This is a genomic window from Roseibaca calidilacus, from assembly GCF_001517585.1.
GTDB lineage: Bacteria > Pseudomonadota > Alphaproteobacteria > Rhodobacterales > Rhodobacteraceae > Roseinatronobacter > Roseinatronobacter calidilacus.
The window spans coordinates 674,799-730,224 of the sequence record NZ_FBYC01000004.1 but is presented as its reverse complement, the minus strand read 5'-3'; the positions used below and the strand labels follow the sequence as shown (position 1 = coordinate 730,224).

Genomic DNA, 55,426 nt, shown 5'->3' with positions numbered 1-55,426 from the left:
GCGCGCCATCGCCTCTGCCTTGATGCGAGCGTGCAGCTTGCGGGCGGGGTCCAACGGCGCTTTCGTGTCACGGTCGGCGACCAGTTCAATCGCCTGAAACAGCCCGCGCCCGCGAATATCACCGACATGGGCGTGCTGGCCAAAGGTCGCTTGCAACCGCGCGCGCAGATGCGCCCCCATGGCCTGCACATTGCTCAGCAGATTGTCGCGCGCAATGACCTTTTGCACCGCCAACGCGGCCGCTGCCGCCATCGGGTGGCCCATATAGGTGTGACCGTGCTGGAAAAAGCCGGTGCCTTGGGCAAAGGCCTGATAGATGCGGTCACTAAGCAATGTGGCCCCCACCGGCTGATAGCCCCCGCCCAAACCCTTGGCGATGGTTAGCAGGTCCGGCACAACCCCATCCTGCTCACACGCATAAAGCGACCCGGTGCGCCCCATACCGCACATCACCTCGTCCAGAATCAGCAGCACGCCGTATTTGTCGCAGATCGCGCGGATTTGTTTGAAATAATCACCCACGGACGGGACCGCCCCCGCGGTCGCCCCCACCACGGGTTCCGCGATAAAGGCGCATACGGTGTCGGGGCCAAGCTCAAGGATCTTGGTTTCCAATTCGCCCGCCGCGCGGGTGGCGTAATCGGCATCCGTCTCGCCCGCCAATTGCTCGCGGTATGCAAAGCAAGGCGCGATGTGATGCGCTTCCATCAAAAGTGGCTTGAACTGCGCGCGGCGCCATTCATTGCCGCCCGCGGCCAGCGCGCCCAAGGTGTTGCCATGGTAGCTTTGCCGCCGCGCGATGATATGGCGGCGCTGGGGTTGGCCAGTTTCAGTAAAATACTGGCGCGCCATTTTCAGCGCGGCTTCCACGGCTTCGGACCCGCCCGACACCAGATAGACATGGTCCAGACCGGCGGGCGCATCGGCGACCAGCCGGTCGGCCAGTTCCTCTGCAACGTCAGAGGTGAAGAACCCGGTATGCGCATAGGCCAGCTTGTCCAGCTGCGCATGCAGCGCCGCCAGCACATCGGGATGGCCATGCCCAAGGCAGGACACCGCCGCACCGCCAGAGGCGTCGATATAGTCGCGCCCCTCGGTGTCGATAAAGCGAATGCCCTGCGCGGTGCGGGCCACGCGCGGGGCGGAATGGATGGAACGGTGCAGAAGATGGGTCATGCCGGGGGCCTTTCGCAGTGTTCTGCCGCAATACCGCAGCCCACGGCCCCCGCGCAATGGAAACCGCTCAGATCGCGCGGCCAGCGGCGGGAAACACCTCGTGCCGCGCGGTGAAATCCTGACCATTGGCCAGCAAGCACATGCGCCCATCCGGCAGGCTGATGGTGATGGTCCATGCGCCCGTATCCGACGCGAAGGTTTCCATCACCGCTTGGCCCGCATGGCCCAGCGCGCGGCGGGTCTGTTCGGCTTGGGCCAACATGTCCAACACCTGCGCACGCGGGGCGCAGGGCATGGTCTGGGCCTGTGTGTTGGTGGCAAAGGCGGCAAGGCAAAGGGCAAGGCAAAGGCGCATGGCGTGGCTCCGGCTGGTGATGACCCCACGCCAACAGCCTGCCCAAAAGGCGCAAAAACCGGGTAAATGCAGCGCACGCGCCATGTTTGCGCACAAAAGTATACCGGCTTGCCGCGTTGCAGCAAATTTACCCTTGCCAATTGTAACCAAAACTGGTGGAAGTTGCGCAAGATTGTTACCCAAGGAGAAGGCCATGGACACGCGCCCCTTCCGGTCTGTGCTGTATATCCCCGGCTCGAAAGAGCGCGCCTTGCACAAGGCGACCACGCTGCCGACCGATGCCATCATCTTCGATCTGGAAGATGCCGTCGCCATTGACGAGAAGCCGCGCGCCCGCCGCCTGCTGGCCGACACGCTGCAAGACTTGGATTATGGCCCGCGCGTGCAATTGGTGCGGATCAACGCGCTGAACACGGAATGGGGCGCGGATGATCTGGATGTGATATCAGCCGCCCGGCCCGAAGCCATCCTGCTGCCCAAGGTTGACAGCGCCGCGCATATTGAAGACCTGGCCCGCCGGTTGGATGCCCGCCCCGAAACCGCCGACACGCGCATCTGGGCGATGATGGAATCGCCCCTTGGCGTTTTGAACGCGCTCGACATTGCCAGCGCGCCGCGCATGGCTGGGTTCATTATGGGCACGAATGATCTGGCCAAGGATATGGGGCTGCGCTACCGCGCCGACCGGATGCCGCTGTTCACGTCGCTGCAAATGGGGCTGCTTGCGGCAAAAGCGCGCGGGTTGGTCGCGGTGGACGGGGTGTATAACGCCTTCCGCGACGGCGCGGGGCTGCGCGCCGAATGCGAACAGGGCCGCGACATGGGCTTTGACGGCAAGACGCTGATCCACCCATCACAACTGGAAATCGCCAATACAATCTTCGCGCCCTCTTCGGACGAGATTGACACCGCACGCCGCCAGATTGACGCCTATAACGCCGCCGTCGCCCGCGGCGAAGGCGTCGCGGTTCTGGATGGAAAGATCGTCGAGAATCTGCACATAGTCACCGCGAAGCAAATCCTGGCGAAGGCAGACGCCCTCGCCAGTTAGGGAGTAAGCCAAATGGGAACTGTGGTGCTGGTTTTGGGCGTGGCCTTGTGGTGGGCGGCGCATCTGTTCAAGCGCGTGATGCCGCAACAGCGGGCCGCGATGGGCGAAACCGGTCGCTTGGCCGCAACCGGCGCGATCATCTTGTCGGTCGTGCTTATGGTGATCGGCTATAAATGGGCCGATCCGATCTGGCTGTGGGCGCGCCCGAACTGGATGATCCATCTGAACAACCTGCTGGTGTTCATCGGGTTCTACTTCTACGCCGCATCGGGGCTGAAAACCCGGCTGACACAAAAGGTCCGCCATCCGCAATTGTCGGGCTTCAAGGCATGGGCGCTGGCACATTTGTTGGTAGTGGGCAGCGTGCAGGGCGTGATCCTGTTCGGCGGCCTGCTGGCTTGGGCGGTGGTGTCGGTCATTGTCATCAACCGCGCGAACCGTGACTGGACGCGCCCGCCCGAAGCTGCACTCTGGCGCGAAGGCGTGGCTTTTGTTGCTGCATTATTCCTGATGCTGGTGGTCGGGCAAATCCACGGCTGGCTGGGCCCGTGGCCCTTTGGCGGGGGTGCCTGATGCTGGCGTATCGCTTGCTGACGGCAGAGGATACATCGGCCTTCTGCCACAAGGTAACGGAAGCGCTGTCGAAAGGCTGGGTGCTGCATGGCAGCCCCGCCTATGCGCATGATCCGGCCACGGGCGTTATGCGTTGTGCGCAGGCCGTCGTGAAAGAGGTAGAGGCGACCTATCGGCCCGAGCTGAAGCTCGGAAGTCTTTGATTAGGGGGCTGCCGCCCCCATCGGGGACGGGTGGCCCCGATTCCCCCGCGAGTATTTCCGGCAAGATGAAGGAAGAGGCGATGAGCAAGACCAGCAAGGGGCGGTTTTTCGAGGATTACCGCGTGGGCGAGGTGATCGCCCATGCCGTGCCGCGCACCGTATCGGGGGGTGAGCGGGCGCTGTATCATGCGCTCTACCCGGCGCGGGGAGCTTTGTATTCGTCGGATGAATTCGCCCGCGCCTGTGGTCTGCCTGCCAGCCCGGTCGATGACTTGATGGCGTTTCATATCGTGTTTGGCAAATCGGTGCCCGATATCAGCGTGAACGCTGTCGCCAATCTGGGCTATGCGCAGGGGCGGTTCCTGCGCCCGGTCTATGCCGGCGACACGTTGCGCGCCGCATCCGAAGTGATCGGGCTGAAGCAGAATTCCAACGGCAAATCGGGTGTTGTCTATGTGCGCACCAAGGGCCTGAACCAGCGTGACGAGGTGGTGCTGGACTATGTACGCTGGGTGATGGTGCGCAAGGGCGATCTGGACGCGCCCGCGCCTGACACCACGGTGCCAGACTTGGCGGGCGCGGTCGATGCGGGTGATTTGGTCGTGCCGGAAGGGCTGAGTTTTGGCAGCTATGATTGCGCCTTGGCGGGCGCGCCGCACCGCTGGGGCGATTACGCGGTGGGCGAGCAGATCGACCATATTGACGGTATGACCATGGAAGAGGCCGAGCATATGCTGGCCACGCGGCTGTGGCAGAACACCTCTAAGGTGCATTTCGACCGCACGCAGCGGGTGGATGGCAAATTGCTGGCCTATGGCGGACATGTCATTTCGGTTGCGCGTGCGCTGTCTTTCAACGGCTTGGCCAATGCCCAGATGATCGTGGCCATCAACGCAGGCAGCCATGCGAACCCCTGTTTCGCGGGCGACACGATCCGCGCCTGGTCAGAGGTTTTGGACCGGGCGGAAACGGCAGTGCCAAGCGTCGGTGCGCTGCGGTTGCGCACGGTGGCCACCAAGGGCGATCCTTTCGTTCTGCGCGGGGCCGAAGGCAAATACCACCGCGATGTCCTGCTGGATTTCGACTATTGGGTGCTCATGCCGCGCTAGGCGGGATGACCCCGAGTCGCAAAAGTGATCACAAGCCGCCAAGTTTGTGATCACGTGCCGCAAATCTGCGATCACAAACTGCCCTGATTGATCCGATTTTAGCGGAAACGTGGCGGTTTTTGTCGATATGGCCGCGCTCGAAGCGTGACATTCGCGTGAAATTCGGTATGCACAAGGCCAAGAGCCGGGTCGCGTGCGACCAGCCAAAAGAGAGAGGAGCCATCCATGGCCGATGTGAACCGGGGCAACCGCCCGCTTTCACCCCATCTTCAAGTTTACCGACTACCCCTTGCGGCGATCACGTCTATTCTGAACCGGATTACCGGGGTGGGCATGACGCTGGCATCCATCCTGATCGTGTGGTGGTTTGCGGCTGGCGCGTTCAGTGCAGACTATTTCGCCGTTGTGGACGGGTTGCTGACCTCTATCCTTGGCGAACTTGTGCTGGTCGGGTCGCTGGCGGCGCTGTGGTATCACATGCTGAATTCCATCCGTCACCTGATCTGGGACACCGGCCGCATGATGGATGTCGCGACCGTGGAAAAGACCAGCTACCTTGTGTTTGGCGGCACGGCTGTGCTGACCATCCTGACCATTCTGGCCGTGTAAGGGGGATATCATGAGCTTTAAGTCCGACTATTCCCGCGCCCATGGCCACGGTGCCGCAGGCGAAGGGCTGCACCATTGGTGGAGCCAGCGTGTCACTTCCATCGCGCTGATTCCGCTGACGTTGTTGTTCATCTTCCCGTTTGGCCGCACGCTTGGCGGCGGGCATGACGCCTTCGTCGCCACCTATTCCAACCTGTGGCACGCGCTGGTGGCGGTTCTGTTCATCATCGCGGCATTTGCGCATCTGCAACAGGGTTTGCAGACCGTGATCGAGGACTATGTTCCAAACAAGGCGCAGCGCACTGCCGCGCTGCTGATCAACATGCTGCTGTGCTGGGCGCTTGGCGCGGCTGGCGTTCTGTCGGTTGCCACCGTCCTGTTCAGCGCCTGAGGAAACGAGATGTCTGCATATAAGATCGAAGAACATACCTATGATGTCGTTGTAGTCGGCGCAGGCGGCGCAGGTTTGCGCGCCACGCTGGGCATGGCGGAACAGGGTCTGAAAACCGCCTGCGTGACCAAGGTTTTCCCGACCCGGTCACACACCGTGGCCGCCCAAGGCGGGATCGCGGCCAGCCTTGGCAATATGGGCCCCGATAGCTGGCAGTGGCACATGTATGACACTGTGAAAGGGTCGGACTGGCTGGGCGATACGGACGCCATGGAATATTTGGCCCGCGAAGCGCCCAAGGCCGTGTATGAACTGGAACATTACGGTGTCCCCTTTTCGCGGACCGAGGATGGCAAGATCTACCAGCGCCCCTTTGGTGGCCACACCACCGAATTCGGCGAAGGCCCGCCCGTGCAGCGCACCTGTGCCGCGGCCGACCGCACCGGCCATGCCATGCTGCACACGCTGTATGGTCAGTCGGTCAAGCAGAAGGCCGAATTCTTCATCGAATATTTCGCGACCGACCTTATCATGTCCGATGATGGCCAATGCCAAGGCGTGATGGCGTGGAAGCTGGATGATGGCACACTGCATGTGTTCAACGCCAAAATGGTCGTGCTGGCCACGGGCGGCTATGGGCGCGCCTATTTCAGCGCCACAAGTGCCCACACCTGCACCGGCGATGGCAACGGGATGGTGGCGCGCGCGGGCCTGCCGCTGCAAGACATGGAATTCGTGCAATTCCACCCGACCGGCATTTTCGGCGCGGGCTGCTTGATTACCGAAGGCGCGCGCGGCGAAGGCGGTTATCTGACCAATTCCGAAGGCGAGCGGTTCATGGAACGCTACGCGCCGACCTACAAGGATCTGGCAAGCCGCGATGTGGTGTCGCGCTGCATGACCATCGAAATTCGCGAAGGGCGCGGGGTTGGCCCGAACAAGGACCATATTCACCTGAACCTGTCGCACCTGCCGAAAGAGGCGCTGCATCTGCGCCTGCCCGGCATTTCGGAATCCGCCCGCGTGTTCGCAGGCGTGGATGTGACCAAAGAACCCATCCCCGTGCTGCCAACCGTGCATTACAACATGGGCGGCATTCCCACCAACTATTGGGGCGAGGTGCTGAACGCCGATGCCGAGAACCCCGACCGCATAGCCCCCGGCTTGATGGCGGTGGGCGAAGCGGCCTGTGCAAGCGTGCATGGTGCCAACCGTCTTGGGTCGAACAGCCTGATTGACCTTGTGGTGTTCGGCCGTGCGGCGGCCATTCGCGCGGGCCAGATCGTGGACCCGAAAGCGCCCAACCCCGAATTGAACCGCGCCAGCGTAGAGCGCGCTCTGGACCGGTTCGACAAGTTCCGCAACTTCAATGGCGGCACGCCCACGGCGGAACTGCGTCTGGAAATGCAGAAAACCATGCAATCCGATGCCGCCGTCTTCCGCACCGACAAGACGCTGGCCGAGGGTGTGGAGAAGATGAAAGCGGTCGCGGGCAAGATGGATGATCTGAAGGTCACCGACCGCTCGCTGATCTGGAACACCGACCTGATGGAAACGCTGGAGCTGGACAACCTGATGCCCTGCGCCATGGCGACCATCGTTTCGGCAGAGGCGCGCAAGGAAAGCCGTGGCGCGCACGCGCAGGAAGACCACCCCGACCGCGACGACGAAAACTGGCGCAAACATTCGCTGGCATGGGTGAATGGCGAAAAGGTGGCGCTGGATTATCGCCCCGTGCACCTGAACCCGCTGACCGGCCATAACGAAGGCGGGATCGACCTGAAAAAGATCGCGCCGAAAGCGCGCGTCTACTGACACCCTGCCGCGCGCCCGAAAAACGGCGCGCGGGTTTCGATACCCCAGCCCGGAGCGGGGGCACAGGCCCTGCCAGCACCGTTCCGAAGTTAAGGAGGCACCGCAATGGTCCAACTGACCCTGCCCAAAAACAGCCAGATGCGCACCGGCAAAACCTGGCCCAAGCCCGAAACCGGGGGCACGCTGCGCAAGTTCAGCATCTATCGCTGGAACCCAGATGACGGCGACAACCCGCGCGTGGACACCTATTTCGTGGACCTTGACGATTGCGGGCCGATGGTGCTGGACGCGCTGATCTATATCAAGACCAAGATCGACCCGACGCTGACCTTCCGCCGGTCCTGCCGCGAAGGCATCTGCGGGTCTTGCGCGATGAATATCGACGGGCAAAACCGTCTGGCCTGCATCTTCGGCATGGATGAGGTGAAGGGCGATGTGAAAATCTACCCCCTGCCCCATATGCCGGTCATCAAGGATCTGATCCCGGACCTGACGCATTTCTACGCGCAGCATGCCAGCATCAAGCCGTGGCTGGAAACCAAGTCGAACACGCCCGCGAAGGAATGGAAGCAGTCCATCGAGGATCGCGAGAAGCTGGATGGCCTGTATGAATGCGTGATGTGCGCGTGCTGCTCGACATCCTGCCCCAGCTATTGGTGGAATGGCGACCGTTACCTTGGCCCGGCCGCCCTGCTGCATGCCTATCGCTGGCTGATCGACAGCCGGGACGAGGCCACGGGCGAACGTCTGGACGACCTGCATGACCCGTTCAAGCTGTATCGCTGCCACACGATCATGAACTGCGCCAAGACCTGCCCCAAAGGCCTGAACCCGGCAAAGGCGATTGCCGAAGTCAAGAAAATGATGGTCGATCGCGTGCTGTAAGCGTTGCTAGGGGGGCGCTCGCGCCCCCCTCTGGGCGCGCAGGCGCGCCCATTCACCCCCCTGAGGATATTTGGGCAAGGATGAATTAGCCACGCCGCGCACTAAGTCATAGCGGTATGAAGACGAAGCCCCCCATCGACGTGGTCGTGTTGCGCGGCCTTCTGTTCGTCGCATTGACGGGGCTGGCGATTGTGGGGGTCGCTATGGCGATGACCGACAGCACCCGCGTGCTGCGCACCACGCCACCGCCTGAATATGAACTGCACCTGTCCGAAGACGGAACGAGCTTTCGCTTCACGGGGCTGGTCGATTTCGGGCTGACGCGCGATCTGCGGCTTCTGGCGCAAGAGCATCCCGAAGTGAAGCAGCTTATCCTAGACAGCCGTGGCGGCTATATCGCGGAAGCGCGCGGCGCGGTCACGGTATTGCAAAGCCAAGGAATTGCCACGCATGTCGAGCGGCATTGCGCTTCGGCCTGCGCGTTGATCTTTGCAGGCGGCACGGCGCGATCCTTGACGCCCGATGCCCGGATCGGCCTGCATGGCTACGCCCTGCGCCCTGACAACATGTATTTCGGTATGATCGACCCGCGCCGCGAAATGGCGCGAGATATGGACATCTACCGCGCGCAACAGATTGCCGAACCCTTCGTGCAGAAATTGGCGGGCCTGCCCCAAGCGCCCATGTGGTATCCCGACCATGCCGCGCTGCGGTCGGCGGGCTTTGTCACCCTGCCCTGACGGGAAGCTCTGCCAGCACCGCTTCCGCCGCCGCGCGGGGGGTATCTGCGCGCCAGATCGGGCGCCCGACAACGATATGATCTGCCCCATCCGACAGTGCCTGCGCGGGTGTGGCGATGCGCTTTTGGTCATCGGCCACCGCGCCGGAGGGGCGCACGCCGGGGGTGACGATCAATCGCCCCGTTGCATTGGGCAGCGCGCGGATTGCGGCGGCTTCTTGCGGGCTGGCGATCACGCCATGCGCGCCCGCGTCGAAGGCGGCACTCGCGCGCGCCAGCACGATTTCCGGCACCGGACCGGGACGAATTTGCGCGGCGTCCAGATCGGCACGGTCAGACGAGGTCAGCACCGTGACCGCCAGAATTTTCAGCCCCGTGCCCTCTGCGCCCGCCCGCGCGGCGGCGACCACGGACGGATCACCATGCACGGTCAGGAAATCGAGATCATAGGCCGCAATCCCGCGCACGGCGTTTTCGACCGTTGCGGGAATATCGAAGAACTTCATATCAAGGAAGATGCGCTTGCCATGTTCCTGTTTCAGTTCATTGGCCAAGGCCAGACCACCGCCGGTCAACATGCCCAGCCCGATTTTGTAAAACGACACCGCGTCGCCAAGGCGCGCGGCCATGTCCAGCCCCGCGACAGCATTGGGCAGATCAAGGGCAACGATCAGGCGGTCATCAGACAGGCTCATGGGGCTGGCTCCGGCAAGAGAAGGGACGCCCACTGCTACCCCAGCCATGCGGGCAAGGCAAGCTAGCGGAACAGACCGCGCAGCGCGTCTTGCAGCATGGCATCCAGCAATCCCTGACGCACATAGCCGTTGACCGGCAGACCAAATTGCGCTTGCGCCTGACGCACCGCGGCGCGGGTCTGATCGTCAAAGCGGCCATCGACCGGGCCGGGATCATAACCCAGATTGCTCAATCGGCGCTCGACCAGACGGCGCAGCGCAGGTGTCATCAGCAAGGCTTCTTCTTGCTCCAGCACCGCGACTGGGGGGGTGTCGGGGGCCGGCTCATCGGTGGTCGGGTCCAGCGCCGCAAGGCGCAGCCGCGCTTCGGGCGCAAAGCGGCCTTCGGGGAATTCCGACAGGTAGCGGCGATAGGCTCGGGCAGTGTCGCGGGCGTCGGCCCGCCGCCATGCATCGCGGTCGGTTTGCAGCCGTGCCTGTGCTTCCAACTCTGCCAGACGTTCGCGCGCCAATGCTGCGAAAATCCCGTCCGGGTAACGGCCCAGATAGGCGCGCAGGCCCGCTTCATCTGCCCCTGCACCTGTGCCATCCCAATAGGCGCGGTCGGCGCGTTCAGCGGCTTCGCGGCGGGCGCGTTCCTCGGCCTCTATTTCTGCGGCACGACGCGCGGCTTGCCCGGCCAGTTGAAAGATCTGGTCACGGGTCAGATACCCGGTCTCGTCCAGATCGGACCGCCCCTGCCAGCCGCGAATCGCGCCGCGCGTGCCGGGGCCGAACAACCCGTCAATGCCACGGGTGTTGAAGCCCAGTGTGGTCAGGTCGCGCTGGATGGCGCGGCGCTCATCGCGCGACAATAGAAGGTCGGCCTCAATCCTCTCTGGCGTGTTGCGCAGCGCCTCTATCCTTAGGCGCGCTTCCTGCGCGCTTAGCCCATTGGGGAATTGCGCCAAATAATCGCGATAGGCGGCCTCTGTATCGGCGGCGCGCGCGCTCTGCCACGCATCGCGGTCGGCTTGGGCCACGGGCGCGAAACCTTCTGGCAGGAAGGGCACCAACGTGGGCACCATGCCATCGGCGCGCAGGCCGGAATTTTCGGCCAAGGCTTCGGACAGCGTGGTGCCCGGTGTCAGCACAGCGTCCAGCCCCGCCAACGTGGCCCGCAGATCGCCGCAAATGACCGCAACCTGACGCGGCACGGCAAGCCGTTCGGGCAGGCCCGCGCGCAGGCCAAAGCCCAATTCATCGTTTAGCGCGCGCGGGTTGGGCGCGACCAGCCAGATATGCGCCGCGCCGCTGGCAGAACTCGCCAGTTCCATAACCGTATCCAGCCGCAACCCGGCACCGTCCACGCTGCCAAGCCCCGGTTCTTCCGCGTCAAGGCCCAAGAACCACGCGCCACTTTCGGACGCGACGAACCACCCCGCCGCAACGATTACCAACCGCGTGACATCGCCATCTGCCAGCCGCGCTTCCAGCGCCGCCAATTCGGCCCGCAGATCGCCGGTTTGCAGGTCGCGCGCGGTCACGATATCGAACCCCGCGCGGGCCAGAACCCCTTGGGCCTGATCGGCCAGCCGCGTGCCAGACGGGTCTGGAAGCGTGCGGTAATCAGAGTTTTCAAGAACCAGCGCTATGTTTTCCGCCCGCAAGGGCAAGGCCACCAAGGCCAAGAATGCCGTCAACAGGATGTGGCGCATGGGCGGACCTCGCAAACAGGTGACAGCGCCAGCTTAGCCAGCATGTCGCGCCCACGCAACGTTGCCGCGCATGGGGCTATGCGAATCAACGCGTATTTGAACCGGTCACACCATGTCTGCCGATTTGCGGAACACCGAGAATTGGAAATCCTGCATATTGCCCTTGGGCGTGCGATGCGCATGGCGCAGCGATTGCAGCGGCGTCAGCAAACCCGGCGCAAGCTCTGCCATGCGCTTGGCCAAGGTTTCGGGCGCGTATCGCTGCACCGGCAGGTTGGAACATGTGTCAGGCCCAGTCAGGTCGAAAGTGGCGATGATCGCCACGCCGCCGGGGCGCAAGGCGCGGTTCAAGGTTTGCAGGTATCGCTGCTGATCGGCCGGTTCGGTCAGGAAATGAAACACCGCCCGGTCATGCCATAGGTCATAGGCGCGGTCGGGCGACCAGTTGCAGATATTGGCCGCAACAAGCGTGACAGGCGCATCTGCCAAGCGTTGCCTCGTGATTTGCAAGGCCGTTCTGGACAGGTCCAGAACCGTGACCGCCCCCGCCCCGCAGCCCAGCGCATGGTCGGCCAAGCGCGAGGCCCCACCGCCCACGTCCAGCAAGGTGCCCGCCTTTGGCAAATACTGGCGCACAAGGGCCAGCGACTGCGCGGGCGTGTCTTCGAACCATGTCAGCGCATCCTCGGCACGCGCGGTGTAAGCGGTGTTCCAGTGTTGACCCAGATCCATTCTTGCCCCTGCTATGCGGTCTTGGGGTCAAGCGCGCGCGCAAAGACACAAGCCCATCAATTCACATATTGGAATGTAATTCGCGCCGCTGGAATTGCAACCAGATACCATCATGCGCGCGCACGGTCATATGCGCCTGCGGGATGGGCACGCGCGCGGGGTCGGCGTGCACCTGCCAATCGGCCAGTAGGCGGGCAAGGATCAGCACGGCTTCGGCCATGGCAAACCCCGCACCGGGGCAAACGCGCGGGCCGGCGGAAAACGGGATATACCCGTCACGGGCCTGCGCGCGACTGCTGCCCTGTTGCCAACGTTCGGGGCGAAACGCGTGTGGATCAGGCCAGATATGTTCGTTGCGCCCCATATGCCATGGGCTGACAATGACCTGCGCGCCAGCGGCGATGGGGCGGTTGCGAAAGGTCTCTGGCTGTGCCGCCTCGCGCACCATCATGGGCACGGGCGGGTAAAGGCGCAGCGCCTCGCGGAATGTATCGCGGATGCGCGGAAACTGCCGCAATATGCTGAAATCGGGCGCGGGGCCACCGATATGGGGGCGGATGGCCTGCGCCTCTGCGGCAAGTTGCGCCTGCCAATCGGGGTGCGTGGCGATCAGATACAGCGCCCATGCCAAGGCAGAGGCGCTGGTTTCATGCCCCGCCAGAAAGAAGATGGCGACCTGATCGACCATTTCTTCGGTCGCAAAACACATGCCGGTGTCGGGGTCGCGGGTGGTCATGATCTTGGTCGCCAGATCGTCAGGGGCGGTGCCTGCGGCAATGGCCGCCGCGCGCGCCGCCGTCATGCCGGTAATCAACGCGCGAATGCGCTTGGCGGTTGCCCGCGCGCGGCGCGGCATGGGGCGCGGCAGCCAACGTGGCAGGGGCACGACCGCGGCCAGATTCAGGATAGGCGCCGCACGCTGATGGGCGCGAAAGGCGGTGTAGACCTCTGCCGCCGCCCGATCCTCTATCGGGACGGAAAACAGCGTGCGGAAGATGACATCGGCGGCGGCGTGGCTGGTCAGGGCCTCGACCTCTGCCCAGCCTTCGGTCAGGCGGGCGGCCATGGCTTCGGTCGCGCCCCACATGGCCGGAAAGCTATCCTTCAACTGCCCGCCTTCAAAGGCCGGGTCGATCATGCGGCGCTGGCGCGCCCATGTCGCGCCATTGGTCACGAAAACCGAATTGCCCAAAAGCGGGCGCAGCCCTTCGCGCACACGCCCCGATTTCGGAAAATCGCCTGCCCGCTCTTGCAGCACCAGCCGCACCAGATCGGGCGTGTTGACCATGACCGACTGCAAGAAGGGCAATCGAAACTCTGCCATTTTGGCACGGTAAAGCTTGGCCGGCTGGGCGGATAGAATATCGCGCCGGAACATCCGCAGATGCCGCCACAGCGCCACGCGCTCGGGGCGGTGCGCGGGCATGGGCGGGCGGGTCATGCCGCCCTCGGCAGGTAGCAGGCGCGCGACACGCTGGCCGAGGGTTTGCGCCCCTTGAACCGTTCGGCCAAGGAAACCGGCCCGGCGGTGATCTGGAAATAATCATAGTCCTTCGGCGCATCAAACGCGCAAAGATATTGAAAATGCAGCCGGAAATAGCGGCGCTTGTATTTGCGGTAGGTTTCGGGCCGCAGGCTTTGGGTAAAAGCGGCCGAAATCATCAGCGGCCATTTCTGCCCCGCACTGCCCGCGCCAGAACAGGCCACCGGGTCGCACAGCGCGTAGCAACAGCCATCACCGGGCGCGGTCACATCCAGCCAAAACAGCTTGTCCGACTGCGAGAGCGCGGCCAGATCGGCGCGCAAGCCCTGCGCCTGCGGCAAATAGGATTGCATCGGCACCGCATGACCCAGCGACAGGAAGGCCAGCTTGCCCGGCGGCACATTGCCCGCAATCACCCGCCCCAGCACCGACACGCCCAAATGCACGCCAGAGGAATGGCCAACCACCAGCACCTCGTCCAGCTTGGGATCGGCCAGCGCGGCCGCGATCAGCGCGGCGAAGTCATCCAGCCGCGCTTCCAATTCGGGCGGGTTGCGGCCCTTGTGCTTGGCGGTAAAGGCGAAATCCAACAGCAGGTAATGCACGAACAGTTTGCCATCTATCCGCCGGAACCCTTCCAAGACCGGCCAAACCACGCCCATCCCCAACAGGTAGGCCGCCCAACCCGGCAAAACAAAGCTCAGCGCCCAACCCATAGCCCCCGCCGCCAGCGCCGCGACCAGCAACTGCGCCAGCAGCATTACCACGGGGTACATGGCCGCAATCCCCGGCCCTGCGCGCAAGCGAAACAGCCGCAACAGCGCGCCGGTGGACAGGTAAATCCACGCTGTGCGGGCCAGCAACGCATAGGTGGCCCAGATCCCCGCGGTCATGGATTTGCGCACGATATCGGACCATTCCAGTATCTGGATACGGCTTTCGGACGGCACGCCATCGGTCTGCGCCGCCACGATCCAGCCATAGGGGCCGTCCGCCTTCAGGGGTCTTTGGCGCAGGCTGTAACCCGAAATGGCGGCCTGCGCGGCCCCTTCCGTGCGGTAAAGCTCGCGGTAGCGGCGCGGCGGAAACGGGTCATAGCCCGGAATGTAGAACACCTGCCGCCGGAACGGCCTGCCCGTGCCTGTCATCACCCGGCCTCTGCCGCGCCAATTTCTGACGGGTCACGCATTCGGATGCACTTGGCCGGCACGCCCACCATCACCGCGCAGGGCGGCACGTCCTTGACCACCACCGCATTGGCCCCGATCCATGCGCCCCGCCCGACAGTTATATCGCCCAGCACCGCCGCGCCTGCGCCGATATCGACATGGTCTTCCAGCACGGGGCGGGCGTGAATGTCGTCATCGCGGGGAATGCCCAAAGTGGTGTTCTGGCGCAGCACCACGTCATTGCCGATGGACCGCGCCACAAGAACCATGCCGCCCGAATGCTCCAGCCGCACCCGCCGCCCGACCTGCACCGTATAGGGCAATTCGATACCACCAACCCACTGGCACGCCCGGAACATGACCCGATAAATCACGGTCAGCACCATGCGCGCTGGTTTGAACCGCACCGACATGCGCCAGTTTCCGAAACGATGCCAGAACAGGCACCAAAACCCTTGCGCCAGCCAATCTCCGCGATGGGTGCGCAAATCCTCTGCCACCAAATGCCAAAACCCAACACCGGGCGGGTTGGCATTGGTGCTGCCATCGGAAGTCGGGGCGGCGCGCGGCCGCTGGCGCTTGAGAGAATCCTCGGACAGGGTCACACAATACCTCGCCATTTCCTGCAACGTCAGCTTAGCGCGAAACCTCCGAAGCTGGAAAGAAACCTTTTACCTATTGGGCAAAAACCCGTCTGGCAAAGCCAGATCCAGCTTGTGCGCCAATTGTTTCAGCGCCGCTGATGCTGGCCCCCAGAGTGCGATGCGCGACGCAAACAACGTGGCTTGCGAACGGTGAATGGGCGCGCCTTGCAAAATCTTCAGGTGATTGGCGCGCAGGGTTTCGCCTGTCGTGGTGATATCGGCCACAGCTTCGGCGGTCAGGTTGCGGATCGTGCCCTCGGTGGCACCTTGGCTGTCGACAAGTTGATAATCGGCCACGCCATGCGCGCGCAGATGTTCGCGCACCAAACGATGATACTTGGTGGCAATCCGCAAGCGGAACCCGTGGCGCGCGCGGAATGCCGCCGCCGCGGCATCCAGATCGTCCAGCGTCTCGACATCCACCCATGTGACCGGCACGGCCAGGATCAGGTCGGCATTGCCGAACCCCATAGGCGCCAGTTCCGCGACCGAGGCGGCCCAATCCGGCAGCGACTCGCGCACAAGGTCAGAGCCGGTCACGCCCAGATGAATCCGCCCCGCCGCCAATTCGCGCGGGATTTCACTGGCCGACAGAAGCACCAGTTCCACGCCGTCCACGCCCTCGACCGCACCGGCATATTCGCGCGCCGACCCGGTGCGCGCCAGCGTCAGGCCACGCTCGGTGAACCAATCAAAGCTCTGTTCCATCAAACGGCCCTTCGAGGGCACGCCAAGTTTCAAGGTCATGCCGCGCCCTCCAACCCTGCCAGCAGGTCGGGCCGGATCACACCGCCCACGGCCGGAATGGCACGCCCCTGCCCCAACACGGCCGTCAGCGCATCATAGCGCCCGCCGGTGGCCACGGGCGGCAGGTCGTCGCGCGCAATAAAGCCAAAGACGAAACCGTCGTAATATTCCATATTGGTGCGCCCGAAACTAGCCTCGAACGGCAGGGTTTCGGTGTCAATACCCTGCGCATCCAAGGCATCCAGCCGCGCCTCCAGACGGTCCAGCGCCGGGGCCAGCGCCGCCCAGCCCATGGCGCGCATCTGCGCCAGCGCGGCGCGCGCGGGGGCGGCAAGCTGCAACAGCGCTTCCAATGCCTGCGCTTGCTCGTCCGGGATGGGGGCGGCACCGGCATCCTCCAGAAGGGCGGCCACGCGCGCGGCGATCTCATCCTCTGCGCGCAGGCCCAGATGGGGGCCAGCCTCTGCCATCAACGCCTCCACGGGGGCCGCGCGCAAACGGTCCACCAAGGCAGCGCGGTCATCGGCCAACGGCCCTTGCCCGCGCATCCGCTCCAGCAGCGCGCGGAAGCGTTTGGGCCGCCAGACATGGCGCAAAAGCGCCGCGCGCCGCCGCTCGGTGGTGGACAGCCCCGCCACCGCAGCAGTCAGCAAGCCCATATCGCCGGTCACGGGGCGCAAGCCGTAGCCTTCCAGCAGGCGGGCGAACAGCGCGAACACCTCTGCATCGGCCGCGGCTTCCATATCGCGCGCGAACACCTCGTAGCCCACTTGCAGATATTCCCGCGCGCGCAGGCTGGATTGCTTGCGAAACACCGGCCCCGCATAGGCATAGCGTGCGGGTTCCGCGCCGCCTGCCATATGCGCCTGCACCACCGGCACGGTAAAATCAGGGCGCAGCATCATCTCGCCCAAGCTCGGGTCATGGGTGACATAGGCCCGCGCGCGGATATCCTCGCCATACAGGTCCAAAAGCGTGCCCGCCGGTTGCAGAATATCCGGCGTCACGCGCACGGCACCCGCATCCAGCATCTGGCCCAAAAGGCCCGTGGCGATATCCTCGGCCCGGCTCATGCGTAGCGGGCCAATATCTCGCGCACGGTGGCGACCATGTCGGCGCGCGGCACCTCGACCTGTTGGGTCTGCGATTTCCATTCCTCGACAGAGGCGTCGGCGGCGATCTGCGCGCCAAGGATCAGGTCTTTCACCTGCACCACGCCGCGCGCGGCCTCGTCCTCGCCCATGATGATGGCGACAGGGCTTTCGCGTTTATCGGCGTATTTCAACTGGTTGCCGAAATTCTTTGGGTTGCCCAGATACATCTCTGCGCGGATGCCCGCTTGGCGCAACTCGTTCACCAGCGCCATGTAATCGGCCATTTTGGTGCGGTCCATCACGGTCACAACCACCGGGCCTTGGGCGCGGCCCGGCCCCTTGCCCTTGGCGTCGAGTGCCGCCAGCAACCGGTCCACCCCGATGCTGACACCCGTCGCGGGCACCGTCTGGCCGGTGAAGCGCTTGACCAGATCATCATAGCGCCCGCCCCCCGCGACAGAGCCAAACTGACGCGGACGGCCCTTTTCGTCGAGGATTTCAAAGGTCAACTCCGCCTCAAAGACCGGGCCGGTATAGTAGCCAAGGCCGCGGACGACAGAAGGGTCGATGACGATGCGGTCGGGACCGTAGCCTTGGGCGTAAAGAAGGTCAACAATTTGGGCTAGTTCGTCCAATCCAGATTGACCCTCTTCCGAAGTTTCAATCAATTCTCCCAACACATCAAGGGCAGCTATACTGCGCGCATGATTGCCAGTTTGAGGCTTTTCGTTGCGCTTTTCGTAAGAAACTCGGACTGCTTTTTGAAACGAACTCAAATCCTCAAAACTCGCATCAAAGACTTCTTCAATAGCTCCTTCCAAGTCATTTATTAGCGTGTCGACCGCTTTTGACGCTTCCGCGAATTTGAGAATATGAGCAATTTTCGTCTCATCCAGCCCCGCCCCCTTCGTGAAATCCCCGCTCTCATCCTTTCGGCCTTCACCAAGAAGCGCGCGCACGCCGTCCACGCCCAAGCGGTCCAGCTTGTCGATGGCGCGCAGGACGATCCCGCGCTCGGCCTCAAACCGCGACGGGTCAGCCGGGTCCAGGATCCCCGCAACCTCCATCACGCCATTCAACACCTTCCGGTTATTCACCCGGATCACATAATCCCCGCGCGCGATCCCCACGGCTTCCAGCGCATCCGCCAGCATGGCGCAAATCTCTGCATCGGCCGCGACGGACGCCGCCCCGACCGTATCCGCATCGCATTGGTAAAACTGCCGAAACCGCCCTGGCCCCGGCTTCTCATTGCGCCACACTGGCCCCATGGCGAAGCGGCGATAGGGCGTGGGCAAATCCTGCCGGTATTGCGCGGCCACGCGGGCCAAGGGTGCGGTCAGATCGTAGCGCAGCGCCAGCCAGTCGTCATCTTCTTGCCACGCGAAGACGCCCTCATTCGGGCGGTCCACATCGGGCAGGAATTTGCCCAACGCCTCGACCGTTTCCACGGCGGATGTTTCCAGCGCGTCGAACCCGTAGCGGTGGTAGACCTCTGCGATCTTGTCCAGCATGGCGCGGCGCGCGCTTACCTCTGCGCCAAAGTAATCACGAAACCCTTTCGGGGTCTGCGCCTTGGGGCGGCTGGGGCCTTTGGTCTTGGCCATGATCTGGACGCTCCTGCTGGGGTGTTCTGTCGAGCTTGGCCTTAGCCCAAGGGGGGCCAAGGGGCAAGACCGGCGCTTTTCCACGGCTTATCCACAGAACTATACAGTTTGCGAATTTGCCCCGAATCCGATACACACAGGGCTTACCAGATATAGCGGTGGCATGGCCCAAATGAACGAAATCAGCACAATCCGCCCCGATGGCCCGGTGGAAACCCTGCCGCATAACATTGAAGCGGAACAGCAGCTTCTGGGCGCGATTCTGGTCAATAACGACATTTACGACCGCATCTCGTCCTTGGTGAAGCACGATCATTTCTACGAGCCCGTGCATCAGCGCATATTCGAGATCGCCAGCGCGCGGATTGCCAAGAACGCGCTGGCCTCTCCCGTCACGCTGAAAGCCTTCATGGAGGATGACGAGGGTCTGAAGGAACTGGGGGGTGCGGCTTACCTCGCGCGCTTGGCCGCCGCCGCTATTTCCGCCTATGCCGCGCGCGACTACGCGCAGATGATCTACGATCTGGCGGTGCGGCGCGACCTGATCCGGCTGGGCCAAGACATTGCCGCGCAAGCCTCGAAAATGGACGTGGCGTCCGAGCCGAAAGAGCAGATCGTCGAGGCCGAACAGCGGCTGTATAAACTGGCCGAGCAAGGCGTGGCCGAGCGTGGCTTTCAAAGCTTCCTCAAGGCCGTGACCGACGCCGTGCAGATGGCCAATGCCGCCTATCAGCGTGACGGGGGGTTGGCGGGCATTTCGACCGGGCTGATCGATCTGGACAAAAAGCTGGGCGGGCTGCACCCGTCGGATTTGCTGATCTTGGCGGGGCGGCCTTCGATGGGGAAAACCTCGCTTGCCACCAATATTGCCTTCAATATTGCCAAGGCCTACCGCACGGGCCGTCGGCCCGACGGGACCGAAGGCGCGATTGAAGGCGGCGCGGTCGGGTTCTTCAGCTTGGAAATGAGCGCCGAGCAATTGGCCGCGCGTATCCTGTCCGAAGCCGCCGAGGTGCCATCCGAGCAAATCCGCCGGGGCGACATGAGCGAGGCCGAGTTCCGCCGCTTTGTCGAAGCGGCAAAGGCGCTCGAATCCTGCCCGCTTTATATTGACGACACGCCCGCCCTGCCCATTTCCCAAGTTGCCGCCCGCGCCCGGCGGCTGAAGCGCACGCATGGGTTGGACGTGCTGATGGTGGACTATTTGCAGCTGTTGCGCGGCTCGTCCAAGGAAAGCCGCGTGCAAGAGGTGTCGGAAATCACCCAAGGGCTGAAGGCCATCGCCAAGGAGTTGAACATCCCCGTCATCGCGCTGTCGCAGCTGTCGCGCAACGTGGAATCGCGCGAAGACAAGCGGCCGCAACTGTCCGACCTGCGCGAATCCGGCTCTATTGAACAAGATGCCGATGTGGTGATGTTCGTCTACCGTGACGAATATTACCGCGAGCGCGAAAAACCTGGCGAGGATGAGTTGGACAAGATGGCCGCATGGCAAGCCAAGATGGAACAGGTCCATGGCAAGGCAGAGGTCATCATCGGCAAGCAGCGCCATGGCCCCATCGGCACGGTGGAGCTAAGCTTCGAAGGCCAGTTCACCCGGTTCGGCAGCCTTGTCAAACCATGGCAGCAGGATGGTGAGCGGTTCTGACCGAACGGGCGGGGCTGGTTTCGCGCGTTTGCCGATCTGGACTGCGCCGCCGCAAGGCAGCGGCAGCGCCGGGATGATTTAGGCAATATGATCGGGCAAATGCCCGATGTCGGGCAGCACCAGATCGGCATAGGGTGCAAGTGCGGCTTCATCCGCCATCCCCGTCAGCACGGCGATACAGACCATCCCCGCCGCCCGCCCGGCCAACAGGTCATGCGTGCTGTCGCCGACCATTGCCACGCTTTCGGGCGGCAGCCCCGCGCGGGCGGCAAAGCCCAACAGCATATCGGGCGCGGGTTTGGGTGTGTAGCCGCTGTCAAAGCCCAGAACATGCGCGAAATGCCCGGCAATTCCGGCGGCGTGCAAATGGGCATGGGCCGAATCTTGGGCATCATTCGTGGCCACGCCCAGCACCAGCCCGCGTGCGCGCAACCCTGCCAGCAACGGGTCAAGCGGCACCGGCGGCACCATTTGCGCCTTGGCAGAGCTTTCGATTAGGTAGCGCTCCAACCCGGCCACGCGATGCGCCGGCACAAGCGCGCGGATCAGCGCCGCACTCTCATCCAGCGTTCCGGCAATGACCGGCGAGGACGGATCAAACGCCTGCGCCGCGCGGTCAAATCGCAAGGCCTGCGCCAATGCCTCGGCGCGGGCCAAATCACCTTCGGAGAGCGTGTCGATCACAGCGCCCATCCACCCTGCCCAGCTTGCGGCAAAATCGAACAGCGTGCCGTCCTTGTCGAACAACACGGCACGCAAGGGGGGCAAGTGCATATTGGGCTCCGTCAAGGTGTCCGCGCGGGATAGTCCGCGCGGGTAACGGTTGAATGACAGCTTAGAACACCATCGGCATGGCGCGGTTCATCTGGTCGATTGCCGCGCGCATCTCTGGCGTGATCGTGACATCCACACCTTTCAGAATATGCGCAAGCTGTTCGGAGGTGGTTGCGCCAATGATGGGCAGGGTCGGCGCAGGTCGCGTCAATGTCCAATTGATCGCCATATGCACCGGGTCGATGCCGTGTTCATTGGCAATGGCCAGATAGCCGGAAACCGCTTCGAACACCCGCCCGGTAATGCGCCCGCCCAGATCGGCATTGCGGGAGCGGCGCGAATCGTCCGGGGTTACGTTGCCTGCGTATTTGCCGGTCAACAGCCCGGCGGCCAAGGGTGTATAGGCCAGAAGCGGGATATCCTCGTTCACGCACAGCTCTGCCATGTCCAAGTCGAAATAGCGGCACAGAAGCGAATATTCGTTCTGCACAGTCAGAACCCGCGGCAGCCCCTCTTCCTCTGCCAGCCGCAGCCACATCGCCGTGCCCCATGCGCTTTCATTCGACAAGGCGATATGGCGGATCTTGCCTGCCGCCACCAGCTCTGCCGCGAGGGTCAGGATCTCGCGCATATGGGCCACGGTTTCTGCCCGGTTCTGCCCTGACGGATCGAACCCCCAGCTTTTGCGGAAATGATAGGAACCGCGATTGGGCCAATGCAGTTGGTAGATGTCGATACAGTCCAGTTGCAACCGCTTGAGCGAGGCATCGACCGCGTCGCGCATCCGCGCGCCCGAGATCGGCACGCCGCCCGGCACCGCAACCGAGCCTTCACCGGTGATCTTGGTGGCGACCACGGCACCGGCCGGTTTGCGGCTGGCCAGCCAGCGCCCGACAATTTCCTCTGTCCGGCCCGCGGTTTCCAGCGTGACGGGGTTGACCGGATACATTTCTGCCGCGTCCAGAAAATTGATCCCCGCTTCCCATGCCATATCCATCTGGCGATGGGCGTCGGCCTCATCCGTCTGGCTGCCATAGGTCATTGTGCCCAGACAGTAATCCGAAACACTTAGGTCGCTGCGGCCCAATGTCCTTTTGCACATTCTGTCCATCCTTCTTCCAAGCAGGTTTGGACTGCAACTTACCCACTCTGGACCCAAGTTAAACCGTTTTCTTGCCTTGGTTCATCTTATGCGCAAATATAGAACAAATAATGAACAAGAGGATTCCATGCTGGATGATGGCACGCTTTTCCTGCCCGGCATCCTGACGCTGGCGCCCGGACGCGCGCATGAATTCTGCGGTCCGGCGCGGCGGGTTTTGGCCGCTTGGGCCATGGCTCAGAGCATGGCACCGGGGGCACCGGCGCTGTGGCTGCGGCTGCGGCACAATCCCGACCGGCTGTATCCGCATGGATTGGCGGAATGGGCCCTGCCGGGCGGCTTGGTGTTGGCAGAGGCCCCGCGCACCACCGAGTTGCTGGGCTGCGCCGAGGACGGGTTGCGCAGCGGTGCCTGCGCCTTGGTCGTGCTTGATCTGGCCGAACCCGTGGCCATGACCCCGTTGCGCCGCCTGCATCTGGCCGCAGAGGATGGCAGCGCGCGCCGCCCGGGAGGGGTGCGCGCGCTGGTGCTGACACCGGGCGACGGCGGAACGCCGGGGGTGGAAACCCGCTGGCATCTGGCCCCCTGCGCGGCGCGCGCGCGTTCGGCAGCAGACCCGGTGGGCGCGGCGTGGCGCTTGTCACGGCTGCGCGCGCGCATGACCCCGCCCGCATACTGGCATGTGCAGGATGATGGCGACGGGCTGCATCTGGTGGCTGGGGCCGACCCGCATATCCTGCCATAAAGCGTTCGGGAACAAGGTGTTACCCTATGCCTTGGGCATCCGTAACCCCATCGGTCTTGCCCAAGTCCTAGCCATGCACCGCGCGTAGGCCCGGTTAATTGTGGCCGCCTTGGTCAGAAAGATCGTGGCGAATGCCGACCTTCAGTCGCCCGCGCCAAATGCGCACCTATCGGATATGGCGACCGCACCGCCGCGCGGCCAGCACTGCGCGCCCCAAGCCCCGGGGCAGGTTCTGTGCGCCCCAAGCCTCAACACAAGCTGCCCGGCTCGGCACGCCCCGGCACTGTCACCAGCCCTTCCTCGGTCGCGATCAAGTCAAGCGGTTCATCCGTCTGCTCGATCGGAACCTCTGGCTGGGACTGCGCGCCATAGGCCAGCCCGATGGCCAAAACAGGGCCGCGCGCGCGCAACTGCGCGAGGGTGCGGTCATAAAACCCGCCGCCATAGCCCAAGCGGTAGCCGCGCGGGTCATAGGCCAGCAGCGGCGCGATCAGCACATCCGGCACCAGCAGATCAGCGGTAACAGGTATATCGGCACCGAATTGGCCACGCTGCATGGGGGTCTGTGCGCTCCAGCGATGAAACTCCAGCGGGGTTGCGCGTGCTGTGATAACCGGCACACAGACCGGGCCGGGGTGCGCCAGCATTGCCGGCAGGGGCGAGATTTCGGACCGCATCGGCATGTAGCCCGCCAGCACCACCTGCCCCAGTTGCGCGCCGAAGCGGGCCACCAAGATGTCAGAAATCACCGCGCAGGCGCGCTGCGCTGCCTGTGCACCGCCCGCAACATGCGCCACGGCCCGACGTTTGGCCGCTGCGTCCCGATGTGCTGCTTTGTTCATATGCCCGCCTGCCCTTTGCCCCTGCGCAATGCTACGACAACAGCACAGGCAGCAAGGGGTAAGCTACCCGCGTTGCGCCGATTTACGCGCCCAAACCGACATATCGCTGCGCGCCAGTTGAAGAGCAATGGACAGGAACAGGCCAAATGCCCCGCACAGGCCATACAGCACGCCGATATGACCCGCCGACATGCCAAGCAATAGCCCGTAGGCCAAGCCGGCTAAGGCAAACACCACGGCAACAATAAGATGCAAAACGATCATGCGAACCGCCCCTGACCCCAACACATGGAACTAAACTACCCAAAAAATATTGTCTAAAAATTAAGAGGCCACCTTATCCACGGTTGCGATCGAATTCGGCGTTTAGGCCGCGCACGAACTCGTTCAGGCCGGGTTGGCGGTCGCGGCGCAGGCGCTCACCCTCGATAATGCTTCGCAGGCTTGCTTCGGTGGCGTCCAGATCCTCGTTGACCAAAACATAATCATATTCGGCCCAATGGCTTATCTCATCACGGGATTTGCGCATCCGGTCGTCGATGACCGCGTCACTATCCTGCCCGCGACTGCGCAAGCGGCGGTCCAGTTCGGTAATCGAGGGCGGCAAGATAAAGATTGAGATCACATCCTTGCCAAGGCTGGAATTGCGCACCTGCTGCCCGCCCTGCCAGTCGATGTCGAAAAGCGTATCGCGCCCCGCTTCCATCGCCGCGACCACCGGCCCCTTGGGCGAGCCGTAGAAATTACCGAACACCTCTGCATGTTCCAGCATCTCTCCGGCCGCGACCATGGCGGCGAATTCGTCATGGCTGCGGAAATAATACTCGCGCCCGTCCACCTCTCCCGCACGCGGGGGGCGGGTGGTCGCGGATACGGAAAACCGCAAGCTGTCATCCCACGCCATCAGCCGTTTGGCCAAGGTGGATTTACCCGCACCCGACGGCGATGACAGGATAATAAGAAGCCCGCGTCGGATCATGCATTCACTCCAGGTTCTGAACTTGCTTGCGCATCTGCTCGGAGACGCTTTTCAACGCCAGACCAAGGCGCGTCAACTCCATATACCGGGCCTTGGCGCAGAGGGTGTTGGGCTTGTGGTCGAATTCCGACACCACAGGGTCAAGTCTGCGGACAGCAACCTGCGGGCAGGTGCTTGCCCAAATCTGCCCGGCCAATCGTGGCAGAATCATGGCCGTGGCGGTGCATGCTGCGCGATTTTGGAACCACCAGCGTGGGTGTCGCGCGCGCGATCAGGCCGGTTGGGGCCGCATAATGCTGCCCCCGAGCAGCGGGCTTGGACAGAGTTTGGCGCGCAGCACAATCCGCCGCAAAGATGCCCAGAGCGCGGGTCAACACGCGGCCGCGAAGACCGGGACCAACGCCCCGCGCAATGCGTCCCAAAGGCTGATTATGGTGTTATTTTTCAATGAAACCATAGGCTTCTGGCAAAGTCCGCAACCGCTTCAGCGCCCTGCCATGGGCCACGCACATTGCCATTTCCGAACGCCAGCCCTGCCCGAAGATTTGGCGGTCTTTGGCTAGTGAGGTAAAACCGGTCACAGCATTCAGCATCGGCGTGTCGCGCCCGCGACGGGAGCAATTAACCCTTTGCCAAGATTGTGGCAGAAAATGGACAAAATTTGGACTATTAAGGTCGCGTTAAGCGATCTTGCCCAATGATGAAACCCGGTGCCCGGCACCATTTGCGTAAAGAGACCGACCATGAGTGACACCATCTTCCCACGCCGGCCAGAAACCGAAGGCGACTTCCCTTTGATTGCCAAGGTCTGCGGCCATTGGGCAAGTTTGCGCACGCGCCATGCGCTGCCTGCGCGCGGGGCGCTCAGCCCAAGCGCCTTTGCCGAAGCCTTGCCGCATGTGTTCCTTGCGGAATTTGTCAGCGCGCGCGTGGCGCGAATCCGGCTGTGCGGGCATGGGGTGGAAGATGTCATGGGCATGGACCTGCGCGGAATGCCGCTGACAACGCTGTTCGGGACAGCGGCGCGCGCGGATATCATGACCGCGCTGGAACAAGTCGGGCGCGGGGTGCGCGCCACCCTATCCTTGCAGGCCGAACCGGGTTTCGGCCAGCCAGAGATGACGGCGCAATTGGCCCTGATGCCGCTGACCGGGGATGACGGGCGGATCACCCATGTTCTGGGCGTGCTAGAGCGGCGTGGCCAGATCGGGCGGCGTCCGCGCCGGTTTTCCACCGCCATTGCTGCGCCCGCAACAGAGGACAGCGCGCCCAAGCTGCGGCTTATCATCGGGGGCAAGCAGTAAACAGGGCCGGGTCGGCCTGCGCCGCCCGGCCCTGTTTTGCTATGCCGCGTGGTTACATGGCCGCGGCCAGTGCCTCGCGGCGGCCCAGCAATTCTTCCGCCACCAAGAAAGCCAGTTCCAAAGACTGGCTGGCATTCAGGCGCGGGTCACAGGCGGTATGGTAGCGCTGCGACAGGTCTTCGTCGCTGACAGCGTGCAGCCCACCGGTGCATTCGGTCACATCCTTGCCCGTCATCTCGAAATGCACGCCGCCGGGAATGGTGCCTTCGGCGTTGTGAACGGCGAAGAATTCACGCACCTCGCGCAGGATGGAATCGAAGGGCCGGGTTTTATACCCGGTCGAGGATTTGATGACATTGCCATGCATCGGATCGCAGGTCCAAAGCACATTCGCGCCTTCTTCCTGCACCGCTTTTATCAGGCGCGGCAGGTGGTCGCCCACTTGGCCCGCGCCAAAGCGCGCGATCAGGGTCAGGCGCCCGGCCTCGTTTTCCGGGTTCAGCTTGGCCAGCAGCACTTTCAGGTCATCCGCGCTTAGCGAGGGACCACATTTCAGGCCAATCGGGTTCTGCACGCCGCGGCAGAATTCGACATGCGCGCCATCGGGCTGGCGGGTGCGGTCGCCGATCCAGATCAGATGGCCGGACCCGGCAATATTCTGCCCGCTGGTCGAATCCACGCGGCACAGCGCTTCTTCATATTCCAGCAACAACGCTTCGTGGCTGGTGTAGAAATCCACCGTGGCCAGATCGCGGCTGGTTTCCGACGTGATCCCGGCAGCCGTCAGAAAATCCAGCGTATCCGAAATGCGTGCGGTCATCTCGCGGTAGCGTTCGGCCTTGTCGCCCTCGGCAAAGCCCAGCGTCCAGGAATGCACGCGGTGCATATCGGCATAGCCGCCGGTTGAAAACGCGCGCAGCAGGTTCAGGCTGGCTGCCGCTTGGGTGTAGGCTTGCAACATGCGGCTGGGGTCGGGAATGCGCGCCTCTGGCGTGAAATCGAACCCGTTGATGATGTCGCCCCGGTAGCTGGGCAATTCTACCCCACCCACGGTTTCCATCGGTGCAGAGCGCGGCTTGGCAAATTGGCCCGCCATGCGCCCCACTTTCACCACCGGCACCTTGGCACCATAGGTCAGCACAATCGCCATCTGCAACAGCACCTTGAACGTGTCGCGGATGCTGTCGGCGTTGAATTCGGCAAAGCTTTCGGCGCAATCGCCGCCTTGCAGCAAGAACGCCTCGCCGCGTGCGGCCGCGCCCAGTTTGCGTTTCAGCGCGCGCGCTTCACCGGCAAAGACCAGCGGCGGGTAGCTGGCCAATCGCGCCTCGACCTGCGCCAGTGCGTTTGCATCGGGATAGTCGGGCATCTGGATGCGCGGTTTTTGCCGCCATGAGGATTTTGTCCAGTCTTGTGTCATCATGCCCTCCGGGAAACTGATTGCGCAACCACGTCACGCCTGCCGCCCCTATACAAAAGCCATCCCCCGCTTGCAAATGCGTTTGCCCTTGCGCGAGAAAATGAAACCTGATTGTGTCGCGCAACTCCGCGACTTCAGTGATCGTCCAGCATGTCCCAGCCTTCCAGCCAGACCAGCCCAGCCCATGTGGCGTTCTTGTTGCTAGACCGCTTTACCCTGATCGCCTTCGCCGCCGCGATCGAACCCTTGCGGCTGGCCAATCGGGTTGCCGGACGAACGCTGTATACATGGCAGCTTGTCAGCGAAACCGGCGGAGCTGTGACATGCTCGAACGGCACACAGGTTACCGTCACATCAAAGATGGACGATCTGCCCGCCGACAGCCTGATCGTGGTTTGTGGCGGGGTCGATGTGCAGCGCGCAACCCATGCCGGGGTACTGTCATGGCTGCGCAAGCGCGCGCGCTATGGCAACCGCATTGGCGGGGTCTGCACCGCCGCCTGGGCGCTGGCCAAGGCAGGGCTACTGGACGGCAAGCGCGCGACCATCCATTGGGAAAACTTCAACGCCATGGCAGAGGAGTTTCCCGAAGTGGACCTTGCGCGCTCTGTTTTCGTGGTCGATGGCGCGCGGGTGACGGCGGCGGGGGGCGTTGCCTCTCTGGATATGACCTTGGCGCTGATCGCGTCAGCACATGGCAGCGACCTTGCCAATGCGGTCGCCGACCAACTTGTTTATTCCGCGATCCGCACCAACCGCGACACGCAACGCCTGTCGATTCCCGCGCGCATTGGCGTGCGCCACCCCAAGCTGGCCCGCGTGGTCGAGATAATGGAAAGCCATATCGAAGACCCGATCAGCCCATCCGACCTGGCCGAAGCCGTGGACATGTCCACCCGCCAGTTGGAACGCCTGTTCCGCCGCTACCTGAACCGCAGCCCCAAGCGGTATTACATGGAATTGCGGTTGGAGCGCGCGCGCAACCTGTTGATGCAGACCGATATGAGCGTCATCAACGTGGCCTTGGCGGCGGGTTTTACCTCGCCTTCGCATTTCTCAAAATGCTACCGCGCGCATTATGACACAACGCCCTACCGCGAACGCGGCGCGCATGGCGAAGACGGCTAACACCCACCCTGCCGGATGACATAAAGCTGCGCGCCGTCACTGTCGGACTGTGACAGCAGGTCATGCCCGGACCCGGCGCAGACATGCGGCAAGCCCACACCCGCAACCGGGTCTTCGCCCAGCACGCGCAGGGAAAGCGAAACTTGACAGTGCGCGCGCACAGCGCAGTTATGGCGCATGTTCCTTGTGACCCGATCCACCGTCGCCAATCGCGGCGCGCTGCATATTCGGCAAGTGCCGCGCAAATTCATGGGGCGCACGGCACTTTGGCCGCGGGGCGGCAGCCTGTCGCTTTGGGCGCGGCTGGTGTTCGAGGTGGAATTTCTGCGCTATATGGCAGCCCTTATGCCCTTCGTGGTGGCGACACTTATCTGGCGCGACTATGCGCTGGCTATTGCACAAGCCCCCATTCCCATGCTGATCCTGATCTATCTGGTCGAAGCGCGCCTGCTGCGCGTGCCACCCGGCCAGCGCGCAGCACTTGTGTCAGAGGCAGAGGCCGAACGCGGCTTGGACCTGTTGCGCAGCCGCGCGCGCCGCATCCTGACCAAACTTGCCGCCGGGCGCGGGGTCGCAGCCGGGCGGCTGCATTTGGTCATCGAACAATCCGAGATGCTGCGCATCGCACCCCTGTCGCTGGTGTCGGTGCAATCCGAAGACGGCCCGGCAATTCTGGACCTGACGCAAGAAGAACGCGCGCTGGTGAACAGCACGTTGTTCCAACCGCCGCTGACCGAGCGGGATTTGCAGAAAATCGGCCTTGCCCGCAAGATCGCGCTGCATGATATCGGATTGGACGCGCGTGAAATCTCTGCCCATGCCCGATTGGCGGCAATGAGGGCCGCGCGCTCAGGCGCTCAGTGACAGCACATGCCCGAACGGCGCTTGCTTTGGGTCGGCCTGCGGCGTGGCCCAGATGACCGGAAAGCGCGGGCGCGCGCCCATCGGCCCGTCCATATCCGACAGGATGACCAGCGCCGATGGCGCCAATTCCGCCGCGCGTGCCATGACGGGCCGAAAATCGGTGCCGCCGCCTTGGGGCAACTCCAGCGTGGCCAGCGTGGCGCGGGCGGTCGCAGGGTCAAGCGCCATGTCATGGTGCAGCCCTTCGTCAAAACTCAACAAATGCAGCGACGCCTGCACGCGCCGCGCAATTGCCTGCACTTCAGCTAGCAGCAACCGCAGGCTATCATCCGCCAGCGACGCGGAACAATCGAGGGCTAACACAATGCGCGGGGCCGCGCCTTGCCAGCGCATGCGCGGTTGGAAGGGTGGCAGGGGGGCGTTGGTCTGCAAGGCCCGCCCTGCCCCGGCCAGCCATGCGCGGGATGGGCGAAGGGGTGCCGGTTTGGGGCGGCGCAGCGTGGCGCGCGCCAGCAAGCGGCGCAGCACCACCTCCCACGGGGTGCGTGGGGCGGGCCAGTCGGCCATGCGCCGCCCCAACACCCCCAAGCCGAACCCTGCCGTCGCCCCCGCCGCCATGGCCCGCGCCAGATGCGCGCGCCATTCGGCTTGGCCCGTGCCGCCGGTATCGTTGCCTTTGCCGCCGCCATTCGCGCCGCAGGGGCGCAGGTCGGGCTTTTGGCCGTCTTCTTGTGCTTGCCTGCGCGCGCGGCCCGCACCTTCAGGCGTGTCGGCCATGCGCCGATACAGGCGCTCGCAATCCCAATCGGCCAGCCCGCCCTGTTCGTTCAAGCGGACCAGCAGTTTCGACAGCGTCAAAGCCGGGCGCGGCAGCGCATGGCCTGCTTGTTCAATCGCTTCATTCACGATGGCATCAGATGCGATCTGCCATAGATCAGGCGCAAAGCCCGCGCCCATGCGCGCTTCCATGGCGGCCATGCGGTCGGAATGTTGCAACGCCACATGCAGAATGTGATGGCCCGCAAGCCCCAATTGCTCATGCGCTGGCAGGGCCGCGAAGCCGGGGCCATAACGGATAAGCGTGCCGGTGGTTTCCGCCGGGGCCTCCAACCCCTCGGCGTCGCGATGCTGGCACCACAGCGACAGCGCCGCCAGCGCCGGGTCCGCTTCGGTCAGCGCTTGCAGCGCGCGGGTTGCGCGCGCCGAATGGGTCATTCCAGCCCCGCCGCGCGCCGTTCCTCGGCATAGGCGGCATAGGCGGGTGAGTCGAGAAATGCCTCTGCCATGTCATTGTCCAGCGCCTTGCGGATCAGCATCTCAAAGCCATGCGCGCCCAGTTCGGCCAAGGGCATGGCGTTGAACGGTGCGTCGCGCAAGGACCGCGCTTCGGCCATGATCTCTATGCAAGCGCCCATATTCCCCGCATCCGCCCGCGCCACCAGCGCATAAATCAACGCGGTCATGCCGTGCATGGAAGGGGGATAAAGCGCAGGGCGGTCCTTTGGCTTGGCCGCCAGCAGGTCGTCAATCTGCACCGTCGCCGCGATCTCATCCGCGATCAGCAGGAATTCGGCGGCCACCGCTTCGCCCAGCACGCCGCCAATGGCGGTGTTGCGCAGGCTACGGTCCGGCAAAGCCCGCATCAGCGCCGACACCCGCGCCCAAGATCGTGGTGTGCAGGCGATCATATCGCCGCGGCGCAGCGCCGCCTCATTCGTGTCCAGCAGGTCGGGGCGCGTGCGGATAAAGGCAATGACCGCAGGGTCCAGCCCTTGCGGCACGGCATAGCCCTGCACCCAATCGCCTGCTTCCGCCACAAGGTTCAGATGCACCAAGCGGTCCGACAGCGCGCTGCCCATCTCATAGGCAATCGCGCCATCCTCGACCGTGTTGCCCGCCGCGACCACGAAACAACTGTCGGGCAAACGGTGCGGCCCGACGCGGCGCTCTTGCAGCAGCCCGTAAACCGTGGGCTGCAACTGGGGCGCTGCGGCGGTCAGCTCATCCAGAAACAGCACCGACGGGGTGGCGGGGTCATCGGGCAAATCCTCTGGCCGGAACCAGATGGTGCGCTGGCGGTCCATGTCGAAAAACGGCAAGCCGCGCAGGTCTTGCGGTTCAATGGTTGTCAGGCGCAGGTCAAACAACCGCGCGCCAATGCGGCCCGCCAGCGTCTGCACCACCTCTGTTTTGCCAATGCCAGGGCGGCCATGCAGCATCCAGCTTGCGGTCAGCGCACCTGCGCTTTGCGCCTGCCAACCGGCCAGCAACAAATCCAGCGCGCGGCCGGTGGTTATGGGGGGTGCGTTGACCATATCTTGCCCTTTGCCGCGATGTTACGGGCCGGAATATGGCCCGCGACAAAGGCGCAGCAAGGCTTAGGCGGGCGGTCGTGCGGGCGAATCTTCCGCCAGTTTCGCAGCCTGCGAAATCCAGTTGTCGCGGTCGATCCGGCCCTTGAAGCTGAGATAACCATCAACCCAATCGACCTCTGCCCGTGTCCAGCGCGCGATCTGCCAGAAATGGAAAAAGCCCAGCGCGTTCAGCTTGCCTTCCAGCACAGGACCGACACCGCTGATGCGTTTCAGGTCGTCCTTGGCCCCGATGGGGGCGTCAAGGCCCTTGGGCTGTTCGGGCGCGACCTCTGCGGCAGGTGCGGGTTCGGGTTCCGGTTCGGGCGCCGGAGAGGCTTCGGGCGCGGCAGCGGCGGGCGTGTCGCTGGCGTCTGCAACCGGCGCGGCGGGTTGCGCAGCCGGTGTGGCCACGCGCTCTGCCACCGGTGCCGGGGCGGCGGGTTCGGGCGCGGGGGCCGCAACCGGGGTTGCAGGTGCCGATGCCGCCCCTTTGGGCGCGCTTTCCGCCAGCGTGAAAATCACCCCCACGATCAGCGCCACAACGGCCCCGACCGCAACGGCGGCTATTGCGCCCAGATCCAGCGCCACAAGCGAGACGCCGAACATCAGCGCGCCAGCCGCAACCGCAATGGCCCAGCCATAAAGCGGCGGGGCGTTCTTGAATTCCGAATGTGCCATGTAATCCAATCCCTTCCTGTCGTTTTCTCGTTCAGGTCAGGCACGCAGCGGCTGCGTCTTTCCTGCCGGAAATGCCTCTAGCCCCATGGCCTGCAAAGCCGTGGCGGCAATGTCGCGCGCACTTAACCCGGCATTAGCATACATCACTTCGGGGCTGGCCTGTTCGATAAATCTGTCAACCAGCGTCATGCAGCGCAAGGCGGCACCCGATTGCAACTGCCCGGAATTGGCAAGGTAGTGCAGAACATGGGCACCAAAGCCGCCTTGCGCGCCCTGTTCGACCGTCACGACCGCTGCGTGATGGCGTATAAGTTGGTCAATCAGCGCATGGTCCAGCGGTTTTGCAAAGCGGGCATCGGCAATGGTGCAGGTAATGCCGCGCGCGGCCAGCGCCTCGGCGGCCAGCAGCACTTCGGCCAGATGCGCGCCGAAGGACAGGAAGGCGACATGCTCGCCCTCTGCCACGATGCGGCCCTTGCCGATTTCCAGCACCTGACCGCGCTCGGGCATGGTCGCGCCCACACCATTGCCGCGCGGGTAGCGCAGCGCGATGGGGCCGTCATCATAGGCGACGGCGGTCTCGGTCATGTGCACCAGTTCCGCCTCATCCCCTGCGGCCATCACCACCATGCCCGGCAGGTTGGTCATGAAGCCGACATCGAACGCGCCCGCATGGGTCGCGCCATCCGCGCCCACCAGCCCGGCGCGGTCTATGGCGAAGCGCACGGGCAGGCCTTGCAGCGCCACGTCATGCACGACCTGATCGTAGCCGCGTTGCAGGAAGGTGGAATAAATCGCGCAGAAAGGTTTCAGCCCGCTTGCCGCCATGCCAGCCGCGAAGGTGACGGCGTGTTGTTCGGCAATGCCCACATCGAACACCCGGCGCGGGAAGCGCTGTTGCATGATGTCCAGCCCCGTGCCGCCGGGCATGGCGGCCGTGACGGCCACGATATTGGGGTCGCGCGCTGCCGCATCGGTCAGAGCGCGCCCGAAAACGCCCGTGTAGCTGGGCGCATTGGGCTTGGATTTGGCTTGCGCACCGGTCGCCACGTCGAATTTCGACACACCATGATAGCAACAGCCCGACGCCTCGGCAGGGGCATAGCCCTTGCCCTTGACCGTGCGCACATGGATCAGCACCGGCCCTTCGGCCCGGTCGCGCGCCATGCGCAGCGTGGCCATCAGGTCGGGCATGGAATGGCCGTCAATGGGGCCGATATAGGTAAAGCCCAGATGCTCGAACATCGTGGCATCGGGCGGGCCGCCGCAGGCGCGGGCGCGCGCGGCCAAGGCCTGTTCGCGCAAAGACTGCGGCAGCGCCGACATGAAGCCCTGGGCCACTTCGGACAGCGATGCATGGGGCGCGTTCAGGCGATTGAGGTAGCTGTTCATCGCGCCCACGGGCGGGGCAATGGACATGTCGTTATCGTTGAGAATGACGAACATCCGCCGCCCTTCGGCGCCTGCGTTATTCAACGCCTCATAGGCCATGCCTGCGGTGATGGAGCCGTCGCCGATCACCGCAATCGCATCGCCCGTGGGCTGGCCCATATCGCGGCCAATGGTAAAGCCAAGGGCCGCCGAAATGCTGGTAGAACTATGCGCCGCCCCGAACGGGTCGAACGCGGACTCAGAGCGCTTGGTGAAACCGGACAGCCCGCCTTCCTGCCGCAGCGTGTGCATAAGGTGGCGGCGGCCGGTCAGGATTTTATGCGGGTAACATTGGTGGGCAACGTCCCAGATCAGCTTGTCAAACGGGGTGCGGAAAACGGCGTGCAAGGCCACGGTCAGTTCCACCACGCCAAGCGATGACCCAAGGTGCCCGCCGGTGCGACTAACGGTTTCAATGGTTTCCTGCCGCAATTCATCGGCCAGCGCGGTCAGTTCAGACAGGTCGAAATCGCGCATATCGGCGGGGCCTGCGACACGGTCCAGATGCGGGGTGCGGCTTTGGTCCATGGGGGTTCCCTTTCGATGCGGCGGGGTTATATGAAAAAAGATGCCGTGGGGCTTGGCCCGCACGGCACCAGTTTCCTGTCGCCAACAGGAAAGGGAACCGGGCGTCACGGCCCGTGTTCGAACCGGCTAATGGTTCGAACCCTTTGGGGGGCAGGCCGGGCGTGACCGCCCTGCCCCAATTCTTTGACCGACCGGCGTTAGGCCGTGGCAGTCGCAACCGGCGCTTCCAATGCACTATAGGGCATGGGCGGCGGCGCGTTCTTGCTGTCTTCGGGCAGGAACTGCCCGACGACCCAGATCAGCCCGATGATGGCACCGATCCCCAGAAGCACCGCGGCGGCATAGCCTGCGCCCCGCAGCATTTCCGACAAGATCCAGTTGCGCAGCCGTTGGCCGGGCGTCTCGTTGATGTAGTCATGCTGTGCCATGTTGACCTCCTCGATCAGTAGGTGGGCCGGTAGCCGCGGTCTTCGGCCCAGATGGCCCAGTTATCCACGACCGTGCCGGTCAGCAGAATACCGATCCCGCCGGTCAGCGTGGTCAGAACTGCAAACCACCAAGCCCAGCGGTGGATACCTTCCATCGTGGCGTTGAAGCCCATGGTCCAGCGCCAGAACAAGGCCGCCCGTTCCGATGCCGTGCCACGGTCCACGATCTGCTCCAGCTCGCGGTCGCCGCCGAAGCGGGATACGGCCAGAATGGTTGCTCCATGCATGGCGAACAGCAGGGCCGAGCCATAGAGGAACACGATCGAAAGCGCGTGGAACGGGTTATAGAACAGGTTGCCGTAGCGCAGGCTGAACAGGTTGGTCCAGTCCAGATGGGTGAAGATGCCGTAAGGCACGGCTTCGGACCATGATCCCATCAAGAGCGGACGGAACAGGCCCAGCACAAGGAACAGCCAGATGGCAGAGGCGAACGCCCAAGCCACATGCTTGCCCATTCCCAAGGCTTCGGCGCGCAGATAGGTCCGCACCCACCATGTCATCACAGAGATGAGCAGGAAGAAGGATGCCAGAAGGAAATAGCCCCCTTCCCGCATCGGCGGAATGCTAAGACCATATTCCGGCGCGGGCGGGTCCAGCGACAGCCAGAACAGGTCGCGCAGGAACACGGCCGGGTTATATCCGGCCTGATCCCAATACCACATCCCCACCATCACGAACCAGATCAGGCCCGTCGCCAGCGAGATCACGCCCAGCGTGCCAAGGTAGATGGGGCCAAGCTGCGCATTGCCGAACCAGCCAAGCAAGGTCGAAAAGCTGGCCGATTTGGTGCGGTTTTCCAGCTCTACGCCTTCAACCATGCCCATTTCGGGGGCCGCGCGCACCTGCACTTGCGTAAAGATGTTCTGATACTCAGCCATTGACGCCTCCTTCGATGTCCGTCCACCAAGGCAGGTTCAGCCACCAATCCCACCAATAGACCCACTGGTCGAACCAGATGGTGCCCGAGATGACGATACAGACTGCCGACCAGAACCCGGCATTCAGCGCCAGCAGCAGCCCGACACGGTGAATGCCCAGCGTGCCGACCGAATACCCGATCAGGTCGCGGAAGAACGTATCTTCGTGGTCAGGGGTTTTCATGATCTGGCCCTTGGGCGGGTTCGCCGCCGACAGAACCAGCGCGCCATGCAGCGCCAGCGCCAGCGTCGTGGTGAAGAAGAAGGTCACCGCGATCATATGCGCCGGGTTATAGTGGAAGTTGCCATAGGTATAGCCGACATTCGACACCCAATCGAGATGGGTCCAGATACCATAGGGGAACGCGTGCCCCCAGGCGCCCATCAGCACGGGGCGAATGACAACCAGCGTGATATAGGCAAAGATCGCCACGCCAAAGGCGAAAGGCACATGATAGCCCATGCCCAGTTTGCGGCAGATCTCGACCTCGCGCATCATCCAAGACACGAAGGCCCCGATCGCGCAGATGGTCACAACCTGCCATAGCCCGCCTTCAAGCAGCGGTGCCGGACCCAACCCATAGGACAGGGGTGGGGGATTGATTGAAATAAGCCAGGGGTTCCAGGTGCCTTGCAGCACGGCCCCCCAAAAGATCAAGAGCGTTCCGAGAACCGCGAAGAACACGGTCGTTACCCCGAAAAAACCGACGTAAAACGGCCCGACCCAAAAGTCGAACAGGTTTCCGCCGACCAATGTGCCACCCGGCACACGGTATTTGCGCTCGAAGCTCAGCAGCGCCATGCTTCCCTCCGCTAAGGTGCGGCGGCCGTCAAGGCCGTCAATGAATGGTGAAGTTGGCCACGGGCAAAGGCGCTCGGCGCCCATGCCCGCAGCGCTATGCTTATTCGGCGACAACGCGCTCGTATTTCTCGGCAGCAATCGTGAACCAGTTGTAGGACGGGTTCGACAGCAGCACGAGATGGATCATCGCAGCCAGAAGGAACAGGAACACGCCCTGTGCCACGAACACGCGGCGCGGATCGAAGATCAGCCAGATTTTGTAAAACTTGCTCATTTCTCAATCCTCCTCAGAACCACGGGCGCCAGATGAACACGGCCAAATGAGCCACGATGGCAACGGCCGAAAACAGCCAAAGCCCGCTCATATAGACCGAGTGCAGTTCCTGGGCCTGCTCGTCGGTGAGACCTGTAAACGACAGATCAGTATTTTCAGCCATAGTATCCTCCGGATCATAAGACTGGCTCCGCACACCCTGCGGTCGGGTTGGCGGGGGTTGCCCCCTACCCTACCCACGGGCGCAAACCCGCAGGAATTTCGTGTTCGGCAGCGCCTTAGCTGCGGTAGATGATCGGCGCGATCGCGCGGGCATCTGCCAGCGCGCGGCCCAACGGCCCAAGGCGCGGCAAGCGGCCCGTGGTGACGATGCGCCACGACCAGGTCAGCAAACCCACAACCAGCGCCAGCGCGAAAACGGTGGCGAAATAGAAGCTGTATTCCCAGCCGCCATCGCGCGGTTGGTGATACGCCTTGGGGGTATTCACGGTGTAGTCAGCCATGGTTGGTTCCTCCTGCTATCAGGTGCTGGCCGGTGCGGGGGCGATACCCCGCACCAATGCGGTGTCGACCTCGTCCGCGCCTTGCGCCAGCGCGGCTTTCTCGACCGCGTCGCGCATGGTGCGCGCGGCAGAGATACGGGTCAGAATGGGGTGCTGGGCGACAATGCGGTCCAGCTCGGCTTTGGCTTCGGCGGACCACGGCAGGTCGCGCTTCAGCTCTGCGGGGGTGGCGTCATGCGCGTCCATCTGGCTGCCAAGGGGCAGAATGTGGAACAGCGCATCGAACAGCCCGTTGCAGACCTCTTGCAGCACATAGGTGGCACCGGCATAGCCCATCATCGGCGTGCCGGTATGACGGCGGATCGCCGCGCCCGGAAAGCTTGCGGGGATGAACGCAGGTGCCGGCCCATGTCCAGCCTTCAATTCGGCCAGATACATTTTTTCGTTGATCGACCCGAACACGATCAGCGGCCGCTTTTCGCCCATCATGGCGCGCACGCGGTCATTGTCGGTTTTCTTGCCGCGTGTGCGGGCCACGGCAAAAGCGCAGGGCATGCCCAGATCATTTTCCAGATAATTGCGCAAGCCGCGTGCGTAGGTTTCATTCGCGACCACGGCAAAACTGGCCGTCGCGTAGAAATCCTGCGTGACCGAGCGCCACAGATCCCACATCGGTTTCAGGGTTGAATGCTTCTCGCGGGTGATGAAGGGTTCGGGGTCCAGCCCCAGAAGCTCTCCAAGGCGGCGCAGGAATTTCGTCGTGCTGTCCATGCCGATGGGCGCTTGCAGATAGGGCTTGCCCAGCACTTCGCACAGGCCACGCCCGAATTCGCGATACATGCAGATATTCACGTCCGCATTCACAAGGTTGCGCATCTCGGCCAGATGCGCGCCCAGCGGCATGACCATGTTCACCTCTGCCCCGATGCCTTCGACAAGGCGGCGGATTTCGGCCAGATCGGACGGCATGTTGAAGGTGCCATACATCGGCCCAAGAATGTTCACGCGCGGGCGCGCGCCCTCGTCGCGCTTCTTCTCTGGCGGCATCCGGCCCTTGGTCATGCCGAATTCGGTGAAAATCCACGTCATGGCACGGTCAGCGGCTTCCCACTGGTCCTCGTCGATGGTGCGCGGCAAAAAGCGTTGAATATTCGTGCCTTGCGGGGTCACACCGCCGCCGATCATCTCGGCAATCGAGCCGGTGACCACCACGGCGGGCAAAGCGGGGTCGAGCGTTTTCCAAGCGCGTTTCATGGCGCCTTCGGTTCCGTCCCGACCCAACTCCTCCTCGCCGAGGCCCGTGACGACAATGGGCAATTCATGCGGCGGCAGCGCATCGGTATAGTGCAATACCGATGTCACCGGCAGGTTCTCGCAGCCCACCGGGCCGTCGATTACCACCTGCAAGCCTTTGACGGCGCAGAACGCGTAGATCGCGCCCCAGTATCCGCCTGCCCTGTCGTGATCTTGAACAAGCATCAGATCATCTCCTGCGCTTTGGCAACGCGCGCAGCTTTGTCCAGCTTCTTCTGGTGTGCCGCGCGGAAATCTGGGCGCAGGTTCGGCGAGCCTTCCCAGATGCCTGCCGTATCGCCTTCGCCCACGCCCTCGAAAAAGTCGCGCATCTTGTCCATGCGCGCCTTGCCCGCGATGGCGGCATTGACCACCTCGCCCAAGGACCCGGCCCCGGCAGGCCCCATCAGGGGGCGCGCGGAAATCAGGTTGGTGAAATACAGAGACGGCGTGCCCTTTTGCTTGGCATGCTGCACCACGGGCGTGGTGCCGATAACCAAATCGGGGTCCAGACCATCGCATGCGGCCAGATCATCAGCCAGTGACGCGCGGAACTTCACGGCAACACCGCGCGCTTCCAGCCAGTCGCGGTCAGCTTGGCTCCACCGTGACGCGGCGCAAGCCGTGCCCACATAGGCCACATCCGCGCCGCTTTCGATCAGCAGACGTGCGACGATCAATTCAGACCCTTCATAGCCCGACAGCGTGATCCGCCCCTTGATCGGGTTCGCGGCCAGCGCGCCCTTGATCGCGGGGATGAAGGCGTTTTGCGCGGCGGCGACCTGCGCGGGGTTCACGCCCATCGCGTCACCAATCGCGGCCAGCCAGTCATGCGTGCCATCCACCCCTACGGGGGCAGACCCCACCACGGGGCGGCCCGCCGCTTCAAACTCGCGCACCGCCGCCGAATAGAACGGATGGATCGCGGCCACCGCGCCGCAATCAAGCGCGGCATATAACTCGCGCCACTCGCGGGTGGGCACAACCGGGCCAGCCGCCAAGCCCATCGGGGCCAGCATTGCCCCGATCATCATCGGGTCGGCGGGGAACATCTCTCCCAGCAGCGTCACGGTCGGACGGTCAGAACGGCCTGCTTTCGGCGCAGGCACAGGGCCCGCGGCCACTTCTTGCCGCGCATAGTTCAGCATGGCACCGGCCAACACGTCCTTGGCTTCGGCATGGGTGGGAATGCCAAATCCCGGCACGTCAATGCCGATAATCCTCACCCCGTTGATTTCCTTGGGCAACAGCCGCAGCGGCACGCCGCTGGCGGTGGGCACGCACAGGTTCGTCACCACGATTGCGTCATAGCGGTCGGGATCGGCCATTTCGTGCACGCTATCGCGGATATCCTCGAACAGCTTGCCCGTGACCAGCGTTTCCGAGTTGAAGGGCACATAGCCCACCGACCGCCGCGCGCCGTAGAAATGCGACACGAAGGTCAGCCCATAGACACAGCAGGCAGAGCCGCTTAGCACCGTCGCCACACGGCGCATCCGCAGCCCCACGCGCAACGACCCGAAGGCCGGGCACATGGATTCGGGGCGGTCATGCGGCCCTTGTGGGTAATCCTTGGCGAATTGGTCCAGCACCGCGCCATTGCCGGACGCACGGGCTTGCGCCGCCATCTGTTCGGCGGGGGCATGGCAGCCCATACCGTCGGGCGACACGCTTTCGGGCGCATCCGGCAGATCGCTTTCCAGCACTTCTACGGGCGTATCGGCGGCCGTGTCGTAGCTGACTTCGCCGCCCGCTTTGGGATCAACGTCATCACGCATCGTCATAGACCACTTCCAGACTGACCTTTTCGACCGCGTTCTTGCCGCGCATATCGGCGTCGGTTGCCGGTTCCAGCACCACGTCGCCGCCCGTGTCCTTGCTGTCGAACAGCGCCAAAAGCCCATCTTGGTTCAGCGGCGCAGGGCGCACGGGCGGGGCAATGGCCACGGCCTCTGCCAGCCCTGCGAACATCTCGCCCCACGGCCCGGCAGCGGTGCCGACAATCTGGTAATTGGCGGATTTCTTGCGCAAATCGTCATCGGCGGGGATGGCGGCCAGCACGGGAATATCCACCGCTTCGGCGAAGGCCTGCGCCTCGCCCGTGCCGTCATCCTTGTTGATGACCAGCCCGGCCACACCCACATTGCCGCCCATCTTGCGGAAATATTCCACCGCCGAGCAGACATTGTTGGCCACATAGAGCGATTGCAGGTCGTTGCTGGCGACCAGAATCACCTTTTGCGCCATGTCGCGGGCAATCGGCAGGCCAAAGCCGCCACAGACCACGTCGCCCAGGAAGTCGAGCAGGACATAGTCGAAATCCCAGTCGTGAAAGCCCAGCTTTTCCAGCAGTTCGAACCCGTGGATAATACCGCGACCGCCGCAGCCACGGCCCACTTCCGGACCGCCCAGTTCCATGGCGTAAACGCCATTGCGCTTGAAGCACACATCGCCAATCGCCACTTCCTCACCCGCCAGTTTCTTGGCCGAGGAGGTTTCGATGATCGTGGGGCAGGCCTTGCCACCGAACAAAAGGCTGGTGGTGTCGGATTTCGGGTCACAGCCGATCAGCAACACCCGCTTGCCCATTTCGGCCATCATGCAAGACAGGTTGGCCAACGTAAACGACTTGCCGATTCCGCCCTTGCCATAAATCGCGATGATCTGGGTGTGCTTGGTCGGTTCCGATTGCGGCACTTCCAGCGTGGGTTCGGCGGACGCTTCGTCGCGCAAACGCTGGTCGAAGTCCTTGAGGTTCGGAATGTCGAGGGTCATGCGGTTGCCTCCCAGTCGATGATCATCTTCAGGCAGTCAGGATTGCTGAAGGCCGTCTCATAGGCGGGGCCCGCGCTGTCGGGGCGGGCGTGGTGGGTAATCAGACCGGCCAGCGACAGCTTGCCCGCGTCGATCAGATCGCGCGTGGCGGTCAGGTCGTCGGCCTGCCATTCAGCGGCAATGCGCAGCCGCGCTTCACGCATGAAGGCGGGCACGAAATTGAACTGGATGGGCTTGGTGTAAAAGCCCGCCAGCACCACTTCGCCGCCCTTGGCGATGCGCCCGATCAGGCTGTCCAGCAGCCCTTCGGCACCGGATGCGTCCATAATCACGCGATAATCGCGGCGCGGGTCGGCATCGGGGTCCAGAACCTGATAGCCCGCGCCACCGGTGGCGCGCGCGGGGTTCGTTTCCCACACCGTTGGCGCAGGTGCGCCCATGGCGATGGCAATGCGCGCCATCAGACGGCCCAGCACACCATGGCCGATAATCAACTCGGGCATGGTCGCTTGCGGCGCGGCAATGGCATGGCGGGCGGTGGCGGCCAGCGCCAACAGCGCGCCTTCCGGTCCCATGGCGGCATCTACCCGCGTGACGCGGGCGGCATTGCTGACCAGATGGTTCGAGGCGGCACCGAACAGCCCATGAACCGGGCCCGATTCGCCCGGGGCAAAGCAATTCGCGCCGGGCACGAACACCCGCTCGCCAAGCTTGTAGCCGCTGTCGGCCCCAGCCTCGATCACCTCGCCGCAGGCCTCGTAGCCCGGAACCAGCGGGTAGCCCATGCCGGGGAATGGCGGCATCTCGCCGGTCCAGAACAGTTTTTCCGTGCCGGTGGACACGCCCGAATGATCGACCCGGATGACCAGATCCTGCGGGCCCGGCGCAGTCAATTCGACCATGCCCAGCGAAAGCTGGCGCGGGGCGGAAAGGATGATCGCCTGGGTCTGCACGTCGTGTCCTCTTCGTCGGTCAAGGGCGCGTCACAGTGACGTGACTCGGCCCCATGTGTAATCTTAATGATACAGAACATACTGTCAATCTTTATTGACAGTTATTTTGCACGGGTCTCTGGCAATGCCGGTTTGCGCGCTTCGATCACGCCTGTGACATAGGCGCGGGCGGCTTTGGGCTTGGAAATCTGGGTAAAACCGGCTTTGGCCAGCATCGCTGCAATTTCGGCGGCAGAGCGCGTGCGCCCGGTTTGCATGGCCAAAGTGTAAACTGCGAAATACACATCGGTGTGCGGGTCAGGCTTTGCGCCGCCCGACATCGGCTCTATCACCAGCAGGCGCCCGCCGGGCGGCAAAGCGGCGTAAACCTTGGCCAGAAGGGCGGCGACCGTGTCATCGGCGTGGTCATAAAGCACCCGCACAAGGCTGATCGCATCGGCCCCTTGTGGCAGCGGATCGGCCCGGAACGACCCGCCATGGCGCGCCACATCGGCAGGAAGGGCGGCTTGCGCGACCACATCGGGCAGGTCGAACAAGGCGAGCGACAAATCGGGGTAGCGCGCCCGCACCGCGCGCAAAAACGCGCCGGTGCCGCCGCCAATGTCCAGAAGCTGGGCAACCCCTTTCAGATCAAGCAGGCGCAACGCATCTTGCGCGACAATGCCCTGACTGTCGGTCATCAACCGCGAATAGCGCGCGGTCACATCCGGGTCCATCGGGCCGGTCGCGCCAAAGACATAGGGCCAGAAGCGGGCAAGGTCGGGGTCGGTTTCGCCACGGATAAAGGCGACCGGATCGGCCAGATCCCGATACAGAACCGAGTGATGCCGCACCATGTCGGCCAGCCCCGGAACCCCCAGAAAGGCCGCACCGCGCCGCGACAGTTTGAACGTCGCGCCGCGCCGCACCATCACGCCCATCGCGGCCCCGGCCTGCGCCAGAATCGCCATGCGCTCTGGCGGAACTTCGGCGCGCAGCGCCAAGGCATCGACCGTCGCAGGCCCATCGGCCAGAATATGCAACACCCGCAATTCGACCAGCGCGGCCAGCATCTGGCTTTGCACGAAGCCTTGCATCAGGTCGAACAGCGCCGCACCCTCGGCCCGCGCAATGCCCCGCAGCCCCGGAACCCGCGCGCAAAACGCCTGAAACCGGAGCGAGGCCGCCAGCCGGTTGACCAGCCCGACCGGGCGGAACGGGGCATCCGGCGCGGGCGTATCGCTCATGGGTTACACCCGCGCGGGCGCGACGGGGGAGGGTTCGAGTGCCAGCGGTTGACGGTCATGGCGTTACACCCGCGCGGGCGCGACGGGGGTCATGCGTTCGGCGTAAAGCCGGACAAGCTGCGCCAACTGCCCTTCGCCGGGGCAAGAGGGGATGGACGCAATCGCGCCCGACAGGATGTCCTGCAAATGCTTGATCGCACCCTGCACGCCCAATTCCTCGACCGCAGAGGGGCGGGCATTGGCCACGTCTTGGCCCACGGGCTTGCCCAAGGCTTGCTCGTCATAAAGCGCGTCGCGTAGGTCATCGGCCACCTGGAACGCCTCGCCAATGCGGGCGCCCAGTTCTTCCCATGGCTCGGGGTCTTGCCCGGCAGCCATGGCGCCCATCTGGGTGGCGGCAACAAAAAGCGCGGCGGTTTTCGACATGTGATAAGCGCGCAGATCGACCTTTGCCTCGCTTTCCCAGCCCTGCCCCGCGCAGATGCCATGCGGCATGCCGGTATGGCGCGCCAGCAAGCGCACCAGTTTCAGCGCGCGCAGCGCGTCTTGGTCCGTGGCGCGGCCCAACTCGTCAAAGGCTGCGATAATCAGGCTGTCGCCGGTCAGCACCGCCAAGGGTTCGCTGAAGGCCAGATGCACGGTCGGTTTGCCGCGCCGGAAATCGGCATTGTCGAACGCGGGCAAATCGTCATGCACAAGGCTGGCGCAGTGGATCAGCTCTAGCGCGATTGCCGCCGAATCGGCCAATGCCGGGCGATCATCGCCGCAGGCCTTGGCAACAGACAGGCAAATCGTGGGGCGAATGCGCGCGCCACCGGGCGTGACGGCATAGTTCAACGCGGCGGCCAAGCGTCCGGGGACGGCACCTTCGGGAACACTGGCCCCTTGCGCGCGGGCAATCGCGGCGCTCATCGCGCGGTCAATTCGGTGGCTCAGGTCCATGGCGACCTCCCTTCGCTGCGTATGTCAGAACAAATGGACAGGTATGTGTAAATTACACTGGACAGTTTTGCGCAAAGAGTCAAGAATTCCTAACATGACCCTTGCAGACGACAGCATCGCCATCATCGGCGCCGGGATGGGTGGTTTGGCCGCGGGCATCCAGCTGGCCGCGGCAGGCCGCGATGTGACCATCTATGAGGCGCATGGCTGGCCCGGCGGCAAGATGCGCACGGTCCCCTCTGCTGCCGGCCCGGTTGATGCCGGGCCAACCGTCCTGACGCTGCGCGATGTGCTGGATGATCTGTTCGCCAGCGCCGGCCGCGCGACAAAGGACCACGTCACCCTGACCGCCCTGCCAATTCTTGCCCGCCATTACTGGGCCGATGGCACAAGGCTGGATCTGACGCATGACCCTGCCGAGAATAGCGCAGCCATTGCCACCGCCTTCGGCACCCGCGCCGCACGCGAGTTCGACCGGTTCAGCACAGAAACCCGCGCGCTGTTTCACGCCTTTGACGCCCCGATCATGCGCAGCCCGCGCCCGCGCGTTCTGGCCTCTGCCCGCGCAGCCCTTGCCACACGCGCAACCCTGCCATGGCTGGTGCCGGGGCGGTCGCTGGACAGCATGTTGCAAGCGCGCCTGTCGGACCCGCGCTTGCGGCAATTGTTCGGGCGCTATGCCACCTATGTGGGCGGCAACCCCATGCTCGCCCCTGCCGTGCTGGGGCTGGTCTGGCAGGCCGAAGCGGCGGGCGTCTGGGCGGTGCAAGGCGGCATGGCCGGGCTGGCGCAAGCCCTTGCCGCGCTGTTTCAGCGCTTGGGCGGCACGCTGCGCCTGAATACCCCCGTGGCGCGCATTGCCACCGACAATGGCCGCGTGACGGGTCTGGAACTGGCCGATGGCACTGGCGCATCCGTGCGCCAGATCATCTTCAACGGCGACCCGGCAGCGCTACCTTACCTGCTGGACCAGCCCGCCAAAGCCCCCAAGCGCCGCCAAACCCAGCCGCGCAGCCTGTCAGCGCGCGTCTGGACCTTTGCCGCCGAAGTGAGCCCGCAAGGCTTGGGCCGCGACGCGCTTGCCTATCATACGCTGTTCTTTGCCGATGACGCGGGCGCGGAATTCGCGCCTTTGGCCAAGGACCGCACGCCGCAAGACCCGACCATCTATGTCTGCGCGCAAGACCGCGCGGCGGGCGCTGCGCCCAAGGGCCTTGAGCGGTTTCAATTCATCCTGAACGCGCCCGCAACCCGGCCGGGCAGCCCAGAGAAAGACGCATCATGTCAAACCCACCCCTTCGACCGCTTGGCGCAGTTCGGCCTGCATCTGACCCCGCGACCGGGGCCGGACAGCCTGACCACGCCGGCGGGGTTCGCGGCCCTCTTTCCGCACAGCCGGGGGGCACTTTACGGGCTATCACCGAACGGTGCCGCCGCGACCTTCCTGCGGCCCACGGCGCGCACCAAGCTGGCGGGGCTGTATCTGGCGGGGGGCGGGGTGCATCCGGGGGCGGGCGTGCCGATGGCGCTGCTCTCGGGGGGGCACGCGGCGCAGGCGGTGCTCAGCGACCGGATTTCACGCGTCAGGTCGGCCCCAATGGTTACGCATGGTGGTATGTCGACGGCATCAGCGATTGCGGCACGCGCGCCGTCTCGGTCATCGGGTTCATAGGGTCGGTTTTCTCGCCTTGGTATAAATGGTCGGGGCGGCGCGATCCGGCCAATCATTGCTGCATCAACGTGGCGACCTATGGGCCAAAGGGCCGCTTTACCATGACCGACCGGGGGCGCGAAGCCCTGCGCCAATCGCAAGATGTGTTCGAGGTCGGCCCCTCGTCCATGCGCTGGGACGGCGACCGTCTGGTGATCGAAGTGAACGAGATTTCGTCCCCCCCGCTCATCAGCCGCGTGCGCGGCACGGTCACGCTGCACCCGGACGCGCTGTTTGGTCAAGTGCATGACCTGACCCCCGATGGCGCGCATCATTGGCAACCCTTCGCCCCCATCGCGCGCATAGAGGTGGACCTGTCGCCGGGCCATAAATGGCAGGGCCATGGCTATTTCGACGCGAATTTCGGCACCGCCGCGCTGGAGGATGATTTCAACTATTGGACATGGGGCCGCTTCCCGCGCAGCCATGGCGCGACCTGTTTTTACGACGCTGTGCTGCGCGACGGGTCCGAACAAGCGACCGCGCTGCATTTCCACCCCGATGGGCGGATGGAGCATATCGCGCCGCCACCCCGCGCCCGCTTTAAGCGCAGCCTATGGGCCGTGCGGCGCGAAACGCGGGCCGATGCGGGTGTTGTGCCGCGGCAAGTGCTGCCCATGCTGGATGCGCCGTTTTACGCGCGCTCTGCCGTGCAGACCACCATCGACGGGGAACAGTCCGTCGGCGTGCATGAAGCACTTGACCTGCGCCGCTACGCGCAACCGCTTCTAAAACCGATGCTGGCCGTCCGCGTGCCCCGCCGCGCCGGGTGGCGGTTCGAGGATGCGGCGGGGTAACGGGCCGCGGATGGCCGGGGCCTGCCGCCCCAGACCGTGGCGATAGGCACTTTATGGCGGCCATGCACATGTGACCCGCGAACAACGCGCCTGTTAACCACGGGCGAGGGTCAGCCGCTGACCTTTGTCAGGTCCGCCACCTGCAAGCAAATCTCGCGAATGCGGTGCAGTAGGTTCAGACGGTTGCGACGCAGGATCTGGTTTTCGGCATTGATCTGCACGGCATCGAAAAACGCATCAATCGGCGCGCGCAGGCCCGCCATGGCCTGCATGGCGGCGGCGAAATCCTCGGCCTGCATGGCGGGGGTGATCGCGGCTTCGGCTTGGTCGAGTGCGGTGAACAATGCGTGTTCCGCGTCGGTGTCCGCCAGTTTCGGATCGGGACCAAAGCTGTATTCCACCCCGTCCTTTTCCTCTGCCTGCGTCAGAATGTTGTTGGCGCGCTTGAAGCCCTGCAACAGGTTCTCGCCATCATCGGTTTTCAGCAGGTCCGACAGCGCCTCGGCGCGTTTGACCAGAAGCGTCAGGTCGTCATTGCCCGGCATCGCCAAGCACGCGTCGATCACGTCATGCCGGATACCCTGATCGCGCAGGTAGACCTTGAGGCGGTCGTGGAAAAATGGGAGTGTCAACGCTGCATCTGTTTGGCCTAGATCAAGGTCTCCCACTTCAATCTTAACTTCTTCGATAAGGTCTGCATCTTTTGCGGAAAACTCTGACAGAAACTCTGAAGCATCTTCAGCCGCCTCAGACATCTCTTTGAGTTTCTCCCAAGCGTCGTCGAAAGGGATACCCATCTCTCTTGCGATTATGGCTACTCGTCTGACGCGGTCAGCGTACCCGGTGTCATACAGGCGAAGCCAAATTTGGAAATGAGACGAGGCAAGGATATTTAGGAGTGAGAACCTGACATCATTTACCAACACCAACCGAATAACCCCCAACGCCGCTCTCCGCAGCGCAAAAGGGTCTTTCGACCCGGTGGGCTTTTCGTCAATCGCCCAGAACCCGGTCAGCGTGTCCAGCTTGTCGGCCAGCGCCACGGCGACGGTGACGGGCGCGGTGGGCACATCGTCGGACGGGCCAAGGGGGGAATAATGGTCGCGGCAGGCATCGGCCACCTCTGGCGCATAGCCGCCTTTCAGTGCATAATAGCGCCCCATAACCCCTTGAAGTTCTGGGAATTCCCCGACCATGCCCGACCGCAGATCGGCCTTCGCCACGCGGGCGGCTTGCTCTGCCATATCGGCATCCGCACCCACCAGCGGCGCTATCTCGCGCGCCAGCGCCGCGATGCGGTCAATCCGGTCGGCCTGCGACCCCAGCTTGTTGTGGAAGGTCACATCGGACAGCCCTGCCCCCATGCCTTCAAGCCCTGCATCAGAAACAAGCCGCAAGTCATTGTCCCAAAAGAATTTTGCATCCGACAACCTAGCCGCCAGAACCTTTTGGTTCCCAGCCAGAATGGTCGCGCCCTGATCCGCCGTCTCGCGGTTCGCAACCGTCACGAACCCTACGATCTGCCCCGATTTCGGGTCGCGCACCGAGAAGAACTTCTGATGCTCTTTCATAGAAGTTTGCAGCACTTCCGGCGGCAGGTCGAGGAATTGATCCTCAATCCGCCCCATCAGCACCACGGGCCATTCGACCAGCCCGGCCACTTCGGCCAGCAGGCCCTTATCCTCGACCAGTTCCAGCCCTTGGGCAAAGGCCAGTTGCGACGCCTCGTTCCAGATATGGCCCGCGCGTTCGCTAGGGTCCAAGATGACCTTGGCGCGCTTCAACTTTGCTGCGTAATCCTCGAAATTCGCAACAGAAAACGCATCCGGCGCCATGAAACGGTGTCCGCGCGTGCTGTCGCCCGACACGATGCCATCCACGTTCAGCGGCACCACCTGCGCGCCATCTTCGCGCGACAGGATGCACAGGATGGAATGCAGCGGCCGCACCCAGCGCAAGCTGCCCGCGCCCCAGCGCATCGACTTGGGCCATGGGAAGTTGCGGATGGTGCGTTCCAGCACCTCTGCCACGATCACCGGCGCTGCGCGCCCTGCGGTCGTGACATGGGCAACGTAAACCTGCCCCTTCTTGTCGTCCTGAATGCTCAGGTCATCCATGGTCAGGCCGGTGGAGCGCAAGAACCCCTCGACCGCCTTTTCCGGCGCGCCCACTTTCGGGCCGCGCCGTTCCTCGCGCAGGGTTGGGCTGTGGTCGGACAGCCCCTGCACCGCCAGCGCCAGACGGCGCGGCGTGGCGAAGGCTTCCGCATGGGCATAGGTCAGCCCCGCGTCCACCAGCCCATCGGTGACAAGCTTTTTCAGCGCGTCGGCGGCACCCGCCTGCATACGCGCCGGAATTTCCTCGGAGAAGAGTTCGATCAGAAGGTCAGCCATGGGTCATTCTTCGCTTGAGGGCGGAGGGGGGCAGCCCGGCGGCACCGGGTCGCCATCGAAATGCGCGGTGCCGCAGGGGTTGATCTGGTGCCAAGCATAGGCGCGGCCATCGGGGAAAATGGCGGCCACACGGTCTATGCCATAGGTAATATTGGCATGGGCGGTCACGGCCTGCGCCGCGCCCGCATCCAGCGCGGTAGCAATCGCGCCCGCATCGAAACAGTCGAACCAACCGGGCGCGTTCAGGGGCGTGGCCCCGTCATAGGGCGCGAATTCAGCCATGTCAGCCAGCGTGAAACAGGCGCGGAACCGGATGGGAGAGGAGATGGCGTCAATCCCTTCGAACGCGGTCACGGCCACATCGCGCGGGGTGTCTTCGCCCGCATGGGTCAGCGCGATGCTGCCTTGTGCGGGAAGCGTGTCGTAATAGCCATACACCTGCAAATACCACATGCCTGCGCCGCCAAGCGCGGCACTGGCCAGCAGCAGAACAACAAGGAAACGGCCCATCAAGCCCCCCCGGCGGCGGTCTGCACGAAGGCATCCGCGCACATCTTGGCCAGCGCGCGGACGCGGCCGATATAGGCTTGGCGCTCGGTCACGGAAATGACGCCGCGCGCATCCAGCAGGTTGAACAGATGGCTGGCCTTGATGCATTGGTCATAGGCCGGGTGCGCCATGATGATGCTGCGGCCCGCGCTGTCGGTGGCCGGGGCCGCAAGGATGCGCTGGCATTCGGCCTCTGCATCTTTGAAATGCTGAAGCAGGGTGTCGGTATCGGCCTGATCGAAATTCCAGCGGGAATATTCCTGTTCGGTCTGGCGGAATACATCGCCATAGGACAGCGGAATTATGGCATCGGGCGCGTTGAAGGGCATGTCCATGACATGATCGACCCCCAGCACATACATGGCCAAGCGTTCCAGACCATAGGTCAATTCGCCAGAAACCGGCTTGCAATCATGCCCGCCGACCTGCTGGAAATAGGTGAATTGCGACACTTCCATCCCGTCGCACCACACTTCCCAACCCAAGCCCCAAGCGCCCAGCGTGGGGGATTCCCAGTCATCCTCGACAAAGCGGATATCGTGCAGCGCATCGTCAATCCCGATCGCGCGCAAAGACCCAAGATAAAGCTCTTGCAGATCGGGCGGCGAGGGTTTGATGATGACCTGATACTGGTAGTAATGCTGCAAACGGTTCGGGTTTTCGCCATAGCGCCCGTCGGTGGGGCGGCGCGAGGGCTGGACATAGGCCGCCGCCCACGCCCTTGAGCCCAGCGCACGCAGGGTGGTGGCCGGGTGAAACGTGCCTGCGCCCACTTCCATGTCATAGGGTTGTAACACGGCACAGCCCTTGGCGGCCCAGTAGTTCTGCAACCTCAGGATGATTTCCTGAAAGCATGCAGGCTTTTGTGAACGGTTTTCAGCGACTTCCGCCATTTCGGCCCCTTGCCATGTCAGCGCAATCTCGTAAAGCTGCGTCTGCATAGGCAAGCATCCGTCAAGGGTCAACGCCGAAACCGGGCGCGGACGGTCGGTCTATTGAATACGGGGAAGGAATTGAACATCATGACACGGTATTTCAACACGGCGGTTTTTCTGGCCGCCAGTGTCTCGGGGCTGGCGCTTGGCCCGGCGCTTGCGCAAGACAGCCGGTGGGTGCAACTGGAAGCGCATCGCGAGTTGGACGTGGCCCTGACCCGCGCGCAGCAATACCAAGACAGCATCGGCAATGTCAGCGGATTTCAGCTTCCCTCGGAGTGGTACGCGTTAACCCTTGGCCCGTTCGAGACCGATACCGACGCCTTCGAGGTGCGCCGCCAGCTGCGCGCCGAACGCGCCATCCCGCCGGATGCTTTTGTGTCGAGCGGTGAAAATTACCGCGCGCGCATCTTTCCCGTGGACGGGGCGGCAGTCGCCCCACAAGTCACACCGCAAACGCCACCGGTCGAAACGCCAGACCCACTTGCCACGGCGGAACCAGAACCAGAACCAGAACCCGAAGAAACCCTGCGCGAAGCGCAGATTTCCGAACGCCAATTGGACCGCGATCAGCGCGCGGACTTGCAGACCGCGCTGCAATGGTTCGGCTTTTACACCCAGCGCATCGACGCGGCGTTCGGCCCCGGCACGCGCCGCTCTATGGCGGCGTGGCAGGCCGACAACGGCTATGAAGAAACCGGCGTTCTGACCACCCGCCAGCGCGCGGAATTGCTGGATGATTACCAAAGCGAATTGGCAGCTTTGGGTATGCAGACCATTCGTGACGCCGATGCAGGCATAGAGATCGCCCTGCCCCTTGCCATGGTTGATTTCGACCGCCACGAAGCGCCTTTCTCGCGCTTTACCGCCAAGGATGACAGTGGCGTGCAGGTGCTGCTTTTGTCCCAGCCGGGCAATCAGGCCACGCTTTTTGGTTTGTATGAGATCATGCAGACGCTGGAAATTGTCCCATTGGAAGGCGCGCGCGAGCGCGAGGCGAACAGCTTTACCCTGACCGGTCAGAACGAAGAGCTGCGCTCGCATACATTCGCGCAGTTTCGGGGCGGGCAAATCAAGGGCTACACGCTGGTCTGGACGCCAGAGCGCGACGACCAGATGGCCCGCGTGCTGCCGATGATGCAAGAGAGCTTCACGACATTCGGCGGCACCCTGCCCGAAAGCACGGGGCAAGCCAGCCAGGTCGCGCGCTCTGCGCTTCTGGCCGGTCTGGCCGTGCGCCGCCCTGATTTCTCGCGCTCGGGCTTTTACATTGACGCGACCGGAACAACCTTGACCACCGCCCAAGCCGTCGCGCAATGCGACCGCGTGACCCTTGACGAGGCCTATACCGCCCGCGTGCGCGCCCGCGACGATGCGCTGAACATTGCCGTGCTGGAACCCGAAACCCCGCTTGTGCCGCTGGCGTTTGCACAATTCGCTGAAGGGGACATGCCCGTGGGGCAAGAGATCACGATCTCTGGCTATTCCTTCGAGGATATGCTGACACGCCCTGTGCTGACCTTCGGGCGGCTGGATGCCACGGGCGGGCTGAACGGGGAAGACGGCGTGTTGCGCCTGAACGTAACCGTGGCCCAAGGCGATCTGGGCGGGCCGGTCTTTGGGCCGAACGGTGCGGTTCTGGGGCTGCTGTCGGGCCAGCCGCCGATGGAAAATCGTCAATTGCCGCCAGAGGTGAATTTCGCGGTGTCCGCACAGGCGATCCGCGGGTTTCTGTCAGAAAACGGCGTCGCCAGCGGCACGTTGCGCGACGGTGTCAGCGTGCCGCCCGAGCAGTTGACGCGGGTCGCGGGCGATCTGACGGTGCTTGTGTCCTGCTGGAACTGAACGGCGCTTTGAACGCACGCCATGAACCGCAAAAAGCCGCATCATTCCGATGCGGCTTTTTCATGCGCAGGCGCATGGGTCAGGCGACATTCTCCAGCGCGAATTGCGGCTGCACACCCAGCGCATGGCACACGTCGCGCGTCAGATGCGGGCGGTTGAGCGTGTAGAAATGCAGGTCTTCCACCCCCTCGCGCATCAGCGTGTCGCACAGCTCCGTGCACAGCGCGGTGGCCAACAGGTCTTCGCGCCCGTCGCGTTTGGCTTTTTCGAACGCCTCATCCAGCCATGCGGGCACAGTGGCCCCCGTGGCCAGCGCGAATTTGCGAATGCCCGACCAGTTTTCGATGGGGACAATGCCGGGGATGATCGGTCGATCAATCCCTTCCGCCGCGCAAGCGTCGCGAAAGCGCAGGAAGGTCTCTGCCTCGAAGAAGAACTGCGTGATCGCGGAATGCGCGCCAGCTTCGAACTTGCGCTTCAGCCAGCGCACATCGGCCAAGCTGTCGGCGGCTTCGGGGTGGGGTTCCGGATAGGCCCCCACACGCAGGTTGAAATTGCCGGTCGCCGCCAGCGCCTCGATCAGTTCGATAGAATTGGCGAAACCCTCGGGATGGGCGGTAAAGCCCCCCTGCCCCTTGGGCGGATCGCCGCGCAGGGCCACAATCTCTGTCACGCCCGCTTGCGCGTAGCTGTCGGCAATGGCCAAGGTGTCGGCACGCGTGGCATCCACGCAGGTCAGATGGGCGGCGACATTCAGGTCGAATTGCGCGCCGATGGTGGTCACGGCCTCATGCGTCAACTGGCGGGTCGTACCGCCTGCCCCATAGGTGACGGATACGAATTGCGGGCCAAGCGGGGCCAACATGCGCACCGTGTCCCACAGCTTGAAACTGGCTTCCAGCGTCTTGGGCGGGAAGAATTCGAAAGAAATGCGCGGTGCGGACATGAGTCGTCTCCGGTTGGATTTCGCATCTTGTGCCACAGGCGCGGATGTGAAACCAATTCATTATCTTCAACATGATTATGAGCGCTCTATGCATATCGAATTCCGCCACCTGCGCACGATCAAGGCCATTCACGATGCAGGCGGGCTGGCCCGCGCCGCCGAATTGCTGAACATGACGCAATCGGCGCTGTCGCATCAGGTCAAGGGGTTGGAAGATCAGGCCGGGGTCGAACTGTTCGTGCGCCGCTCGAAACCGCTGAAATTGTCGGCGGCGGGGCTGAAAATGCTGCGCGCCGCCGAGGATATCCTGCCGCGTGTGACGGCGCTGGAAGATGAATTTGCGGGGCTGGTCAAGGGCAGTTCGGGGCGGCTGCACATTGCCATCGAATGCCATGCCTGTTTCGACTGGCTGTTCCCGGTGCTGGAGCAGTTCCGCAAGGCTTGGCCCGATGTCGATGTCGATATCCGCCCCGGTCTGGCCTTCGATGCCCTGCCCGCCCTGCGGCGCGAAGAGGTGGATCTGGTCATCTCGTCAGACCCCGAAGCGCTGGACGGCGTGCAATTCCTGCCGCTGTTTGACTATGAACCCGTGTTCGTCGCCGCCAAGGGGCACCCGCTGGCGGGGAAGGATTTCATAGAGGCAGAGGATTTCCGCGACCAGACGCTGATTACCTACCCGGTGGAGCGCGCGCGGCTGGACGTGTTCACCCAGCTTCTGACGCCCGCCAAGGTGGAGCCGCGCGCGGTGCGGCAGGTGGAACTGACGGCGGTGATCTTGCTGCTGGTCGCATCCGGGCGCGGCGTGTCGGTCCTGCCCGACTGGGTGCTGCGCGAGGTGCGGTATCATTCGGATTACGTCACCAAGCGGTTGACCGAGGGCGGGCTGACCCGGCGGCTATATGCGGCGGTGCGGGACGAGGACGCGGCGAAACCGTTTATGGCGCATGTGCTGCGGCTGGCCCGGACGGAGCCGGTGAAGTTGCAGAGGGGGTGAGGGGTCTGTGAAAATCCTAAACTGACCGACGGCTGTAATCAAAAAAACCAGTCTTCTAATTTGAAATATCAATGCTCTCATAAGGAATATTGAGACGCGAGAAAGGCCGTGTGTAGCGATCCACACAAGCTCTTTTTGCACCTTCTACATTCAGTTCAAAAGCATAGCGCCACAAGTAAGCAGCATATATCAAGGACGCGTCGTCAACCGTAAAAAACTCAAGCAGTGTATCCCAAAGTTCCCTACAGACTGATGTTGGCGTCGCATCACTCGGAAAGGACCCTCGTTCTAGTGATGCCAGATAACTTCTCAAAGTTTCATAGCTTCTCGATCCGATAGCGTTATCAAAGTGAATCGCCGCAGACGAAGAACCAACAACTGCAAACGGTAGAACAGTTGAAAGGTCAATGTCCTGAAAGCCGCTTTCTGTGTGATTAGCAAACAGCGATGTCTCAATTTCGAACGATACCGAAACATCCAACCCATTCAGGTAAACGCCATCTCGTCCGCGC

The 55,426-nt window shown here is 63.4% G+C and carries 58 protein-coding genes (2 of these 58 only partly in view); 18 read left to right on the top strand and 40 right to left on the bottom strand.

What is annotated here, in order from left to right:
* Positions 1–1,176: the 5' portion of an aspartate aminotransferase family protein gene (locus tag AWT76_RS07080; protein ID WP_072245727.1), read on the bottom strand. It extends 150 nt beyond the left edge of the window; the window shows 1,176 of its 1,326 coding nt (coding positions 1–1,176); the start codon lies at positions 1,174–1,176; the stop codon falls past the left edge of the window.
* Positions 1,177–1,243: 67 nt separating this feature from the next.
* A complete protein-coding gene (locus AWT76_RS07075) occupies positions 1,244–1,531 on the bottom strand; it encodes a hypothetical protein (RefSeq protein ID WP_072247564.1) in 288 nt (95 codons plus the stop codon).
* A 193-nt stretch (positions 1,532–1,724) separates the two neighbouring features.
* Between AWT76_RS07075 and AWT76_RS07070 the strand changes: the two genes are divergently transcribed.
* The 9 genes from AWT76_RS07070 (at position 1,725) to AWT76_RS07030 (ending at position 8,907) form a co-directional block, all read left to right on the top strand.
* On the top strand, positions 1,725–2,582 hold the full coding sequence (locus tag AWT76_RS07070) for an HpcH/HpaI aldolase/citrate lyase family protein (protein ID WP_072245725.1): 858 nt from the start codon (positions 1,725–1,727) through the stop codon (positions 2,580–2,582).
* A gap of 12 nt (positions 2,583–2,594) precedes the next feature.
* Positions 2,595–3,155 (top strand): NnrU family protein, encoded by a 561-nt coding sequence (locus AWT76_RS07065; protein ID WP_072245724.1) that lies wholly within the window; start codon positions 2,595–2,597, stop codon positions 3,153–3,155.
* Positions 3,155–3,358 (top strand): DUF1737 domain-containing protein, encoded by a 204-nt coding sequence (locus AWT76_RS07060; protein ID WP_072245722.1) that lies wholly within the window; start codon positions 3,155–3,157, stop codon positions 3,356–3,358. The genes AWT76_RS07065 and AWT76_RS07060 overlap by 1 nt, the downstream gene beginning before the upstream one ends.
* 80 nt (positions 3,359–3,438) lie before the next feature.
* Positions 3,439–4,467, top strand: a complete 1,029-nt coding sequence (locus tag AWT76_RS07055; RefSeq protein ID WP_072245720.1) for a MaoC family dehydratase — start codon at positions 3,439–3,441, stop codon at positions 4,465–4,467.
* Positions 4,468–4,692: 225 nt separating this feature from the next.
* A complete protein-coding gene (gene sdhC / locus AWT76_RS07050; RefSeq protein WP_072245719.1) occupies positions 4,693–5,076 on the top strand; it encodes a succinate dehydrogenase, cytochrome b556 subunit in 384 nt (127 codons plus the stop codon).
* 10 nt (positions 5,077–5,086) lie between these two features.
* Positions 5,087–5,467 carry a succinate dehydrogenase, hydrophobic membrane anchor protein gene (gene sdhD / locus AWT76_RS07045; RefSeq protein WP_072245718.1) on the top strand — a complete coding sequence of 127 codons (381 nt, stop codon included), beginning with the start codon at positions 5,087–5,089 and terminating at the stop codon, positions 5,465–5,467.
* Positions 5,468–5,476: 9 nt separating this feature from the next.
* Entirely contained in the window at positions 5,477–7,282 is a 1,806-nt protein-coding gene (gene sdhA / locus AWT76_RS07040; protein ID WP_072245716.1) for a succinate dehydrogenase flavoprotein subunit, read from the top strand.
* A 105-nt stretch (positions 7,283–7,387) separates the two neighbouring features.
* Positions 7,388–8,167, top strand: a complete 780-nt coding sequence (locus tag AWT76_RS07035) for a succinate dehydrogenase iron-sulfur subunit (RefSeq protein ID WP_072245715.1) — start codon at positions 7,388–7,390, stop codon at positions 8,165–8,167.
* A 116-nt stretch (positions 8,168–8,283) separates the two neighbouring features.
* Positions 8,284–8,907 (top strand): hypothetical protein, encoded by a 624-nt coding sequence (locus tag AWT76_RS07030; RefSeq protein WP_072245713.1) that lies wholly within the window; start codon positions 8,284–8,286, stop codon positions 8,905–8,907.
* Here AWT76_RS07030 and pyrF read toward each other — a convergent pair.
* From pyrF to hisS, 9 genes are all read right to left on the bottom strand, one after another.
* Positions 8,894–9,595, bottom strand: coding sequence for an orotidine-5'-phosphate decarboxylase (pyrF, locus tag AWT76_RS07025; RefSeq protein ID WP_072247563.1), 702 nt, complete (start codon positions 9,593–9,595; stop codon positions 8,894–8,896). The two genes, AWT76_RS07030 and pyrF, sit on opposite strands and share 14 nt — an antisense overlap.
* A gap of 68 nt (positions 9,596–9,663) precedes the next feature.
* Positions 9,664–11,298, bottom strand: a complete 1,635-nt coding sequence (locus AWT76_RS07020) for a peptidoglycan-binding protein (protein WP_072245712.1) — start codon at positions 11,296–11,298, stop codon at positions 9,664–9,666.
* 105 nt (positions 11,299–11,403) lie between these two features.
* Complete coding sequence (locus tag AWT76_RS07015; protein WP_072245711.1) at positions 11,404–12,030, bottom strand: class I SAM-dependent methyltransferase; 627 nt, start codon at positions 12,028–12,030, stop codon at positions 11,404–11,406.
* A gap of 61 nt (positions 12,031–12,091) precedes the next feature.
* Positions 12,092–13,471, bottom strand: a complete 1,380-nt coding sequence (locus tag AWT76_RS07010; protein ID WP_072245709.1) for a cytochrome P450 — start codon at positions 13,469–13,471, stop codon at positions 12,092–12,094.
* A complete protein-coding gene (locus tag AWT76_RS07005; protein ID WP_072245708.1) occupies positions 13,468–14,661 on the bottom strand; it encodes a hypothetical protein in 1,194 nt (397 codons plus the stop codon). The genes AWT76_RS07010 and AWT76_RS07005 overlap by 4 nt, the downstream gene beginning before the upstream one ends.
* Entirely contained in the window at positions 14,661–15,287 is a 627-nt protein-coding gene (locus AWT76_RS17185; RefSeq protein WP_281179087.1) for a serine O-acetyltransferase, read from the bottom strand. The genes AWT76_RS07005 and AWT76_RS17185 overlap by 1 nt, the downstream gene beginning before the upstream one ends.
* A 66-nt stretch (positions 15,288–15,353) precedes the next feature.
* Positions 15,354–16,073, bottom strand: a complete 720-nt coding sequence (gene hisG, locus AWT76_RS06995) for an ATP phosphoribosyltransferase (RefSeq protein WP_072245706.1) — start codon at positions 16,071–16,073, stop codon at positions 15,354–15,356.
* On the bottom strand, positions 16,070–17,146 hold the full coding sequence (locus tag AWT76_RS06990) for an ATP phosphoribosyltransferase regulatory subunit (RefSeq protein WP_245638787.1): 1,077 nt from the start codon (positions 17,144–17,146) through the stop codon (positions 16,070–16,072). Before AWT76_RS06990 ends, hisG begins: the two co-directional genes overlap by 4 nt.
* The gene (gene hisS / locus AWT76_RS06985; RefSeq protein WP_072245704.1) at positions 17,143–18,774 is read right to left on the bottom strand and encodes a histidine--tRNA ligase; all 1,632 of its coding nucleotides are present in this window, start codon (positions 18,772–18,774) and stop codon (positions 17,143–17,145) included. The genes AWT76_RS06990 and hisS overlap by 4 nt, the downstream gene beginning before the upstream one ends.
* A 172-nt stretch (positions 18,775–18,946) precedes the next feature.
* Here hisS and AWT76_RS06980 point away from each other — a divergent pair, with 172 nt between their 5' ends.
* Positions 18,947–20,422 (top strand): replicative DNA helicase, encoded by a 1,476-nt coding sequence (locus AWT76_RS06980; protein WP_072247561.1) that lies wholly within the window; start codon positions 18,947–18,949, stop codon positions 20,420–20,422.
* A gap of 78 nt (positions 20,423–20,500) precedes the next feature.
* On the opposite strand, the gene AWT76_RS06975 is transcribed toward AWT76_RS06980, so the two are convergent.
* The gene (locus AWT76_RS06975) at positions 20,501–21,196 is read right to left on the bottom strand and encodes an HAD family hydrolase (RefSeq protein ID WP_072245703.1); all 696 of its coding nucleotides are present in this window, start codon (positions 21,194–21,196) and stop codon (positions 20,501–20,503) included.
* Between the two features lie 61 nt (positions 21,197–21,257).
* Positions 21,258–22,298, bottom strand: a complete 1,041-nt coding sequence (locus AWT76_RS06970) for an aldo/keto reductase (protein ID WP_072245702.1) — start codon at positions 22,296–22,298, stop codon at positions 21,258–21,260.
* Between the two features lie 127 nt (positions 22,299–22,425).
* On the opposite strand from AWT76_RS06970, the gene AWT76_RS06965 reads away from it, so the two are divergent.
* Complete coding sequence (locus AWT76_RS06965; protein WP_072245701.1) at positions 22,426–23,043, top strand: ImuA family protein; 618 nt, start codon at positions 22,426–22,428, stop codon at positions 23,041–23,043.
* Between the two features lie 248 nt (positions 23,044–23,291).
* Here AWT76_RS06965 and AWT76_RS06960 read toward each other — a convergent pair whose 3' ends face one another.
* The 4 genes from AWT76_RS06960 to AWT76_RS17180 form a co-directional block, all read right to left on the bottom strand.
* On the bottom strand, positions 23,292–23,885 hold the full coding sequence (locus tag AWT76_RS06960; RefSeq protein WP_072245700.1) for a 5-formyltetrahydrofolate cyclo-ligase: 594 nt from the start codon (positions 23,883–23,885) through the stop codon (positions 23,292–23,294).
* A 63-nt stretch (positions 23,886–23,948) separates the two neighbouring features.
* On the bottom strand, positions 23,949–24,149 hold the full coding sequence (locus AWT76_RS06955; protein ID WP_072245699.1) for a hypothetical protein: 201 nt from the start codon (positions 24,147–24,149) through the stop codon (positions 23,949–23,951).
* Positions 24,150–24,222: 73 nt separating this feature from the next.
* Positions 24,223–24,864 (bottom strand): guanylate kinase, encoded by a 642-nt coding sequence (gmk, locus tag AWT76_RS06950; RefSeq protein WP_072245698.1) that lies wholly within the window; start codon positions 24,862–24,864, stop codon positions 24,223–24,225.
* A gap of 4 nt (positions 24,865–24,868) precedes the next feature.
* The gene (locus AWT76_RS17180; RefSeq protein WP_072245697.1) at positions 24,869–25,075 is read right to left on the bottom strand and encodes an endoribonuclease YicC domain-containing protein; all 207 of its coding nucleotides are present in this window, start codon (positions 25,073–25,075) and stop codon (positions 24,869–24,871) included.
* 532 nt (positions 25,076–25,607) lie between these two features.
* Here AWT76_RS17180 and AWT76_RS06935 point away from each other — a divergent pair.
* Positions 25,608–26,168, top strand: coding sequence for a PAS domain-containing protein (locus tag AWT76_RS06935; RefSeq protein ID WP_072245695.1), 561 nt, complete (start codon positions 25,608–25,610; stop codon positions 26,166–26,168).
* Positions 26,169–26,220: 52 nt separating this feature from the next.
* Here the strand turns inward: AWT76_RS06935 and AWT76_RS06930 are convergent, their stop codons facing one another.
* Positions 26,221–27,588, bottom strand: a complete 1,368-nt coding sequence (locus AWT76_RS06930) for a class II 3-deoxy-7-phosphoheptulonate synthase (protein WP_072247560.1) — start codon at positions 27,586–27,588, stop codon at positions 26,221–26,223.
* A gap of 150 nt (positions 27,589–27,738) precedes the next feature.
* Between AWT76_RS06930 and AWT76_RS06925 the strand changes: the two genes are divergently transcribed.
* Positions 27,739–28,716: a GlxA family transcriptional regulator gene (locus AWT76_RS06925; protein WP_072245694.1), complete on the top strand. Its 978-nt coding sequence runs from the start codon at positions 27,739–27,741 to the stop codon at positions 28,714–28,716.
* On the opposite strand, the gene AWT76_RS16930 is transcribed toward AWT76_RS06925, so the two are convergent.
* Positions 28,713–28,895 (bottom strand): sulfurtransferase TusA family protein, encoded by a 183-nt coding sequence (locus AWT76_RS16930; protein ID WP_072245693.1) that lies wholly within the window; start codon positions 28,893–28,895, stop codon positions 28,713–28,715. The genes AWT76_RS06925 and AWT76_RS16930 overlap by 4 nt on opposite strands.
* Here AWT76_RS16930 and AWT76_RS06915 point away from each other — a divergent pair.
* Positions 28,894–29,580, top strand: coding sequence for a hypothetical protein (locus AWT76_RS06915; RefSeq protein ID WP_072245692.1), 687 nt, complete (start codon positions 28,894–28,896; stop codon positions 29,578–29,580). The two genes, AWT76_RS16930 and AWT76_RS06915, sit on opposite strands and share 2 nt — an antisense overlap.
* On the opposite strand, the gene AWT76_RS06910 is transcribed toward AWT76_RS06915, so the two are convergent.
* The 16 genes from AWT76_RS06910 to AWT76_RS06835 all read right to left on the bottom strand — a co-directional run bounded on the left by AWT76_RS06910 (position 29,566) and on the right by AWT76_RS06835 (position 44,744).
* Positions 29,566–30,795, bottom strand: a complete 1,230-nt coding sequence (locus AWT76_RS06910; RefSeq protein ID WP_072245691.1) for a vWA domain-containing protein — start codon at positions 30,793–30,795, stop codon at positions 29,566–29,568. The two genes, AWT76_RS06915 and AWT76_RS06910, sit on opposite strands and share 15 nt — an antisense overlap.
* Positions 30,792–31,895 (bottom strand): AAA family ATPase, encoded by a 1,104-nt coding sequence (locus AWT76_RS06905; RefSeq protein WP_072245690.1) that lies wholly within the window; start codon positions 31,893–31,895, stop codon positions 30,792–30,794. Before AWT76_RS06905 ends, AWT76_RS06910 begins: the two co-directional genes overlap by 4 nt.
* Before the next feature lie 63 nt (positions 31,896–31,958).
* Positions 31,959–32,612 (bottom strand): hypothetical protein, encoded by a 654-nt coding sequence (locus AWT76_RS06900; RefSeq protein ID WP_072245689.1) that lies wholly within the window; start codon positions 32,610–32,612, stop codon positions 31,959–31,961.
* 36 nt (positions 32,613–32,648) lie between these two features.
* A complete protein-coding gene (gene dxs / locus AWT76_RS06895) occupies positions 32,649–34,571 on the bottom strand; it encodes a 1-deoxy-D-xylulose-5-phosphate synthase (protein WP_072245688.1) in 1,923 nt (640 codons plus the stop codon).
* Between the two features lie 197 nt (positions 34,572–34,768).
* The gene (gene pufX / locus AWT76_RS06890) at positions 34,769–34,999 is read right to left on the bottom strand and encodes an RC-LH1 core complex protein PufX (RefSeq protein WP_072245687.1); all 231 of its coding nucleotides are present in this window, start codon (positions 34,997–34,999) and stop codon (positions 34,769–34,771) included.
* A gap of 14 nt (positions 35,000–35,013) precedes the next feature.
* A complete protein-coding gene (pufM, locus tag AWT76_RS06885) occupies positions 35,014–35,937 on the bottom strand; it encodes a photosynthetic reaction center subunit M (protein ID WP_072245686.1) in 924 nt (307 codons plus the stop codon).
* The gene (gene pufL, locus AWT76_RS06880; protein WP_072245685.1) at positions 35,930–36,778 is read right to left on the bottom strand and encodes a photosynthetic reaction center subunit L; all 849 of its coding nucleotides are present in this window, start codon (positions 36,776–36,778) and stop codon (positions 35,930–35,932) included. The genes pufM and pufL overlap by 8 nt, the downstream gene beginning before the upstream one ends.
* Before the next feature lie 100 nt (positions 36,779–36,878).
* Positions 36,879–37,052: a light-harvesting antenna LH1, alpha subunit gene (gene pufA, locus AWT76_RS06875; RefSeq protein WP_072245684.1), complete on the bottom strand. Its 174-nt coding sequence runs from the start codon at positions 37,050–37,052 to the stop codon at positions 36,879–36,881.
* A 13-nt stretch (positions 37,053–37,065) separates the two neighbouring features.
* Positions 37,066–37,215 (bottom strand): light-harvesting antenna LH1, beta subunit, encoded by a 150-nt coding sequence (pufB, locus tag AWT76_RS06870; protein ID WP_072245683.1) that lies wholly within the window; start codon positions 37,213–37,215, stop codon positions 37,066–37,068.
* 115 nt (positions 37,216–37,330) lie between these two features.
* Positions 37,331–37,555 carry a cytochrome PufQ gene (gene pufQ / locus AWT76_RS06865; RefSeq protein ID WP_072245682.1) on the bottom strand — a complete coding sequence of 75 codons (225 nt, stop codon included), beginning with the start codon at positions 37,553–37,555 and terminating at the stop codon, positions 37,331–37,333.
* A gap of 18 nt (positions 37,556–37,573) precedes the next feature.
* On the bottom strand, positions 37,574–39,034 hold the full coding sequence (gene bchZ / locus AWT76_RS06860) for a chlorophyllide a reductase subunit Z (protein WP_072245681.1): 1,461 nt from the start codon (positions 39,032–39,034) through the stop codon (positions 37,574–37,576).
* The gene (bchY, locus tag AWT76_RS06855) at positions 39,034–40,503 is read right to left on the bottom strand and encodes a chlorophyllide a reductase subunit Y (RefSeq protein WP_072247559.1); all 1,470 of its coding nucleotides are present in this window, start codon (positions 40,501–40,503) and stop codon (positions 39,034–39,036) included. The genes bchZ and bchY overlap by 1 nt, the downstream gene beginning before the upstream one ends.
* Before the next feature lie 115 nt (positions 40,504–40,618).
* Positions 40,619–41,623, bottom strand: coding sequence for a chlorophyllide a reductase iron protein subunit X (locus tag AWT76_RS06850; protein ID WP_072245680.1), 1,005 nt, complete (start codon positions 41,621–41,623; stop codon positions 40,619–40,621).
* Positions 41,620–42,576 carry a chlorophyll synthesis pathway protein BchC gene (bchC, locus tag AWT76_RS06845; protein ID WP_072245679.1) on the bottom strand — a complete coding sequence of 319 codons (957 nt, stop codon included), beginning with the start codon at positions 42,574–42,576 and terminating at the stop codon, positions 41,620–41,622. The genes AWT76_RS06850 and bchC overlap by 4 nt, the downstream gene beginning before the upstream one ends.
* 101 nt (positions 42,577–42,677) lie before the next feature.
* Positions 42,678–43,802 (bottom strand): methyltransferase, encoded by a 1,125-nt coding sequence (locus AWT76_RS06840; RefSeq protein ID WP_072245678.1) that lies wholly within the window; start codon positions 43,800–43,802, stop codon positions 42,678–42,680.
* 63 nt (positions 43,803–43,865) lie between these two features.
* Entirely contained in the window at positions 43,866–44,744 is an 879-nt protein-coding gene (locus AWT76_RS06835; protein WP_072245677.1) for a polyprenyl synthetase family protein, read from the bottom strand.
* Positions 44,745–44,838: 94 nt separating this feature from the next.
* Here AWT76_RS06835 and crtD point away from each other — a divergent pair, with 94 nt between their 5' ends.
* Positions 44,839–46,416 (top strand): 1-hydroxycarotenoid 3,4-desaturase CrtD, encoded by a 1,578-nt coding sequence (gene crtD, locus AWT76_RS06830; RefSeq protein WP_072245676.1) that lies wholly within the window; start codon positions 44,839–44,841, stop codon positions 46,414–46,416.
* Entirely contained in the window at positions 46,371–47,252 is an 882-nt protein-coding gene (gene crtC / locus AWT76_RS06825) for a carotenoid 1,2-hydratase (RefSeq protein ID WP_072247558.1), read from the top strand. The genes crtD and crtC overlap by 46 nt, the downstream gene beginning before the upstream one ends.
* 110 nt (positions 47,253–47,362) lie before the next feature.
* Here crtC and glyS read toward each other — a convergent pair whose 3' ends face one another.
* Genes glyS through AWT76_RS06810 form a run of 3 tightly spaced genes read right to left on the bottom strand, consistent with a single transcriptional unit; the run spans position 47,363 to position 51,087 of the window.
* A complete protein-coding gene (gene glyS, locus AWT76_RS06820; protein WP_072245675.1) occupies positions 47,363–49,645 on the bottom strand; it encodes a glycine--tRNA ligase subunit beta in 2,283 nt (760 codons plus the stop codon).
* Between the two features lie 3 nt (positions 49,646–49,648).
* Complete coding sequence (locus tag AWT76_RS06815; protein WP_072245674.1) at positions 49,649–50,155, bottom strand: DUF6446 family protein; 507 nt, start codon at positions 50,153–50,155, stop codon at positions 49,649–49,651.
* A complete protein-coding gene (locus AWT76_RS06810) occupies positions 50,155–51,087 on the bottom strand; it encodes a glycine--tRNA ligase subunit alpha (protein WP_072247557.1) in 933 nt (310 codons plus the stop codon). Before AWT76_RS06810 ends, AWT76_RS06815 begins: the two co-directional genes overlap by 1 nt.
* Positions 51,088–51,216: 129 nt before the next feature.
* On the opposite strand from AWT76_RS06810, the gene AWT76_RS06805 reads away from it, so the two are divergent.
* Positions 51,217–52,974, top strand: a complete 1,758-nt coding sequence (locus AWT76_RS06805; RefSeq protein WP_072245673.1) for a serine protease — start codon at positions 51,217–51,219, stop codon at positions 52,972–52,974.
* A gap of 79 nt (positions 52,975–53,053) precedes the next feature.
* Here AWT76_RS06805 and metF read toward each other — a convergent pair whose 3' ends face one another.
* Entirely contained in the window at positions 53,054–53,920 is an 867-nt protein-coding gene (gene metF / locus AWT76_RS06800; RefSeq protein ID WP_072245672.1) for a methylenetetrahydrofolate reductase [NAD(P)H], read from the bottom strand.
* Between the two features lie 88 nt (positions 53,921–54,008).
* On the opposite strand from metF, the gene AWT76_RS06795 reads away from it, so the two are divergent.
* Entirely contained in the window at positions 54,009–54,914 is a 906-nt protein-coding gene (locus AWT76_RS06795) for a LysR family transcriptional regulator (protein ID WP_072247556.1), read from the top strand.
* A 55-nt stretch (positions 54,915–54,969) separates the two neighbouring features.
* Here AWT76_RS06795 and AWT76_RS16700 read toward each other — a convergent pair whose 3' ends face one another.
* Positions 54,970–55,426 carry the end of a hypothetical protein gene (locus AWT76_RS16700; protein WP_176699357.1) on the bottom strand. Its footprint extends 728 nt past the window's final position, so 457 of the gene's 1,185 nt are visible here — the last part of the coding sequence; its start codon lies off the right edge, out of view — the gene reads right to left on this strand; its stop codon occupies positions 54,970–54,972.

Coding starts and splice junctions, on each gene's coding strand:
- AWT76_RS06905 (WP_072245690.1), bottom strand. CDS start 31,895: ATGGTCAACGCACCCCCCATAACCACCGGCCGCGCGCTGGATTTGTTG.
- AWT76_RS06935 (WP_072245695.1), top strand. CDS start 25,608: ATGAGTGACACCATCTTCCCACGCCGGCCAGAAACCGAAGGCGACTTC.
- AWT76_RS07060 (WP_072245722.1), top strand. CDS start 3,155: ATGCTGGCGTATCGCTTGCTGACGGCAGAGGATACATCGGCCTTCTGC.
- AWT76_RS06805 (WP_072245673.1), top strand. CDS start 51,217: ATGACACGGTATTTCAACACGGCGGTTTTTCTGGCCGCCAGTGTCTCG.
- hisG (WP_072245706.1), bottom strand. CDS start 16,073: ATGACCTTGAAACTTGGCGTGCCCTCGAAGGGCCGTTTGATGGAACAG.
- AWT76_RS06965 (WP_072245701.1), top strand. CDS start 22,426: ATGCTGGATGATGGCACGCTTTTCCTGCCCGGCATCCTGACGCTGGCG.
- pufL (WP_072245685.1), bottom strand. CDS start 36,778: ATGGCGCTGCTGAGCTTCGAGCGCAAATACCGTGTGCCGGGTGGCACA.
- pufM (WP_072245686.1), bottom strand. CDS start 35,937: ATGGCTGAGTATCAGAACATCTTTACGCAAGTGCAGGTGCGCGCGGCC.
- AWT76_RS06955 (WP_072245699.1), bottom strand. CDS start 24,149: ATGATCGTTTTGCATCTTATTGTTGCCGTGGTGTTTGCCTTAGCCGGC.
- AWT76_RS06900 (WP_072245689.1), bottom strand. CDS start 32,612: ATGGCACATTCGGAATTCAAGAACGCCCCGCCGCTTTATGGCTGGGCC.
- AWT76_RS06990 (WP_245638787.1), bottom strand. CDS start 17,146: ATGAGCCGGGCCGAGGATATCGCCACGGGCCTTTTGGGCCAGATGCTG.
- AWT76_RS16930 (WP_072245693.1), bottom strand. CDS start 28,895: ATGCGCCATAACTGCGCTGTGCGCGCGCACTGTCAAGTTTCGCTTTCC.
- AWT76_RS06980 (WP_072247561.1), top strand. CDS start 18,947: ATGAACGAAATCAGCACAATCCGCCCCGATGGCCCGGTGGAAACCCTG.
- AWT76_RS06815 (WP_072245674.1), bottom strand. CDS start 50,155: ATGGGCCGTTTCCTTGTTGTTCTGCTGCTGGCCAGTGCCGCGCTTGGC.
- sdhC (WP_072245719.1), top strand. CDS start 4,693: ATGGCCGATGTGAACCGGGGCAACCGCCCGCTTTCACCCCATCTTCAA.
- glyS (WP_072245675.1), bottom strand. CDS start 49,645: ATGGCTGACCTTCTGATCGAACTCTTCTCCGAGGAAATTCCGGCGCGT.
- AWT76_RS07010 (WP_072245709.1), bottom strand. CDS start 13,471: ATGACCCGCCCGCCCATGCCCGCGCACCGCCCCGAGCGCGTGGCGCTG.
- AWT76_RS06910 (WP_072245691.1), bottom strand. CDS start 30,795: ATGACCCATTCGGCGCGCGCAACCCGCGCGCTGCAAGCGCTGACCGAA.
- crtD (WP_072245676.1), top strand. CDS start 44,839: ATGACCCTTGCAGACGACAGCATCGCCATCATCGGCGCCGGGATGGGT.
- metF (WP_072245672.1), bottom strand. CDS start 53,920: ATGTCCGCACCGCGCATTTCTTTCGAATTCTTCCCGCCCAAGACGCTG.
- AWT76_RS06930 (WP_072247560.1), bottom strand. CDS start 27,588: ATGACACAAGACTGGACAAAATCCTCATGGCGGCAAAAACCGCGCATC.
- sdhA (WP_072245716.1), top strand. CDS start 5,477: ATGTCTGCATATAAGATCGAAGAACATACCTATGATGTCGTTGTAGTC.
- dxs (WP_072245688.1), bottom strand. CDS start 34,571: ATGGACCAAAGCCGCACCCCGCATCTGGACCGTGTCGCAGGCCCCGCC.
- hisS (WP_072245704.1), bottom strand. CDS start 18,774: ATGGCCAAGACCAAAGGCCCCAGCCGCCCCAAGGCGCAGACCCCGAAA.
- AWT76_RS06975 (WP_072245703.1), bottom strand. CDS start 21,196: ATGCACTTGCCCCCCTTGCGTGCCGTGTTGTTCGACAAGGACGGCACG.
- AWT76_RS07020 (WP_072245712.1), bottom strand. CDS start 11,298: ATGCGCCACATCCTGTTGACGGCATTCTTGGCCTTGGTGGCCTTGCCC.
- AWT76_RS06840 (WP_072245678.1), bottom strand. CDS start 43,802: ATGAGCGATACGCCCGCGCCGGATGCCCCGTTCCGCCCGGTCGGGCTG.
- AWT76_RS07070 (WP_072245725.1), top strand. CDS start 1,725: ATGGACACGCGCCCCTTCCGGTCTGTGCTGTATATCCCCGGCTCGAAA.
- AWT76_RS07030 (WP_072245713.1), top strand. CDS start 8,284: ATGAAGACGAAGCCCCCCATCGACGTGGTCGTGTTGCGCGGCCTTCTG.
- sdhD (WP_072245718.1), top strand. CDS start 5,087: ATGAGCTTTAAGTCCGACTATTCCCGCGCCCATGGCCACGGTGCCGCA.
- bchY (WP_072247559.1), bottom strand. CDS start 40,503: ATGGGCTGCCATGCCCCCGCCGAACAGATGGCGGCGCAAGCCCGTGCG.
- pufB (WP_072245683.1), bottom strand. CDS start 37,215: ATGGCTGAAAATACTGATCTGTCGTTTACAGGTCTCACCGACGAGCAG.
- pufQ (WP_072245682.1), bottom strand. CDS start 37,555: ATGGCTGACTACACCGTGAATACCCCCAAGGCGTATCACCAACCGCGC.
- AWT76_RS07005 (WP_072245708.1), bottom strand. CDS start 14,661: ATGACAGGCACGGGCAGGCCGTTCCGGCGGCAGGTGTTCTACATTCCG.
- AWT76_RS07055 (WP_072245720.1), top strand. CDS start 3,439: ATGAGCAAGACCAGCAAGGGGCGGTTTTTCGAGGATTACCGCGTGGGC.
- AWT76_RS06915 (WP_072245692.1), top strand. CDS start 28,894: ATGTTCCTTGTGACCCGATCCACCGTCGCCAATCGCGGCGCGCTGCAT.
- AWT76_RS06810 (WP_072247557.1), bottom strand. CDS start 51,087: ATGGCGGAAGTCGCTGAAAACCGTTCACAAAAGCCTGCATGCTTTCAG.
- AWT76_RS07035 (WP_072245715.1), top strand. CDS start 7,388: ATGGTCCAACTGACCCTGCCCAAAAACAGCCAGATGCGCACCGGCAAA.
- AWT76_RS17180 (WP_072245697.1), bottom strand. CDS start 25,075: ATGATTCTGCCACGATTGGCCGGGCAGATTTGGGCAAGCACCTGCCCG.
- AWT76_RS06960 (WP_072245700.1), bottom strand. CDS start 23,885: ATGAACAAAGCAGCACATCGGGACGCAGCGGCCAAACGTCGGGCCGTG.
- pufA (WP_072245684.1), bottom strand. CDS start 37,052: ATGAGCAAGTTTTACAAAATCTGGCTGATCTTCGATCCGCGCCGCGTG.
- AWT76_RS06850 (WP_072245680.1), bottom strand. CDS start 41,623: ATGACCCTCGACATTCCGAACCTCAAGGACTTCGACCAGCGTTTGCGC.
- AWT76_RS07065 (WP_072245724.1), top strand. CDS start 2,595: ATGGGAACTGTGGTGCTGGTTTTGGGCGTGGCCTTGTGGTGGGCGGCG.
- AWT76_RS07075 (WP_072247564.1), bottom strand. CDS start 1,531: ATGCGCCTTTGCCTTGCCCTTTGCCTTGCCGCCTTTGCCACCAACACA.
- pufX (WP_072245687.1), bottom strand. CDS start 34,999: ATGGCACAGCATGACTACATCAACGAGACGCCCGGCCAACGGCTGCGC.
- AWT76_RS06925 (WP_072245694.1), top strand. CDS start 27,739: ATGTCCCAGCCTTCCAGCCAGACCAGCCCAGCCCATGTGGCGTTCTTG.
- AWT76_RS06795 (WP_072247556.1), top strand. CDS start 54,009: ATGCATATCGAATTCCGCCACCTGCGCACGATCAAGGCCATTCACGAT.
- AWT76_RS06970 (WP_072245702.1), bottom strand. CDS start 22,298: ATGTGCAAAAGGACATTGGGCCGCAGCGACCTAAGTGTTTCGGATTAC.
- AWT76_RS07015 (WP_072245711.1), bottom strand. CDS start 12,030: ATGGATCTGGGTCAACACTGGAACACCGCTTACACCGCGCGTGCCGAG.
- gmk (WP_072245698.1), bottom strand. CDS start 24,864: ATGATCCGACGCGGGCTTCTTATTATCCTGTCATCGCCGTCGGGTGCG.
- AWT76_RS06835 (WP_072245677.1), bottom strand. CDS start 44,744: ATGGACCTGAGCCACCGAATTGACCGCGCGATGAGCGCCGCGATTGCC.
- bchZ (WP_072245681.1), bottom strand. CDS start 39,034: ATGCTTGTTCAAGATCACGACAGGGCAGGCGGATACTGGGGCGCGATC.